This is a genomic window from Kitasatospora sp. NPDC001175 (assembly GCF_053598215.1).
Map to the genome: position 1 here is coordinate 56,813 of NZ_JBSFJU010000024.1, position 56,377 is coordinate 113,189.

A 56,377-nucleotide genomic window follows, 5' to 3' on the forward strand; every position below is an offset into this window, starting at 1 on the left:
TCAGGTCGTGCTCAAGGTCCATGGCCGGGTTCCTTGGTGTCGGTAGTCGGGGGAAGGTCGGGCACAGGGAGAGGCGGAGTCAGCCGCACAGGAACAGCTCGCGGTCGTTTCCGAGGATCTCCCGCAGCTTGGCGAGCGAACGGGTGTTGAGACTCTTCACCGCGCTGTTGGACATGCCGAGCATCTCCGCCACGGCCTCGATGCTGTGGTCCTCCAGGTAGCGCAGGACGACTACGGCCCGGTTGCGCGGGGGCAGCTGGGCGAGCGCGGCGGTCAGCGTGACCCGCAGGTCGCTGCCGCCGTCCTGGGCGGCCCAGGACTCCGGCAGCTCGGCGGTGACCACCTCGGTGGAGCGCCGCAGCCGCTGCTGGGAGAGGTAGGTGCGCAGCAGCACCTTCCGGGCGTAGGCGTCCAGTCCGGGCTCGTCCCGGCCGCGCCGGAGCCGGCCCCAGGCCGAGTACATCTTCGCCAGGGTGGTCTGCACCAGGTCCTGCGCCTGATGCCAGTCACCGCACATCAGGTACGCGACCTGAAAGAGTCGGCGAGTCCTGGTGCCCGCGAACTCCTCGAAGCCGAGCGCCTTGTCCATCCGGTCCGTCCCCCGCACATCCGGTGCCGTTGTCCTGCGCCCTTGCCGGCGCCATCGGTACTAGATGCGCCGACGCGGCGTTAGGTCTCACGCCGTCCGCCGGGGATATCGAACTGTTGCGCGCGTGCGCCTTGACGCACCGTTGACATGACCATAAGTTCGGCGCCACTGAAAGTTTCCTGCAAGTTTCAGAATGTTTGCAGCCACCACCCGGCCCACCCCGCCGGGCACCGCAGGTCCCCCACCCTGCCCCTTGGAGACAACGTGGTCACCACACCCCCCACCCGAGCGCGCGTCCGCGCGCTCGGCGCGATGGGCGCCGCCTGTGGGCTGGCGCTCTCGCTCTGCACCGCCTTCACTTCCGCCCCCACCGCCCAGGCGGCCCCGCCGAGCGGCAAGGACGTCACGGCCACCCTGTTCGAGTGGCGCTTCGACTCGGTCGCCAAGGCGTGCACGGACACCCTCGGCCCGAAGGGATACGGCTTCGTCGAGGTCTCCCCGCCGCAGGAGCACATTCAGGGTCCGCAGTGGTGGACCTCGTACCAGCCGGTCAGCTACCAGATCGCAGGGCGGCTCGGCGACCGCGCCTCGTTCCAGGCCATGGTGAACACCTGCCACGCGGCGGGCGTCAAGGTGATCGCCGACTCGGTGATCAACCACATGACGGCGGGCTCCGGCACCGGCACCGGCGGCACGGTGTACACCAAGTACAACTACCCCGGCTACTACCAGGACCAGGACTTCCACACCTGCCGGCAGCCGATCACCAACTACAACGACCGCTCCAACGTGCAGAACTGCGAGCTGGTCAACCTCGCCGACCTGGACACCGGCAGCGCCTACGTCCAGCAGACCATCGCCCGCTACCTGGACGATCTGGCCTCGCTCGGCGTGGACGGGTACCGGATCGACGCCGCCAAGCACATCGCCGCCACCGACCTCGCCGCCATCAAGGCCAAGATGGCCAACCCCAATGCCTACTGGGTGCAGGAGGTCATCTACGGTGCGGGCGAGCCGATCCAGCCCTCCGAGTACCTCGGCACCGGGGACGTGGACGAGTTCCGCTCCGGCACCTGGCTGAAGAGCGCCTTCGACGGCGGCCGGATAGCCGACCTGGCCAACTGGGGCTCCGGACTGCTGCCGAGTGGTCAGGCCCGCACCTTCGTCGACAACTGGGACACCGAGCGCAACGGCTCCACCCTCAACTACCGCTACGGCAACAGCTACACGCTGGCCAACGTCTTCATGCTGGCCTACCCCTACGGCTCGCCCAACGTCTACTCCGGCTACTCCTTCTCCGGCAACGACGACGGCCCGCCCAACGGCGGCACCGTCAACGCCTGCTACCAGGACGGCTGGAACTGCACCCACGCCTGGCCGCAGATCGCCAACATGGTCGGCTTCCGCAACGCCGTCTCCGGCACCGCGCTGACCGACTGGTGGTCCAACGGCAGCAACGCGATCGCCTTCGGCCGAGGCGACAAGGGCTATGTGGTGATCAACCACGAGAGCGGGCCGATCACCCAGACCTTCCACACCTCGTTGCCCGCCGGGACGTACTGCGACGTCGAGCACGGCGACCCGAGCGGCGGCTGCACCGGCCGGACGTACACGGTCGGCTCGGACGGGACCTTCTCGGCCACGGTCGGCGCGGGCGACTCGGTCGCGCTCCACGTCGGTGCCCCCGGCGCGCCCGCCCCGGCCGGCGGCGCCTCCTTCGCGGTGAACGCCACCACGGTGCCCGGCCAGAACATCTACGTGACCGGGGACGGCGCCGCCCTCGGCAGCTGGGACACCGACAAGGCCCTGCCGCTCTCCTCGGCGGGCTACCCGGTCTGGACGCTCGACGTCCCGATGGCCGCCGGTACCTCCTTCCAGTACAAGTACATCCGCAAGGACGGGAGCGGCACGGTCACCTGGGAGAGCGGAGCCAACCGCACCGCCGTGGTGCCGCCCACCGGCCGGACCACGCTGAACGACACCTGGCGCAACTGACCGCCCGGCCGCGGCGTGGCCACCGCCGGGGTGGTCACGGCCGTAGCGGCGAAACCGCTCGAAGGAGTGCTCCTCGCGCGTCGGAGCGCGGGGGTGGTGCGGGGGCGCTGGCAGCATCGGCCGGGTGACCACGACGCCCACCGTTCTCGAGCTCCAGCTGTACGGCGGCCGCTGGGACGGACACCGGAAGCGGGTCCGCTCGGCGGCGCCGCCGCCCTTGCTCCGGATGCTCCTGCGCGCCGAACTACCCGCCACCGAAGCCGGCGAGTACTGGCCCACCACCAGCGTCTACCGCCTGGAGGACAGCGCCGGCACCCGCTGCTACCGCCACTCGCACGACGAGTAGCCCGGGCGGCCGGTCCGGGCGCATGGCGTGGGGGGCGCCCCCGGAGACAAGGACTCAGCCCCGCCCGATGTACGGCATGGTGGTGGCCAGCACCGTGACGAACTGGACGTTGGCCTCCAGCGGGAGTTCGGCCATGTGGCGTACGGTGCGGGCGACGTCGGCCACGTCCATGGTCGGCTCGGGGGCGATCCGCCCGTCCGCCTGGCGCACCCCGGTACTCATCGCGGCGGTCATGTCGGTGGCCGCGTTCCCGATGTCGATCTGCCCGCAGGCGATCCGGTGCGGACGGCCGTCCAGGGAGAGCGACTTGGTGAGGCCGGTGACGGCGTGCTTGGTCGCGGTGTAGGCGATGCTCCGCGGCCGGGGGGCGTGCGCGGAGACCGAACCGTTGTTGATGATCCGTCCGCCCTGCGGAGTCTGCCGCTTCATCAGGCGGAACGCGGCCTGTGCACAGAGGAAGGCGCCGGTCAGGTTGAGGTCCACCACCGCCCGCCAGTCGGCGAGGGTGAGGTCCTCGAGCGGGACGGCGGCACCGAAGGCCCCGGCGTTGTTGAAGAGCAGGTCGACGCGGCCGAACCGCCGCTCGGCTGCGGCGAACAGCGCGTCCACGGCCTCGGCGTGGGTGACGTCGGTCGGTGCCACCAGGACCTGATCGGCGGGGAGCCCGGTCAGTTCGGCCGTCCCGCGCAGCGGCTCGGCCCGGCGCCCGGCGAGGACCAGCCGCCAGCCGCCCGCGGCGAGGTCGAGCGCCACGGCGCGGCCCACGCCGCTGCCCGCTCCGGTGATCACGGCGATCTGCTCGGACACTGCGCGACTCCTCGGGGGTGCGACGACCCCTCGATGATCGCTGATCGTCGCTGTGGAGTCACTGGTGCGAGCGTCCAAGTCCCGCGTCCGGAAGCGGGGCCCCGGTGGGACGACCGGGGCCAGCCGCCCGGACTCCGACACACCAGGTGCTGCGCCGTCCGGCTGGCCTTCGGCCACGGCCGCCGTCCCGTTCCCGCCCCGTACCGGTCGGCTGTGCCCGCGAGGTCCACCTCCGCCGCGTGATGGTGGTCACGGGGCGTCGGCCACCCGCCCGGCGGCGCCGCGACGACCACTTCCGCGTCCCGTAACGGTCGGTCGTAAGCAGCCGTTACAGCTGGTCGAACGGCCCGTCACGGCACGTTGAGGAGCCCCCGCCGAACGGCGGGGCCCATGCCCCGGCGAACGTCCGGTAAACGAATGGTATGGCCGGGCCAGGCAACCGCAGGCCGTCGTAGTCGCGTCATAGGATCACAGCACGGCGCGCCGCTCCACAGGGAGCAGGGGCGCCGTGCTGAGGTCGGGAGGAGTGTTTCCCGGCAGCACCAGTCTCTCCGGTGATGCCGGAACACCGCTCGCGACCTCCTCAGCGGCCCCACCCCGGGGCCACCCGCCCGGATCCGCCCGGCCGGGCGTCATATCGGTCGGAGAGTTTTCACCGTGCAGCCGCAGCAGCCGCAGTCGCACTCGCACTCGCAGCCCACCCGCACCCGTGCCGTCCTCGCCGGTGTCACCGTGCTCGCACTGTCCGCCGCCCTGGCGGCCTGTGGCAGTGACGGCAAGCCGGCTGCCGACACGAAGCCGGGCAACACCACGACCGCCAGTCCCGCCGCCGCGACCAGCGCGCCGCCGAAGGACGGCAAGGTCATCATGCCGACCGGCCCGGCCACCGACCTCAAGAAGTCCCGGGACACCAAGGCCGGCCCGATCTTCATGACCAAGCTGGCGGGCAAGAAGTCCGGGGTCACCGCGGAGGTCTGGGTCTGGCTGCCGCCGCAGTACAACGACCCGAAGTACGCCAAGTACGGCTTCCCGGTGCTCACCCTCTACGCGGGCGGCCAGAGCAACGGCTACAACACCTGGACGGACAACCAGCTGCCGATCCAGGAGATCGACGCCGACCTCGTCAAGCAGCAGAAGGCGCACCCGTTCATCATGATCATGCCGGTGCAGAACCTGACCGGTGACGAGAAGCGGGCCTTCGACTGCAGCGACATCCCGGGCCAGCCGAAGATGGGCACCTGGATGTCCGAGGACATCCCGGACTTCGTCCGCGCCAACTTCCGTACCCTGAAGGGCCGCGACAGCTGGGGCCTGATGGGCGCCTCCACCGGCGCGTTCTGCAGCGCCAAGCTGGCGATGCAGCACCCCGACATCTACAAGGCCGCCGTGCCGATCGACGGCTACTGGGACCCGGACTCGCTGCTCTGGAAGGGCCACGAGGCCGAGCGCCTCGCCAACAGCCCGGGCAAGCTGATCGCCACCAGCAAGGCCGACGTCCGAATGCTCGCCACCTCCGGCGGCGGCAGCGCCTACGAGGTCAACCTGGTCAAGTCCTGGGTCGCCAAGGCGGCCGCCCCGACCACCGTCGAGTACTACCAGCAGCCCAACGGCCAGCACCTCACCAAGGACTTCGCGAAGATGATCCCGATGACCCTGGAGTGGCTCACCAAGAACCTCGAAGGCCCCGCCACCGACGAGTGACAAACGGCCGGCACGGCCTCCCGGTGATTCCCGGGACGTCGGTGCTCGACTTCATCCGAGGGACCCGAACCGCGCGCCGGCCACTGTGCCGGCGCGCAGGCGTATCCGGCCTCTGACCTGCGCGTCAATCGGTCATTGATTCGACTCTGATGAGCTGTCACCACCCTGGAGAACCAAGGCCGGGGCGCAGCCGCCGAAGCAGCGCCACCGGACCGGCCCAGTCTCAGCGAGTCATGAAGAGAGCCCGATGCCCAGCCACCTGCTGCCCGTCGAGTACCCGACGATCCCTGCCCAGCCGGGCGGTGAGCACGACGTACAGCCCGCCCAGGCCGCCGTGGAGCTGATGCCCTTCGCCGGTCTGCGTCTGGTGCACGCCGCACTCCGCCGAGACCTGGCCCGGCTGCCCAACGCGCTGCGGCTGCTCCAGCCCGGCGACACCGCCGCCGCCGAGGCGCTGCAGCGGCACTGGGACTTCCTCACCGCCATGCTCACCTGCCACCACGAGCAGCAGGACAGCCGGCTCTGGCCGCTGCTGCGCCGCTTCGCACCCGAGCTGCGCCTGCTGCTCAACTGGCTGGAGTCCGACCACCACAACCTGGACCACTCCTTCACCCGGGTCACCACCCTGGTCCGGATCGCCACCCGCGACCCCGCCAGCAGCTGGCCCGTCGCCTACGCGGTGGAGGAGCTGGCCGCCAGGCTGGAGACCCACCTGCGGATCGAGGAGCGCCAGCTGCTGCCCCGGATGTCCGGCGTCTTCCCGAGCGGTTCGCGGATCGGCACCCTCCCCGAACTGCTCGACCTGCTGCGGCTCGCGGACGGTCCCGGCAGCGCCGACGCCCTGGTCTGGCTGCTGGAGGGAGTGGACCCCCGCCAGGTCGACCGCCTGCTCGCCGACTGCGACGACATGACGGCCCGCCAGTGGCCGCACTGGCGCGACACCTACGCCCGGGTCAGCAACCAGCTCTGGGGGCCCGTCGCCACTCCCTGAGGGACGGGAGCCCGGGGCGAGGAGAGCCGAGTGCGGCGGGCCGCTCCGCCGACCCCCGGGAACTGCCGCCCTGATGTGCTCCCTCCGCCGAGGAGCCCCCGGGGAGCGGACCGCCTTGGTACCGTCCCCGGATGTTCTCGCTCCTCGAGCCACCGCTCCTCGCCCGCCTCAAGACCGCCGAACGGATCCTGATCGCCGGAGCCGGCGGCGGTTTCGACGTGTACGCCGGCCTCCCGATCGCCCTCGCGCTGCGCGCTGCGGGCAAGGAGGTCCATCTCGCCAACCTCTCCTTCAGCCACCTCTACGGTCTGCCCGCCGACGTCTGGTTGGCCCCCGAGCTCGCCGAGATCCGCCCGGACACCGCCGCCGCCGAACCGTACTTCCCGGAGCGGACCCTGGCCCGCTGGCTCAGCCTGCACGGTATGCCCGACACCGTCTGGGCCTTCGGTTCGGTCGGCGTTCAGCCGCTGCGGGCCGCCTACCGAGCCCTGGCCGAGCACCTCGGCATCGATGCGATCCTGCTGGTGGACGGCGGCACCGACATCCTGATGCGCGGGGACGAGGCGGGGCTGGGGACGCCGGAGGAGGACATGGCCAGCCTGGCCGCGGTGGCCGGGATGTCCGGGATACCGCTGCGGATGGTCGCCTGCCTGGGGTTCGGCATCGACTCCTACCACGGCGTCAACCACTCGCTGGTGCTGGAGAACCTGGCGGCCCTGGACCGGGCCGGCGGCTACCTGGGCGCCTTCTCGATCCCGCGCGACTCCCGGGAGGGCGCGCTGTACTTGGACGCGGTGGCCCATGCCCAGGCGGCCTTCCCCGAGTACCCGAGCATCGTCCACGGTTCGGTGGCGGCCGCGTTGCGCGGACAGTTCGGCGACGTTCGCTTCACCGAGCGAACCCGGTACAGCTCACTGTTCATCAACCCGCTGATGACCCTCTACTTCGGGGCCACGGTCGAGGCGCTCGCCGCCAACCACCTCTACCTGGACCGGCTCGAACAGACGTATCTGATGCGCCAGATCTCCTCGGCCATCGAGGAGTTCCGGGACGAACTGCCCGGCCAGCGCCCGCCTCGGATGTTCCCGCACTGATCGGCGGTCGCGCCGTGGGGCGCGAACAGATGGCCAAGCGCCCCGAGCGTGCGCCTCGTGCGCCGGGCGTGAAGGCAAACGGATGCAACCACATCCCCTGTTCAGCAGGTGTGTGGGACAGGCGAGTTGGGCACGCTACGCGCCGATCATGACCGAGTACGACGAGAGGCAAGACGGCCGTGAGCCAACCCTTCGAACTGCCCGAGTTCTACCTGGCATATCCGGCGAGGCTGAACCCTCACCTGGAGGAGGCCAGGGCCCACACCAAGCAGTGGGCCCGCGGGATGGGAATGCTGGAGGGTTCGGGCGTCTGGGACGAGCACGACCTCGACTCCCATGACTACGCGCTGCTCTGCGCCTACACCCACCCGGACTGCGACGGGCCCGAACTCTCGCTGGTGACCGACTGGTACGTGTGGGTCTTCTTCTTCGACGACCACTTCCTGAAGCTCTTCAAGCTCAACCAGGACCGCCCCGGCGGCAAGGCGTACCTGGACCGGCTGCCGGCCTTCATGCCGATGGACCTCTCCGCCGGGACGCCCGAGCCGACCAACCCGGTCGAGGCGGGGCTCGCCGACCTGTGGGCCAGGACGGTCCCCTCGATGTCGATGGACTGGCGGCGCCGCTTCGCCCTGAGTACCGAGCACCTGCTCAACGAGTCGCTCTGGGAGCTCTCCAACATCAACATCAATCGGATCCCCAACCCGGTGGAGTACATCGAGATGCGCCGCAAGGTCGGCGGCGCCCCCTGGTCGGCCGGGCTGGTGGAGCACGCGGTGGGCGCCGAGATCCCGGCCTCGGTCGCCGGGGCCCGGCCGCTGCGGGTGCTCAGGGACGCCTTCTCGGACGGCGTCCACCTGCGCAACGACCTGTTCTCGTACGAGCGGGAGACCCAGGAGGAGGGTGAGCTGAGCAACGGCGTGCTCGTGCTGGAGACCTTCTTCGGCTGCTCCACCCAGCAGGCCGCCGACGCGGTCAACGACCTGCTGACCTCGCGGATCCACCAGTTCGAGAACACCGCCCTCACCGAACTCCCGCCGCTCTTCACCGAGAAGGGGCTCACTCCCGACGAGTGCGCGGCCGTCCTCGCGTACGTCAAGGGACTGCAGGACTGGCAGTCGGGCGGCCACGAGTGGCACATGCGCTCCAGCCGGTACATGAACGGTGCCGGCGCCGGCAGCGCGCCGAGTTCGTTCTCCTTCCGGCCGCAGGGCCTCGGCACCTCGGCGGTGGACCCCAGGGCGCTCGCCGGGCTGATCGGCACGGGCCGGACGCGCAGCTTCACCCATCTCCCGCACCAGCGGGTCGGGCCCTCGCGGATCCCCGAGTTCACCATGCCGTTCACCACCTCGCTCAGCCCGCACCTGGCGGGTGCCCGCCTGGAGAACCTCGAATGGGTGCGCCGGGTCCGCCTGCTGGACGCCGACCCGGGCATCCCCGGCTCGGACATCTGGGACGAGCAGCGGCTGACCGACATCGACCTGCCGCTCTGCGCGGCCGGCATCGACCCGGACGCCACACCGGAGGAACTCGCGCTCTCCTCGGCCTGGCTGACCTGGGGCACCTACGCGGACGACTACTACCCGGCGGTCTACGGACGCACCCGGAACCCCGCCGGTGCCAAGCTCGCCAACGAACGGTTCTCGCTCTTCATGCCGATCGACGGCGAGAGCGTGCCCGAGCCCGTCACCGGCCTGGAACGCGGCCTGGCCGACCTCTGGCAGCGCACCGCCGCGCCGCTGGACACCGAGGCGCGCCGCGACTTCCGGGCCGCCGTCGAGGCCATGACGGAGAGCTGGCTATGGGAACTCGCCAACCAGCTGCAGCACCGCATCCCCGACCCGGTCGACTACCTGGAGATGCGCCGGACCACCTTCGGCTCCGAACTCACCAGCCTGCTCAGCCGGATCTCGCACGGTCGCCGCATCCCGGCGGAGATCTACCGCAGCGGCCCGGTGCGGTCCCTGGAGAGCGCCGCCATGGACTACGCCGCGCTGATGAACGACGTCTTCTCGTACCAGAAGGAGATCGAGTTCGAGGGCGAGGTCCACAACGGAGTGCTGGTGGTGCAGAACTTCTTCGACTGCGACTACCCGACCGCGCTGCGCATCGTCAACGACCTGATGACCTCCCGGATCACCCAGTTCCAGCACGTGGCCGAACACGAACTGCCCGTCCTGTACGACGACTTCGACCTCGACCAGCAGACCCGCCGGGCCGTCGACGACTACGTGCAGGACTTCCGGTACTGGCTGGCCGGGATCAAGATTTGGCACGAGGACTGCATCCGCTACCGGGAGCAGGACATCCTGCGGCACAGCGCTCGGTCCGGCCGGCACCTCGCAGCGGCCCGGCGGTTCGCCGGACCGACCGGCCTCGGAACCTCGGCCGCGCGGGTGCCGGCGGCCGCCGCAGTGCGGGTGCCTGCGGCTACCGCCGCGCGGCGTTGAGGATCTTCACCACGGTGTGGAAGAACCGCGAAGTGCCGTGACCGCGGTACGACCCGGGGAGCGCGGCGGCCGGGTTCCCGCCCAGCCGCCCGTTCCGCAGGCGCACCACCGTGAAGGCGGCGCCCGGTACGGCCCCGATGATCTCCCAGTCGCCCCTGGGGCCGCGGATCGGGAAAACCGACTCCGTGGGCAGCGGCTCGGACAGGAACACGACGCACAGCCGCAGCTGAGGCGTCACCTCGATCCCGGCGAACGGGTCGGCGGCGACCAGCTCCGCGACCTCGTCCACCGTGCGCAGCATGACCGGCACCCGGTAGCCGAGCGCGGCCGCCAGGTGCTCCTCGATCCGGGCGGTCAGTGCGGCGCGGTCGGTCTCCTCGGCGGTGAAGAAGACGTTCCCGCTCTGGATGTAGGAGCGGACGTCACCGAGACCCAGTTCGGTGAAGTGCCCGCGCAGCCGCTCCATGGTGATCGTCCGACCGCCGACGTTGACCGCCCGGAGGAAGGCGATGTAGCTCCGTGTCATCCGGTCAGTCTGGCACCGGGCACCGACAGGTGCGGCGGGCCGTTGTCAGCGCCCGGTGCAAGACTGGGCGCCATGACCACCTGGCAGGATTTCGAACGAGAGGCACCCGATCTGGCCCCGGCCGTCCGGGCCCGATTCGAGGCGCACCGGCACCATGTGCTGGCCACCCTGCGCAAGGACGGCGCGCCCCGGGTGAGCGGTACGGAGGTCCAGTTCATCGGCGCCGACCTGACCATCGGCTCGATGCTGGGCGCGGTCAAGGCCCTGGACCTGCGGCGTGACGGCCGCTTCTCGCTGCACAGCCACCCCGGCGACGAGACCATGGCGGACGGCGACGCCAAGATCTCCGGCATCGCGGTGGAGATCCTCGACGAGATCGAGCTCTCCGCCTACGTCTCCGACCTTCCGGCGCCTGTGCCCGGCCCGTTCCACGCCTTCCGCCTGGAGCTCACCGAGGCCGTCCTGACCACGGTCGAGGACGACCACCTGGTGATCCGCTCCTGGCACCAGGGCGAGGGGGAGCGCACGATCGACCGCCGGCCCTGACCACGCCCCTGGGCGCGGGTGCACTCCGTCAGGGCCCGACGGCTCCGAGACGCGCCCGCTAGCCCGGGATGACCGACCGCAGCGCCTCCGGCGTCCGCGCCACCACCGCGTGCCCGTCGTCCGCCGTGATGATCGGCCGTTGGATCAGGATCGGGTTCGCGGCCAGCGCCTCGATCCACCGGGCCCGGTCGGCTTCCGTCCGGCCCCACTCCTTGAGCCCCAGCTCCTTGCCGACCGCCTCGTCCACCCGGGCGATGTCCCACGGCTCCAGCGCCAGCCGCTCCAGGACCCGCTCGATCTCGGCGGCGTCCGGCGGGTCCTCCAGGTAGCGGCGGACGGTGTACTCGGCCCCGGCGGCGTCCAGCTCGCTGATCGCCGTACGGCACTTCCCGCAGCGCGGGTTGATCCAGATTTCCACGCCGCAAGACTAGGCGATCGGCCCCCGTGCGGCTCGCCACCCGCCCGCGCCCGCCCCGAAAGGCCCACCACTCGGGAACTCATCACTCCCACCGTCCAGTTGACCCACCAGCAGCCCAGTCGAGAGGGACGTTTCATGGACGGCGCGGCGATCATGGAGCAGCTGATGTCACCGGCGGGCCGGGCCGACCCGTACCCGCTGTACGAGCTCGCCCGCGGGCTCGGGCCGGTCGTCCCCAGTGGCAGGGGACTGGCGATGGCCGTCGGGTACCGCGAGGTGCACCAGGCGCTCCGCAACCCGGACCTCGGGGTGGTGGACGCCGAACAGCGGGAGCGCTGGGAGGAGAGCTACGCCGAGCACCCGTCCCAGCTCCTGCTCAGCCGCTCGATCCTGGAGACCAACGCCCCGCACCACCACCGGATGCGCTCGCTGATCGCCTCGGTCTTCACGGCCCGCCGGACCGCCGCACTGGCGGAGCCCGTCACGACCGCAGTGCACCGACTGCTCGACGAGATGGCCGAGCAGGGCGCCGACGGCTCGCCGGTCGACTTCATGGACGCCTTCGCCTACCGGCTCCCGGTCGGCGTGATCTGCGAACTGCTCGGGGTGCCGGAGGCCGACCGAGCCCGGTTCCGCCCGCTCGCCGCCGACCTCGCGGCCGCGCTGGAACCGGTCGCCGACGAGTCGGAACTGGCCGCCGCCGACGAGGCGGCCGAGGAACTCACCCAGTACTTCGCCCGCCTCGCCGCCCGGCGCCGGGCCGACCCGCAGCAGGACCTGGTCAGCGCCCTGGTCGAGGTCGCCGCCGCGGACCCGTCCCGGCTCTGTGGCCACGAGCTGCTGGCCAACCTGGTCCTGCTGCTCGGCGCGGGCTTCGAGACCACCACCAACCTGCTCGGCAACGGTCTCGCCCGGCTCTTCGAGCACCCCGGGACCCTGGCCGCCGTCCGCGCGGGCACCGTCACACCGTCCGGACTCACCGACGAGGTGCTGCGCCACGACTCGCCCGTCCAGCTCACCGTCCGGGTCGCGACCACCGACGGCGTGCGGGTGGGCGACGAGGAGATCCCAAGGGACGGCGGCGTGTTCCTGCTGATCGGCGCCGCCAACCGCGACCCGCTCCGCTACCCGGACCCCGCCCGCTTCGACCCCACCCGCCGGGACAGCCAGCCGCTGAGCTTCGGCGGCGGCCCGCACTTCTGCCTCGGCGCCGGCCTGGCCCGGCTGGAGTCCGCCATCGCCCTCCCCGCCCTGCTCGACCGCTTCCCCGCACTCGCCCCGGCCCCCGGCGCCACCCGCCGCGACCGCCTCGTCCTGCGGGGCTTCCAGACCCTTCCGGTGACGCTCCGGTAGAAGAGCCGGTCGGCGCAGCCGAGTTCGCGCACCCCCGCTCCCTAGTGGCGGTCCGCCACCAAGCATCGACGGACGGTAGTACCGTGAGGTGGGCCGCTGAGAAGGCAGATGAGAACTCGGCGGACGAGCGAGTGGCGGCCCGCATGGGTCGGCAAGCCCGCTTCACGGCGGACGACGGGCCGCTCCTGTGGCCGGGGTGAAGGCCGGAGACTTCCCTGCCCGCTGATGACCTGCGGGCTCTTGCGGCCCAGGCCCGCGCCGTGCGTCAGGGCTGCCCCCGACTCCGGCCCTCGGGGCGACCTCACCGACCGCCCGTAGTCACGCGCGCCTGCTTGCTCATCCCGCGATCCTGCCCGCCCGCACCGCCCACGGCGAACGGGTTTTCCGCGAGACTGTGCCCATGTCCGATCCCGCCCTCATCCCGCCGATCCAGCCGCTTCTCCAGCGCACCGTGCGCTGCCGCCGCTGCAACCGCCCGCTCCACGACTCGGAGTCCCGGATGCTCCGCCTCGGCCGCGAGTGCCGCGGCCCGGAGGAGTCGGTCCAGGTCGTCCCCGGCGAGCAGGACCCGCTGCCCGGCCTGTGAACCCGCCGGCCGCTGCGCGCGGTTGGGGAACGGCGACCCAGGTCGGCGATCGACCCCAGTGCCCACGACCTATCCGGCGAACAGGAACCCCTCCCTGGTATGGAACCTCCCGCCCTCGCTAGCGCCCGAGGCCCATGCTCTCTCAGGTGATCCCCTGGACAGCAGAGGCCCAGGCACATCTCGCGTCCGCTTGACAGCGGTCCCGAGTCCGTTGCGGGATCAAGGTCCGTCAGCACCTACGACAGGGCGGGTTCGACCCGAGTAGGCCAGGGAGCCTGACCCGGAGGTCGTAGTACTGACCGGGCATGGCTCTGACCTGTGACGGAAGAGCCCCAGGGGAGGGCCGGTGCACGACTGGTGCACATTCCGGAGCCCTGTGATCGGGTCAGGTTCAGGTGTCGCCGATGCCGAACGCCGATCAGGCCCCGCTCGCCTCTTGGCTCAGCGGTAGCGCGGGAGATCGCCGGTGGCGAGGAGCCAGCGGCCGACTGAGACGGGCTGGCCGTAGTCGTAGGTGCGGGTCTTGCCGTAGCCCGTGCCGTCCGGCTCGGACATCACCTGTGCCGTGCCGCGGCCGGGATCAACGATGAGGTAGAGCGGGATGCCCATCGCCGAGTAGTCCGCGATCTTGTCGCGGTAGTCGTTCTCCGGATTGGACCTGGAGACGACCTCGACGACCAGCTCGACATCGCGGGGGTTGACGGCGTCTTGAGGTTGAGAGTCGATCAAGTCCATGGGAAGGACCATGAGGTCGGGCACTCGCATCCGGCCCAGTTCGGCGTCCTGCATGTCGGTGTCCGTGAACACGAGCGCGTCCGGGGCCTGTTGCTCCAGCTGTCGGCGCAGGTAGATGGCCGTCAGGCCATGCGGAGTAGTCGGCGACACCATCATGACCAAGCCCTGCGGGCCGATCTCCACTCGGGGCTTCATGGGCAGCTGGGACAGCTCGTCCGCGATCTCGCGCAGGCGGGCGAAGGTGGCGGCATCGATGCTCATGGTCCCAAGCTACGCCACTGCGTGGCTCCGCCAGAGCTGCGCGCACTCACCGAACAGCCAGCTCGGGCGGCCCCGGCGTGTGGCGGGTCGTGTGCTTGCGGCTTCCGTGATCCCGGCCTGCGATCAGCGGGCACCACCAGGCCCATTCTCAGGGGAACGGTCAGCCTTGAAACGAATCCGCGGCTTCGTCACCCGCCATAGGGCCCGCTGTGCCAGTGCGGACATCGCACGGGGTTAGGGCGCCAAGCTGAGGGGGCGAGTCCGCCCCGAGCTGCTGCTCACCGGCTCCGGCAAGCTCGACCGTCGGGCCGTCCACGCCACCGCCACGCTGCGCCCGGCAGTGGCCCGCGGGGCCGACCGGACCTGATCCGCGCTCAGATGCAGACCGTGACTTGGACCGCAGTGACGGGGGTGCCGCCGTCGGAGTGACCCCGGGCCAGGTGCTCGTTGCCGTGACCGGGCGGGCGAGCACCTGGTCCAGGACGTCGGCGAGGAGCCGCGCCGGATCCGGGACCGGCGCCGTGACCCGCATCGCGACGATCGCGTCCGGTCGCACGAGCAGGGCTCCGTCGTCGGACAGCCACGGTGCACAGACCCGGTGTGCCGGTAGGCCGACGTGCGCCGCGGCAGCGTGCCACGGGTCGCCCGCGGCGCCCACCAGCAGGGTCCACCGGGATGCGACCAGGTCGAGCGTGGAGACCCCGTCGACCCACGCGTGGGGCACCCGTGAACCCGGCGACCCGTCCAGCGCCACCGCCAGGTCGACCGTGGACAGGAGTTCCGGCTGTGGGTCGACGACGGCGGCCGAGTCGTACCGCTGGCCGAGGTGCACGACCGGCGCCGCCCACACCCCCGCCGCAGCCCTGGCGGCGTCGGCCTCGGGTCCACGCCCCCAGTGCAGCGCCGGGTCGGCGAGTCTGCGCATCGCCTGGTCCAGCGTCGCCGCGGCGACCGGCTCGCGCTCCTGCGCGTAGGTGTCGAGCATTCCGGCGCCCGCCTCGCCGTGGTGGACGGCGGCCAGTTTCCACGCGAGGTTGTGGGCGTCGGCGACGCCGGTGTTGAGGCCGAACGCACCCAGGGGTGCCACGGTGTGGGCGGCGTCGCCGACCAGGAACACGCGGCCGACGGCGAAGCGGTCGGCCAGGGCGCTCCGGGGCCGCCACGGCAGCACGCTGCGCACCTCGACGTCGAGGTCGGGATCGCCGACCGCCGCGCGGACGACCGCGACGCAGCGTTCGTCCGTGAAGTCCTCGGGGTGCTCGCCCCCGTCCACGTCGCAGGTGACGTGGAAGACCCAGGTGGTCGCTCCGTCCACGGTCACCAGCAGGCCGGGTGCCTCCGGCGCGGTGATCGTGCAGGTGCCGAAGGACATCCCCCGCAGGTGGGGTCGGAGGTCGGCGCGGAACAGGATGTTGATCTTCGACTTGCCCAGGTCGCCCGCCCCGGAGGTGCCCACGCCGAGCGCGGTCCGCACGGGGCTGTGCGTGCCGTCCGCGGCCACCACGCGCGCGGAGCGCAGCGAGTAGCGACCATCGGGCCCCTCCAGTTCGACGTCGACCCCGTCGGCGTCCTGCGCGATGCCGATCAGGCGGGTCGACCAGCGCACATCCGCTCCGCGGCGCGCCAGGTCGGCCGCCACCACGGCGTCAAGGCGGTCCTGTGCGCAGACGCCACGCAGCCTGAACGGCGTCGTGTCCAGCTCGGTGGCGGACGGGATCGGCATGGGCACGGTCACGACGTCGCCCGCGCCCATCTCGACGACGGTCCGCGCCACCGCCTTGGCCGTGGCACCCCGTAGGTCGACAGCGACAGCGTCGACGGCGGTGTCCAGCCCGAGTTCACGCAGGATCTCGACCGTCCGGGGCCCGATGCCGGTGGCGCGCGGGTGGACGGACGGCCCCGAGCGGCGTTCGACGAGCACCGCGGGGACGCCGTGGTGGGCGAGCAACGCCGCAGTGAGCAGCCCGACGCTGCCGCCCCCGACCACGAGGACCGGTACTTCCAGATACGCCGTTTCCGTCATGGCTACACCGTAGCCAGAAGCTAGAATGCCGGTCAACGAGGAAGGGAAGCACCCGATGACCGAACCCGCTCCCTGGTCGGTGTGGACCAGGCCTCGCCCCGAACCGGCCCGACGCGCCCCGGGAGTGGACCAGTACGTGGCCGCCGCGCTGGCCGTTGCCGACGCGGAGGGCCTGGCCGCGGTCTCGATGCGCCGGGTCGCGAGCGACCTCGGCTCCGGGACGGCCACCCTCTACCGCTACATCACCAACCGCGACGAGTTGGTGGACCTGATGGTCGACGCGGCCCAGGGCGAGGACCCGCTCCCCGAGCCCACCCCGGACTGGCGCACCGACCTGGCCGCGGTCGCGCACACCCAGCGCGCGACCCTGCTGCGCCACCCGTGGCTGGCGGCCGAACTGGCGGGCAGGCCCTCGCTCGGCCCCAACACGTTGCGGCGGGCCGAATCCGCCCTGCGCGCCGCCGTCGCGCTCACGCCCGACATCACGCTGGCGTCGCAGGCGCTCAGCGCCGTGCACGCGTACGTGCTGGGCTCGGTGGCCACCCAGCAGGCCGCTCGGCGCGCCGAGCAACGCACCGGCCTGAGTGAGGAGCAGTGGCAGCGCAGCCTCGGGCCCTACATCAGCGCCGTCCTCGCGGCGGGCGAGCACCCGATGCTCGCCCGCCGCGTCCACGAGGCCGAAGAACCCGACCCCGACGCGGAGTTCGCGTTCGGCCTGGAGTGCGTACTCGACGGCCTCGCGGCCCGAGTGGGCCGCTGACCAGTTTCGAGAGCACCCGGACCCGATTATGGGGATCTGAGGCGATCCGAACGTGTCTGGGCTCCTGGTTCTTCCCACGGCTCGACGGCGCCCCCAGAAATCGAAGGCCGCTACCCCAGGGGGGATGGCGGCCTTCGATTTCGACGCATTTTGCCAAATCAACGCGTTGCTGTCGGGAATCTGCCTTCGGCGAGGCCAATGCGCGCCAGCATGACTACCCAGTGTGACCGATGGCTGGTGCGCGCCGCAGGGGGGCGGCCCGCCGGGAAGCGGGGTGCGGCAGACCGGCCGCGAGTTCGATCCGCGTGCACACCCGGTGCACATCGCGGCGGCGTCGCGAGTCTGACGCGTGCAACCCGAATCCGTTTTCGCAGGTCAGCGACTTGCTGACCTGCGAAAACGCGGAGGTGTTGATTTGCGTTTCCGCAGGTCAGAGTCCGCTTTACAGGTCGTAGTACAGCTCGAACTCGTGCGGGTGCGGACGCAGCGCGATCGGGGCGATCTCGTTGGTGCGCTTGAAGTCGATCCAGGTCTCGATCAGGTCGGGGGTGAAGACGTTGCCCGCGAGCAGGTACTCGTGGTCGTTCTCCAGGGCTTCGAGGACGGCGGCGAGCGAGGCGGGGACCTGGGGGACCGAGGCGTGCTCCTCGGGGGCGAGCTCGTAGAGGTCCTTGTCGACCGGCTCCAGCGGCTCGATCTTGTTCTTGATGCCGTCCAGGCCGGCCATCAGCATGGCGGAGAAGGCGAGGTAGGGGTTGGAGGAGGGGTCGGGAGCGCGGAACTCGATGCGCTTGGCCTTGGCGTTGGAGCCGGTGATCGGGATGCGGATCGCGGCCGAGCGGTTGCGCTGCGAGTACACCAGGTTGACCGGTGCCTCGAAGCCGGGCACCAGGCGGTGGTAGGAGTTCACCGTGGGGTTGGTGAAGGCCAGCAGCGAGGGCGCGTGCTTCAGTAGACCGCCGATGTAGTAGCGGGCGGTGTCGGAGAGGCCGGCGTAGCCCTGCTCGTCGTAGAAGAGCGGGGAGTTGTCCAGCCAGAGCGATTGGTGGACGTGCATGCCGGAGCCGTTGTCCCCGAAGATCGGCTTGGGCATGAAGGTGGCGGTCTTGCCGTTCCGCCACGCGACGTTCTTGACGATGTACTTGAACAGCATCAGGTCGTCGGCGGCGTGCAGCAGGGTGTTGAACTTGTAGTTGATCTCGGCTTGGCCGGCGGTGCCCACCTCGTGGTGCTGGCGCTCCACCTGGATACCGGACGCGGCCAGCTCCAGCGAGATCTCCGCGCGCAGGTCGGCGAAGTGGTCGACCGGCGGGATGGGGAAGTAACCGCCCTTGTAGCGGACCTTGTAACCGCGGACGTCGCCCTCGACCGAGCCGGTGTTCCAGGCGCCCGCCTCGGAGTCGATGTGGTAGAACGACTCGTTCGCGCTGGTCTCGAACCGCACCGAGTCGAAGACGTAGAACTCCGCCTCCGGCCCGAAGAAGGCGGTGTCCGCGATGCCGGAGGAGGCGAGGTACGCCTCTGCCTTCTTGGCGACGTTGCGCGGGTCGCGGCTGTAGGCCTCACCCGTGATCGGGTCCTGGATGAAGAAGTTGATGTTGAGGTGCTTGTCGGTGCGGAACGGGTCCAGACGGGCCGTGCTGAGGTCCGGCGCCAGCGCCATGTCCGACTCGTGGATGGCCTGGAAGCCGCGGATCGACGAGCCGTCGAACATCAGCGTCTCGTCCGGGTCGAAGGTGGAGGCGGGGACCGAGAAGTGCTGCATGACACCCGGCAGGTCGCAGAACCGGACGTCGATGAACTTGATGTCGTTGTCCGTGATGTACTGCTTCACTTCGGCGGCGTTGTTGAACATCCATCCTCCTCAGCGTGCGATTTGGTGGCTCACCATAGGGAGGGGTCGTTTCCGACTGGTGACCCCACCGTTTCCTGAATGTTAACCACCCGCGCGTCGCGGGCGGCAAAGTCGTACGGTTCCGGGCAAAACGCTTCTCCGCTCCAGGCCGTGTGCGGCGAGTGGTCTGGACCACTCAGTCGGATCGGCGGTATGCGATTCACCCACACGGGTTGCCAGCGGGGGAGGGGGCCGAAGATCGGCCGTACTGCCCGGATAGTGTGGATTCGTGGACACCAGAGAAGCGTTGGGATCGTGGATCGACGGCCCGAAGGCCGCCGCTGAGAAGATGGGCGCCGACTTCGGGTACCGCGGTGAGCGGCTCGGCCGGCCCAAGGAGGGCCCCGGATCGATCGCGGGCCCGGGCCGCCGGATCGGCGCGCTGTTCGTCGACGGCTGGCTCTGCAGCCTGGTCGCCTACGGGCTGATCGCCCGCGGTGACCAGACGGTCGCCAATCTGTGGACCACCCCGCTGTTCTACCTCGTCAGCGTGCTGCTGCTGGCCACCGCGGGGACGACGGTCGGCAAGCGGCTGTTCGGCCTGCGGGTTGTCCGGCTCGACGGCAGCCGCGCGACCGTCCCCCAGGTCCTGCTGCGCACCCTGCTGCTCTGCCTGGTGGTGCCGGCGGTGGTCTGGGACCGCGACACCCGGGGACTGCACGACAAGGCGGTCGGCACGGTCGAGGTCCGGATCTGACCTTCCGGGGACGCCGTCTTTCGAGGCCGCCCCTCGAGGAGGCCGCCCTTCGGCGAAACCCCCTCGGGAAGTCGAACGGCCCCGCCGCGAGGAGTTCGCGGCGGGGCCGTGGTGTGTCCGGGGGAGCGGTGGTCAGCGGACCTGGCCGCCCTTGGGCATCCGGGCGCCCTTCGGCATCGGGCCCTTGGGGATCGGCGCCTTGGAGAGCAGGTCGCCCAGCGCGCGCAGGCGGTCGTTGGTCTCGGTGACCTGCGCCGGGGTGATCGCGTTCGGCATCCGCATCAGGTGGATCTGCAGCTTCTTGAGCGGGATCTCGCCGTCGCCGTCGCCGACCATGATGTCGTGCACCGGGATGTCGCCGACGACCTTGGCCATCTTCCGCTTCTCGGCGGCCAGCAGCGGGCGGACCCGGTTCGGGTTGCCCTCACCGATCAGCGCGATACCGGGCCGGCCCACCGCGCGGTAGACCGCGTCCTGGTTGCGGGTGACGGCGACCGGGGTCGGGTTGGTGCTCCAGCCCCGCCGGATGTTGTTCAGCACGGCCGCCACCGCGCCCGGCTGGCCCTCCATCTGCCCGAACGCCGCCCGCTCGGCGCGCCGACCGAAGACGATCGCCATCGCCAGGAAGGCCACGATGAAGCCGAGGATGCCCAGGTAGATGGGGTGGTCGATCGCAAAGCCGATGGCGAGGAACACGCCGAAGGTGATCAGGCCGACGCCTGCGATGATCAGGCCGATCTTGGTGTCGACCTTCTTGGTCATTTGGTACGCCAGGCGGATCTGCTTGAGTCGCCCAGGGTTCCCGGATGTTTCCGTCGCCATAACGCTCATGGTACGTGGCGGGGCCCGGGGATATCCAAGGGGCGCCCCCCACCCGCATCAGCGCATTCCGGCACGACCCGGGTATTCCGCAGCGCATGCGGGCATTCGGCGGCACACGACGGCATCCGCAGGCATTCAGCGGCGTCCGGGCCGACCGGCCCCACCCGCTCAGGCCCCTCGGCGGCGCTCCTCGGTGGAGTCGCTCAGCAGCGCCGCACCGCTCTCCCGGTCCGCCGCGTTCCGGCGGTTCTCACAGACGGCCGTCCAGGCGTTCAACCGGGCCTGCTGCCGTCCGCCCGCGAGCAGCACGCTCTCGGCGAGGCGCAGCGCGCCGCCGACCGAACGGACCTCGCGGACCCGGGCGAGCTTTCCGATGCGTACCTGCATGCCGAGCACTTCCCTCGTCGAGATACGGATTGGGCGGTACGGAGCTGGGCGGTCCCATCCTGACCCGCCGGTGTTACCGTCCGGTGAGCTGACTGTCACTGTCAGATGAAAGCAGAGTGCGGCCGCGGTGGCGTCGCGGACGCCGCGGCGGGGTGAGCGTGTCGCCCACCCCGCCGCAGTGTCCGGCGTGATCGGCGCGGGTCAGACGGCCGCCTGCTCGCGGCGCTCCAGCGCCTGGCGGTACAGCCGGCCGGCCCGGTACGAGGAGCGCACCAGCGGGCCCGACATGACACCGGCGAAGCCGAGCTCCTCGGCCTCCTCCTGCAGCTCCACGAACTCCTGCGGCTTCACCCAGCGCTCCACGGGGTGGTGGCGCAGCGACGGGCGCAGGTACTGGGTGATGGTGATCAGCTCGCAGCCGGCGTTCACCAGGTCCTCCAGCGCCTGGCTGACCTCCTCGCGGGTCTCGCCCATGCCCAGGATCAGGTTGGACTTGGTCACCAGACCGGCCGCACGGGCCTGGGTGATGACGTCCAGCGAGCGCTCGTAGCGGAAGGCGGGGCGGATCCGCTTGAAGATCCGCGGCACCGTCTCGACGTTGTGCGCCAGCACCTCGGGACGGGACGAGAAGACCTCGGCCAGCTGCTCGGGCACCGCGTTGAAGTCCGGGACCAGCAGCTCGACGCCGGTCCGGCCGCCCGCTCGGTCGGCCGTCATCGCGTGCACCTGGCGCACCGTCTCGGCGTACAGCCAGGCGCCGCCGTCCTCCAGGTCGTCACGGGCGACGCCGGTGATGGTGGCGTAGTTGAGGTCCATGGTCAGGATGGACTCGGCTACCCGGCGCGGTTCGTCCCGGTCGAACTCGGCGGGCTTGCCGGTGTCGATCTGGCAGAAGTCGCAGCGGCGGGTGCACTGGTCACCGCCGATGAGGAAGGTGGCCTCGCGGTCCTCCCAGCACTCGAAGATGTTCGGGCAGCCGGCCTCCTGGCAGACCGTGTGCAGACCCTCCTTCTTCACCAGCGAATGGAGGGCGTTGTACTCCGGGCCCATCTTCGCCCGGGTCTTGATCCACTCAGGCTTCCGCTCGATCGGGGTCTCGCTGTTGCGGACCTCCAGGCGAAGGAGCTTCCTGCCGTCGGGTGCGACAGCGGACACGTGCGACTCCTAGAACTAGACGGGGTACCACCAGGGTACGCCTGTGCTTGTGGGGCTTGTGTCGGGCCGGTGCCCCGCATTCGCAGGGCAACAGCACACGGGCCTGGCCCATTCCCAGTGTGGAGGCCGGGAACGGGCCAGGAGGAACGGCGGGGAAGGGCCGGAATCAGCGGACGAGCGCGGGCTCCGGCAGTTCCGCGAAGACCGCCCGCAGATGCTCCTCGACCACCGGCAGCGCGTCGCCGACCCCGAAGTCCCGACCCAGCTCCGAGGCGATCGAGGCCACTCCGGCGTCCCGGATCCCGCACGGCACGATCCGGTCGAACCAGGTCATGTCAGGGTTGCAGTTGAGCGCGAAGCCGTGCATCGTCACACCGCGCGCGACCCGCACCCCGATCGCCGCCAGCTTGCGGTCGTCGCCGCGCTGACCGGCGTTGGAGGGCGCGTACTCGGGCCCGGCCAGCCGGGGGTCGATACCCAGCGGCAGACCCATCCGCAGCGTCAGCTTGCCGATCTCCACCACCTTCGCGGGGTCCACCACCGCGTCCGCGATCGCCTCGCCCAGCACCCACACCCCGCTGCGGCCCTCGACCCGGGTGCTCTCGACACCGAAGTCGGCGCACGAGCGGATCAGCGCCTCCTCCAGCCGGCGCACGTACGCGACCACGTCGATCGGATCCGGCAGCTTGACGATGGGGTAGCCGATCAGCTGGCCCGGACCGTGCCAGGTGATCTCGCCCCCGCGGTTGACCTCGACCACCGGGGTACCGTCCAGCGGGCGGTCCGCCGGGTCGGTGCGCTTGCCTGCGGTGTACACCGGTTGATGCTCGAGCAGCAGCACGGTGTCCGGGATCTCGTCCGCCACCCGCAGCGCATGCAGGCGCTGCTGCTCGGCCCACGCTTCCTCGTACGGCACCAAGCCCTCGCCGGTGCCCATCCGCACGAACCGCACGTTCTCGCTCACCGCTGCTCCTTGCCAGGCGTTCGAGACCAACTCGGCAAGCGTACGCCTGACCGGGTGAAGCCCGGCTGCTCGGGGCGGACGGACCACTCTCCAGGGGCGGCGGGCCTTTGCTCAGCTCTCCGCGAGGAGCCGCAGGCGCAGTGCGAGCTGGAGCTCCAGCGCGCGTTCGGGCTGGTCCCAGTCGCGCCCGAGCAGCGCCCCGATCCGGTCCAGCCGCTGCACCACGGTGTTCACATGGACGTGCAGGTCGTCCTTGGCCCTGGTCAGGCTGCCGCCGCAGGCGAAGTAGGCGCGCAGGGTGCGGACCAGCTCGGTGCCGCGCCGGGCGTCGTACTCCAGCAGCGGCCCGAGCGTGCTCGCCACGAAACCCTCCACCCGGTGGCCGTCACCGAGCAGGACTCCGAGGAACCCCAGTTCGGCGGCGGCGGCGCCGTGGCCGGCCCGTCCGAGCACCCGCAGCGCGCGTACGCACCGCACCCCTTCCGAGTAGGAGGCGGCCAGCGCGACTGGACCGGTCGCGACCCGTCCGGCGCCGACCGTGACCGGGGAGCCCAGCAGCCCGGCCAGCCGTTCGGCGGCCTGGGCCGCCCGCTGCCCGGGAGAGTGCGATCCGTCGTCGGGGAGCAGCAGGGCCACCGCCTCGCCGTGCTCGGCGCTGATGCCCCTGGTCCCGAACAGGTGGCGGACGGCGGCCCGGGCCAGCCGGCTCCGGTCCTCGGGTGCGGCTTCGGCGACCAGTACCAGGTGCGGCCGGCCGAGGTCGACGCCAAGACGGCGGCCGCGAGCGGTGAGCCGGGCGGGGTCGCGGTCCGGAGCGGTGAGCAGATCGGTGAGGAGTTCGCCGCGGACCCGGTTCTCGGTCTCGGCGACCGAGCGGCGCAGCAGCAGGAGCAGCGCGGTGACCACGGCGGCGCGCTCGAACAGGCGGCGGTCCGCGTGGTCCAGGTCCGGCCGGCCCTGCAGCAGCAGGCTGCCGAGCGGCTCCTGTCCGGCCAGCACCGCGCAGACCCAGCTCTCCCCGTGCCGGACGGCGCGCCCGTCGGTGCGGGAGGCGGCGAGCGCCCGGGCCAGTCCCCTGCCGTCCCGGCCGCGGCCGGCCAGCCGGCCGCCCTCGGCGTCCCGTACGGTGACCTCGCCGCCGAGCAGGGCGGCGACCTCGGCGGCCACGTCGGGTACCTCGGCGCCGCGCAGCACCAGGTCGGTGAGCCGGTCGTGGGCCTGTTCGGCGCGCTGGACGGCGGCGGAGTGCGCCCGGATGACGGCGTTGGCGGCGTTCAGCTCGGCCAGCGCGGCCCGGGTGTCGGACAGCGACTTCGCGCTGTCCAGGGCGATGGCGGCGTGCGCGGCGAGCGAGCACAGCAGTGCGACCTCGTCGGGGGAGAAGGAGCGCGGGGTGCGGTCGGCGGCGAACAGCACCCCGATCACCCGGCCGCCGAGCAGCAGCGGCACCCCGATGATCGCCACCAGTCCCTCGTCAAGGACCCCGGCGTCGATCCGGTCGGTGTGGCGGAAGCGCTCGTCGGTGCGGTAGTCGTCGGTCGCGTAGGGGCGGGCGGTCTGCGCGACCAGTCCGCCCAGACCGTCCCCGAGGCTCAGACGCAGGGTCTGGAAGAGCTCCGAGACCGAACCGTCCGTGACCCGCATGTACGTGTCCCCGGCCACGGGGTCGGGGAGGGTGAGGTACGCGGTGTCGGTGCCGAGCAGCATCCTGGCCCGGCGGACGATCGCCTGCAGGACGGTGTCCAGGTCCCGCGAGGCGGAGAGGTCGCCGGCGGTGTCGAAGAGCGCGGTCAGCTCCGCCTCCCGGCGCCGGTGCTGACGAAGGGTCCGGTGCACGCTCACGGCCTGCCAGGCGGCCTCGTCGATCTCGGCCAGCACGGCGGCTGCGGCGCCCTGCCGCCGGGCCTCGGCCGGGACCTCGGCGAGCTCCTCCGCGGCGGCGCCGGACGCGAGCAGGGCGAGCAGCCTGCGCAGCGCCGGGGCGGAACTGGTGTGAGGGTCGTCCATGGTGCGCGCCATCGTGCCAGGTCCGGCCCGGACGGGGAACGCCCAGGGCTTTCCCGGCCTCGTGCCGGGGAGCACGAGAGCGCGCCCGGCCGACCGCGCGCCGCCGTCCGGCCGTTCGGGGCCCGCCCGGGCCGCTCTGCCAGGCCGGTCCGAATCGGCCTGCTGCCGGCCGAATCGGCGCGTGGCCGGTTCGCTTGTCGGCGTGCGGTCATCGGTGCGCAGTCGTCAGTGAGCGGTCCAGCCGCCGTCCACGGGCAGGCTCGCGCCGGTGATGTACGCGCTGTCGGGGGAGCACAGCCACAGGGCGATCCGGGCCACCTCCGCCGGCTCGATCAGGCGCTTGACGGCGGTGCGGGCGAGCATGATCCGCTCCACCACCTCCTCCTCCCGGATGCCGTGCACCCGGGCCTGGTCGGCGATCTGCCGCTGCACCAGGGGAGTTCGCACGTACGCGGGACTGATGCAGTTGCTGGTCACGCCGTACGGAGCTCCCTCCAGGGCGACCGTCTTGCTCAGCCCCTCCAGGCCGTGCTTGGCGGTCACGTACGCGGACTTGAAGGCGCTGGCCCGCAGACCGTGCACGGAGGAGATGTTGACGACCCGGCCCCACCCGCGCGCGTACATCCGCGGCAGGGTGCGGCGCAGGATCCGGAACGGTGCCTCCACCATGATCCGCTGGATCAGGGCGAACCGCTCCGGTGGGAACTCGTGTACGGGCGCGACGTGCTGCAGGCCGGCGTTGTTGACCACGATGTCCGCGTCGTCCGGCAGCGCGTCCACGGCCGAGGGGTCGGCGAGGTCGGTGACGAAGGCCGATCCGCCCGTCCGGTAGGCGAGTTCCTGGGCCGCGGCGGCCGCCACGTCGACGACGTAGACCCGGGCGCCGGCTGCGGCGAAGGCCTCCGCGCAGGCCCGGCCGATGCCCGAGGCGGCGCCGGTGACCAGTGCCGTACGGCCGTCGAGCGGGCGGGGGGAAGTGGTGTCCATGGCCGAGAACGGTAGGAACGCACGGCCGCCCACTCCTATGTGACGGACCCCCACAACACTCCGCATACGAGTGGTGCCGACCGCTATGGAACGGAAACGGGCAGAGTCACACATGCACCCAAACACGTTCAGCCCCACCTTCCTCACAATGGGCGCCACTGAGTCACCCGTTCGGAGGATTGGCCGCCCAGATCCGCCCATAGCGGCAAAATGCCCGCTACATTCACGCCGACTCCCGACAGGGGGCGCCGCCCCGGGTACCGGGGTACTGGTGCGGCGCTAGAGAGGTGTTGAGACCGACATGCCCCAAACGCCCGCAACCGACCGCCCGACGAACACGTACGGACAGCTCGACCCGCACCACGCGCCGGCCGGGACACCCCCGCACGCCGACGACCACGGTCAGACCGATGCCCTGCGGTCCGCCGGGGCCGCCCAGGCGGCGGACCCGCAGCCGACGGACACCCAGGCCGTACACGTCCAGCCCGTGCACGGCGCCGCCCACGGTGCCGACCGGACCCAGAACCCGCGGCTCGCCGCCCTGATCGAGGAGGCCGGGTTCTCGCACGCCGGTCTCGCCCGCCGGGTCGACCAGCTGGGCCTGGAGCACGGCCTGGACCTGCGCTACGACAAGACCTCCGTGACCCGCTGGCTGCGCGGCCAGCAGCCCCGCGGCGCCACCCCCGCGCTGATCGCCGAGGTCTTCACCCGGCGTCTCGGCCGCCGCTTCTCCGCCCAGGACATCGGCCTGGACGCCTGCGCCCCCGTCTACGCCGGACTCGAGTTCGCCGAGACCCCGCAGGAGGCCGTGGACATCGTCGCCAGCATGTGGCGCAAGGACAACGGCCCGCAGTCCGAGCTGCGCCGGATCGCCTTCACTCCGGCCGGCCTGGTCGTCCCCAGCCGGGACTGGCTGATCGGCCGCACCGACGAGCGGGTCGCCCGCGACGGCTCCGCACCAGGCACGGACAACCGCCCGGCGGTCCCCGGCGCCCGGCCCGGCACCCCGGCCGCCCCGGCCCAGGCGGCCATCCCGGCCCAGCTGCTGGTCCAGGCGCCGATGGTCCGGGTGCCGTCCCAGAGCCGCGGCCCCGGCGGTCCGGCCCGGGCCGCCGGCACCGAGCCGGGCGAGCCCGCCGTACGCGAGCAGCGCCCGCCGCTGCGGGTCGGCCGGGGCGACATCGCTGCCATCCGCGCCGTCGGCGACCTCTTCCGCGCCCTGGACCAGGCGTACGGCGGCGGTCACGCCCGGCAGGCGCTGGTCCGGTACCTGGAGAGCGAGGCCGAACCGATGCTGCGCGGCCGGTACGGCGAGCAGATCGGTCGGGCCCTGTTCGGCGCGGTCGCCGACCTCACCAGACTGGCCGGCTGGACGTCCTTCGACATCGCCGCGCACGGCCTCGCCCAGCGGTACTTCGTCCAGGCGCTGCGCCTATCCCAGGCGGCGGGGGACCGGTCGCTCGGCGGCCACGTCCTCACCACCATGAGCCAGCAGGCCGTCCACCTGGGCCACGGCCGGGAGGCCATCCAGCTCGCCAGAGTGGCCCAGCAGGGCGCCGGCAGCGCCGCACCGCCGACCGTGCAGGCCCTGATGCACGCCGCCGAGGCGCGCGGCCACGCCCTGGTCGGCGACGTACGCTCGTGCACCACCGCCATGGTCCGCTGCGAACGGGCCCTGGGCACCGCCCGGACCGGCGACGACCTGCCCACCTGGGCCCGCCACTTCGACGAGGCCCAGCTGGCCGACGAGTTCGCCCACTGCTACCGGGACCTCCAGCAGTGGCGCCCGGCCGCCCAGCACGCCGAGAAGTCCCTGCGGCTGCGGGCCCCCGCCTTCGCCCGCAGCCGGATCTTCTGCCGGATGGTGCTCGCCACCGCCCGCCTCGGCATGGGCGACGTGGACGATGCCTGCGGCATCGCCGCCGACTCCCTGCGCGCGGCGGGGGAGATGCGCTCGGCCCGCACCGTCGAGTACCTCCGCGACTTCCACCGCCGCCTGGCCCCCTACCGGGGCAGTCAGGCCGCCCGCTCCTTCGAGGAGGCCGCCCGCCAGACCGGGGTCATCTGAGCGCGGGCCCCGGTGTCGGGCCAGATCGGCGCGGGACCCGCGGTGGGCATGGCAGGCCGGTGCCGCGGCTGGTCCCGCGACGCCGGCCTGCCGTGCCCGGGCCGCCCGGAGCGAGCCGGCTACGCCGCCTCCGCCGCCCGCGCGGTCACCGGTACCCGGAGATCACGCAGCACGGCCTGCGCCGCCCGCCGTCCGGAGACCAGCGCGCCCTGCACGGTGCTGGTGTCCCGGTGGTCGCCGCAGGCGTACAGCCCGGCCAGCAGGCGCACCGGGCGCCGGAAGTTGTGCGGCGGCGGCATCGCCGGCACGGCGTCCGGGATGTGGCGCACGCTCAGGAACTCCCAGCCCGAGGTGGACGTGCCGTACAGCTCGGCCAGCCGGCGCCGGACCAGCGGCTCGTACCCGGCGGGACCGCCCGGCTCGAAGCTGCGGCGTCCGAGCACGGTGGTGGCGATCAGCGCCTGTCCGGGCGGTGCGTACGAGGGGTCCACCTCGCTCAGCACCAGCGAGTGGGAGAGCACGGCCTGGCCGCCGGGCCGGTCGGCGTCGAGGAGCAGGACGGCCTCGCCCAGCGGTGAGCGGTCCGCGGCGTGGTAGTAGGTGGTCACCGGGTGGTGGTCCGGCACCCGCAGGCCGGGGAGCAGCGTGGCCGCCGACTGGGCGTCGGTGGCCAGCAGCACCGCGCGGGCGGCGATACGTCCGTGCCCGGCGGTGTCGACGCCGTCGGCGGCGATCGCGGTGACCCGGACGCCGAGCCGGATCGTCCCGGCGGGAAGTCGTTCGGCCAGCTGTGCCGGGACCGCGCCGATGCCGGCGGCGGGCAGGCAGAGCCGTCCGCGCGCGTAGGAGCGCAGCACCACGTCGGCGACCCGGCTGCTGGTGCCGAGCGTGGGGTCGCTGAGCAGGGCGCCGAGCAGCGGGCGCAGGAAGCCGTCCACGGTGCGGGGGGCCAGGCCCCGCTCGGCCAGCGCACGGGCGATGGTGGTCTCCGGCCGGGTCAGCAGCCGCTGGACGGGGGTGGCGGCGAGCCGGGTGAGGGAGGCGCCGAGCCTGGCCTTGTCCAGCGGGCTGCCCAGTGGGCCGCGGGTGGCGGCCTGCCGGGCGGCGGTCTGCTGCGGATCACCCACGCGGTAGCGGCGGATCCCGCTGTGCACCAGGACACCGGGGGCGAGCGGACGCAGCTCCAGCCGGTCCAGGTCGAGCCTGCGGCGTGGCTCGGGGAAGTCGGTGTTCAGCAGGTGACCGCCGTTGTCCAAGCGGAAGCCGTCGAGTTCGCGGCCGGCCGTCCGGCCGCCGATCCGCTCGGTCGCCTCCAGTACCTGGACGGTCACGCCTCGGCTGGTGAGCGCCTGAGCGGCGGCCAGGCCCGCGAGCCCGGCGCCCACCACAACGACGTCCGGGTCGGACTGCCGGCGGGTGCGGCGGGTGAAGTCATGTGCGGGCACGAGTGTGCTCCTCCCTGATCCCTGGGGAACCGGCCGACGCGGACAACAGGCTGCCGGGGCACGGTCCGACGATGTGATGCCCCGTCAGTGCGGCGATCAGGCAGAGAAGTTCGTTCGAATCGGGGGCCTCCGCGGGCATCGGCGGCATGGTGCGGGGTGCGGTCACGGACTGTGCGCCGGAACGGCGCATTCCCCGGCTCGGCGGGCGCGTACGGTCACCAGGGGCGTACGGCGCGCCGCCCGGATGCCACCGTGCGCCCCCTCCATCCGCCCCACCCGCCCTGGTCCGTACGCACCCTGGACGTTCCCCGGACATCCCGGTGCGGTACGGCCGGTGTGCGGCACCCCAGGCACCCTGGGGTGCCGCACGTCAGGTCCGCCGCACCGTTGGCACCCGCCTACGGCAAGGTGCAATACCGGGGCGCGAGGAGTCTTGCGCGCAATGGTGCACCGCCGTTGCGGGCTGGTCGCGCCGGTCCCCGTGCCCCCGGGAGACATTGGGCGGATCAGGTGCCTGGAAGGCCCTCCCGCCCAGTGGGTCGCCCGTGCCGGTCCCGCTGCTCCCGCCGCGACGGTGCCGGTCCCGCGGCCCGAGGGACCTGCCCGGCCGGGGATCAGGCGCCCGGCTGCCGCTCCAGCGCCGCCCGTACCGCCGAATCCGCGTCCGGGTGCCGGAACCGGAACCCGGCGTCCAGGAGCCGCCTGGGCAGGACCCGGTGGCTTCCGCAGACCTCCACCGCCATCTCGCCGAGCGCCAGTCGCAGCACCGGCTCCGGCACCGGGAACGGCGTCGGCCGCCGGAGCACGCGACCCATCGCCTCGGTCAGCTCCCGGTTGGTGACCGGCTCGGGGCCGGTGAGGTTGAACGGCCCGCTCAGCTCCGGCCGGTCGATCAGGAACCGCAGTGCCGCGACCTCGTCCGCCAGCGAGATCACCGCCCAGTACTGCTCGCCCGAGCCCAGCCGCCCGCCCAGTCCCAGCCGGAACAGCGGGAACAGCCGTCCGCCCGCGCCGCCCTTCGCCGAGAGCACCAGTCCGGTGCGGGCGTACGCGACCCGGATCCCGGCGTCCTCGGCGGGCCGGGCGGCGGCCTCCCACTCGACGCAGACCCGCGCCAGGAAGTCGTCCCCGGCGGGCGCGTCCTCGTCGATGATCCGGTCGCCGGTCTGGCCGTAGTAGCCGACGGCGGAGGCGTTCACCAGGACCCGGGGCGGCTCCTTGGCCTCGGCGATGGCGGCGGCGATGGTCTCGGTGCCGAGCACCCGGCTGTCCCGGACCTCCTGCCGGTAGGAGTCCGTCCACCGGTGGTCGCCGACCCCGGCGCCGGCCAGGTTCACCACGGCCTCGACCCCGTCGAGGCCGGCCCGGTCGATCTGCATCCGATGCGGGTTCCAGCCGACCCCGACCGTGCCGTCCGGCTGCCTGCCGGCCCTCGTCCGGTGGCGGACCAGCCGCACCACCTCGTGGCCGTCCGCCAGCAGAGAGCGGACGAGCGCCGAACCGATCAGACCCGTTGACCCTGTCACCGCGATACGCATGGGGCCATCGTGCCAGGTCGTAAAACCGTGGTCGGGGAGCCGCCCGCTGAATAGCATGTCGGCCATGCGATCTGACGGTGTGACCATACGAGGAGCACTGACCGAGGACGGCCCGCAGCTCGCCGTGATCGACCACGAGGCCTGGTCCCGGACGAGCGACGTCCTGCCGCAACCCGCCAGGGACGTCGAGTACTTCAACGAGCGGCGCGCACCCGAGCAGTTCCTGGTCGCCGAGTCGCAGGGTCTGGTGGTCGGCTACGTCCGGCAGGTGCCGGTGACGCCGCTGGAGAGCAACCGGCACATCCGCCAGATCCAGGGCTTCGCGGTACTTCCCGAGGCTCGGGGCCGGGGCATCGGCGCCCTGCTGCTCGACGCCGCGATCGAGGCCGCCCGCGCCGACCGGATCCGCCGCCTCACCCTGCGGGTGCTCGGCTGGAACGTGAACGCCCGACGGCTCTACGAGCGGGCCGGGTTCACGGTGGACGGAATCCTGCCGGGGGAGTTCCACCTCGACGGCCACTACGTGGACGACGTGCTGATGGGACTCGACCTGGTGGACCGCACCTGAACCCGGCACGCGCCGGCCGGTCCGCTTCCTGATCCCCGTTGTAGATCCTCTGCGGTCCAGGCGACGTGACGAAAGGTCGGGCGAGGAGTCATAAGCCGTCTGTCGGGGCCGGATGGCGACCGGTACGGTACCGCACGTGAGCGATTCGACTCCTGCGGGCCGGAACCGAGAGCCGGACCCCGGGGCGTTCGGCGGCGCACCGGAAGGCCGGTGGGACGGCGGCGACCGGGCCGAACCGGCTCCGTCGTCCGCGCGGAAGTCGCCGAGGTCCCTCGGCGGGCTGATCGTCAGCCTGGTGGTCGCCGTCTTCGCGACGGCGGCCCTCACCGGACTGGTCTGGATCGTCGCCGATTCGGACGGTCCGGACGACGTTGCCGCGCTGCCCTTCCTCGGCGCCGCCAAGGGCGGCCCGGGCCGGCCGGCCCGGGACGCTCCGCCCACCATCATGGCGCCGGACGGCCCCGCAAGTGACCCGGTGCACGGCTGGACCCTCCCGCTGCCCGCCGGTTGGACCCCGGGCCGGCGCGGCCGTGACGCCGCCGTCCAGCTCTTCACCGCCCCGTACTCCTGCGCCGCCCCGGCGGGCTGCGTGCGCGGCAGCTTCGCCATCGGCACGGCGCCGGTGACCGGCCCTGACGCGGTCGCGGTCGCCCGCTCGGCGATGGCGGACACCGCACCGGTGCTCTTCGGTGAACTCGCCTCGCACCGGCAACTGCCCTCCGGGCCGGTCGCGGTGGCGGGCAGGCGGGGCTTCGCCGAGCGCTGGCACGTGGTGCCGAAGGACGGCGTCCAGGGGTACGTCCTGGTGGTGGCCGTCCCGGCGCACGGCGGCGGCTTCACCGTGCTGACCGGATCGGTGGACGACGACCCCCTGGCGCCGGACCCGGCGGTGCTCGACCGGATCGTCCAGGGCATCAGGACGAGCTCGGGCGGCGTGGGCGCCTGAGGTTCGCCGTCACCCTCAACTTCCGTACTGTTCCCACAGCTTGGGGAACCGCTTCGCCATCAGCGCGGCGTCCTCGAAGTCGAACGGCGTACCCTCGGGCCGGCTCGGCTGCTCGATCCCGAGATCGGGCAGCGGCAGCCCGGTGAGCTGCTCGTGCGCCTCGTCGGCGGCATAGCCGAGGTCCTCGGCCTCGCCGTCCTCCTCCTCGTCGAAGTCCGGTACCAGCTCGGCCAGATCGTCCGGCTGGTGCAGTGCCCCTTCGAAGACCTCCCGGCCCTGGCCGATCAGCCAGCAGCGGAAGTAGTCGAAGGCCTCCTCCGAAGCGCCGCCGAGCAGCAGGTGCGCGGCCGCCCAGAGATCGATCCGGTAGGCGCGCTGGAACCGGGCCTCGAAGAGCCGCGCGAAGTCGAGCACATCGTCCGGCGTCAGCTGCGCGAGCCGCTCGACCAGCACGTCGGCCTGGTCGTCGGGGTCGCCGCCGGCCGCGTCCCGGGTCTCGTCGATGAGCTGCCAGAAGTCCGTCTCGTACATCACCGCTCCAGCATCGCCGCTCGTCAGGGCGAATGCATGCGTTGACGCCCGTGCGGAGTGGCGTGCCTTCGCGGAGGGCACGGGGACCCGGCCCGGAAGGGCTCAGGACCCCGGTGCAGTCGATGGCCGCCCCGGCGGACTCCCCGCCCCAGGGTCACTCGTCACTTCACCAGCAGCAGCGCGGTGATTGCCTCCGTGCGCCCGCTGTCCTTCGGCCCGGTACGCGCCGGGCGCAAGGCGCTGGACCACCGTCCGGTAGCCGGGTAGCAGCTCGTGCAGCGAGGGCAGGCTGCGGGCGAAGGCGGTGAGGTCGACGGCCAGCCGGCCCCGGCCCCGGTGCACACCGTTGACCAGGTGGAGCAGGGCGTCCGGTGAACCCCGGTGCGGAGTGCCGAGGGTGATCAGCCGACGGGCGATCCCATGGCCGCCGCGGCACTCGACGTAGTACCGGGCGACCAGACCGCCCATCGAGTGGAAGGTGAAGACGACCCGGGCCTCCCGCCGGCTGGCGGCCGAGGCCCGCCAACGGTCGAGCGCCCGCTCGACGGCGGCGCCGGGCCGGGCCGAGTTGCGGCGGCAGGAGAGCCGCCAGTCGTACCCGAACGCGAGCAGGTTGGCCGGGGACGCGTCGGACGGGTGACGATCGAGGGTGAACTGGTACGCCAGTCAGTCCAGCAGGCGTGAGTGGCCGTCGACGGCGAGCCCGGTGCCGGGCAGGTCGTGCAGGTCGCGCATCAGGCCGACGGCCCGTACACCGTCGTCGAAGTCGGGATCGGCCGACTACGGCGAGCCTGGGGGCGGTGCCCGCGAAGGCCCGGATGCCGCGCAGCAGGGCGCCGCCGGAGAGGTCCCAGATCGGTCGGCCGTCCGCGTCGACGAGCCGACTGCCCATGATCCCGGGCACACCACGACCAGGTCCTCGACCCGCTCCCGCACCACGCCTCACCCCTGAAGCTCCAGACCGGCCCATGCTGCCGGAGTCGCGCCCACCGCGGGCAACTCCCGTACGCGCAAAGGGCGGTGCCCCGTCCCGTACGCGACGAACGCGACGGGACGGGGCACCGCCCTTGCGGCTACCGGCCGATCAGAGCCTGATCAGAGGCCGAGCTCGACCTCGAACTCGCCGGCCTCGAGGATCTCCTTGACGGCGACCAGGTAGCGGGCGGCGTCGGCGCCGTCCACCAGACGGTGGTCGTAGGAGAGCGACAGGTAGGTCATGTCGCGGATGCCGATGGCGGTGCCGCCCTCGGCCTCGATGACGACCGGGCGCTTGACGGTGGCGCCGATGCCCAGGATGGCGACCTGGTTCGGCGGAACGATGACGGTGTCGAACAGCGCACCGCGCGAGCCGGTGTTGCTGATGGTGAAGGTGGCGCCGGACAGCTCGTCCGGGGTGATCTTGCTGTCGCGCACCTTGCTGGCCAGCTCGGCGGTCTTCTTGGAGATGCCGGCGATGTTGAGGTCGCCCGCACCCTTGATGACCGGGGTCATCAGACCCTTCTCCGAGTCCACAGCGATACCGATGTTCTCGGTGTCGAAGTAGGTGATGGTGCCCTCGGCCTCGTTGATCCGGGCGTTGATCACCGGGTGGCTCTTCAGCGCCTGGGCGGCGGCCTTGACGAAGAACGGCATCGGGGACAGCTTCACGCCCTCGCGGGCGAGGAAGGAGTCCTTGGCCTTGCCGCGCAGCGTCATGATCTTGGTGATGTCCACCTCGACCACGCTGGTCAGCTGGGCCTGCTCGTGCAGGGCCTTCATCATGTTGTCGCCGATGACCTTGCGCATGCGGGTCATCTTCACGGTCTGACCGCGCAGGGGGGACGGCGCGGCGGCAGCGGCCTTCGGCGCGGCGGCGGCCGGAGCCGGAGCGGCGGCGGCCTTGGCGGCCTCGGCGGCGGCCAGGACGTCCTGCTTGCGGATGCGGCCGCCGACACCGGTCCCGGTGACGGCGGAGAGGGCCACACCGTGCTCGGCCGCGAGCTTGCGGACCAGCGGGGTGACGTAGGCGTCGCCGGCTTCGGCGGCAGGTGCCGGGGCGGGAGCGGCCGGGGCGGCAACCGGGGCCGGGGCAGCGACGGGGGCCGGGGCGGCAACCGGGGCCGGGGCCGGAGCAGCCGGAGCAGCCGGAGCAGCAGCCGGAGCGGCAACCGGGGCCGGGGCCGGGGCAGCGACGGGGGCCGGGGCCGGGGCGGCAACCGGGGCCGGGGCGGCAACCGGAGCCGGGGCCGGAGCAGCCGGAGCGGCACCCGCGGCACCGATCAGCGCGAGCTGGGCGCCGACCTCGGCGGTCTCGTCCTCGCCGACCAGGATCTTCACCAGGACACCGGCGACCGGCGACGGGATCTCGGTGTCGACCTTGTCGGTCGAGACCTCCAGCAGCGGCTCGTCCACCTCGACGGTGTCACCCTCGGCCTTCAGCCAGCGGGTGATGGTGCCCTCGGTGACCGACTCGCCCAGGGCGGGGAGCACTACCGGGGTGCCCGCAGCGGCGGCCGGGGCGGCAGCCGGGGCCTCGGCGACCGGGGCCGGAGCAGCGGCGGGAGCCTCGGCGGCCGGGGCCGGAGCAGCCGGAGCAGCCTCCGCGGCCGGGGCGGCAGCGGCGGCCGGGGCGCCGGTGCCGTCGTCGATGACGGCCAGCTCGGCGCCGACCTCGACCGTCTCGTCCTCGGCGACCTTGATCGAGGTCAGGATGCCGGAGGCCGGAGCGGGGATCTCGGTGTCGACCTTGTCGGTCGACACCTCCAGCAGCGGCTCGTCGGCCTCCACGCGCTCACCCTCGGCCTTCAGCCAGCGGGTGACAGTACCCTCGGAAACGCTCTCGCCCAGCGCGGGCAGTGTTACTGAGACCGCCATGGTTTCAGCGACTCCTATCAAGTCTTGCGTACGGGAAATGGGGAAGTAAGAGCCGCGATCAGTCGTGCGCGTGCAGCGGCTTGCCGGCCAGCGCCAGGTGCGCCTCGCCGAGGGCCTCGGACTGGGTCGGGTGGGCGTGGATGAGCTGCGCGACCTCGGCCGGCAGGGCCTCCCAGTTGTAGATCAGCTGGGCCTCGCCGACCTGCTCGCCCATACGAGCGCCGACCATGTGGACGCCGACCACGGCGCCGTCCTTGACCTGGACCAGCTTGATCTCACCGGCGGTCTTCAGGATCTTGCTCTTGCCGTTGCCGGCCAGGTTGTACTTGAGGGTGACGACCTTGTCCTTGCCGTACAGCTCGACGGCCTTCGACTCGGAGATGCCGACCGAGGCGACCTCGGGGTTGGAGTAGGTCACGCGCGGCACGCCGTCGTAGTCCAGCGGGACCGGCTTGAGGCCGGCCAGGCGCTCGGCGACCAGGATGCCCTCGGCGAAGCCGACGTGGGCCAGCTGCAGGGTCGGGACGAGGTCACCGACGGCAGAGATGGTCGGGACGTTGGTGCGCATGTACTCGTCGACCAGGACGTAGCCGCGGTCCATCGCGACGCCGTTCTCCTCGTAGCCGAGGCCGGCCGAGACCGGGCCGCGGCCGATGGCGACGAGCAGCAGGTCGGCGTCGATCTGCTTGCCGTTCTCGGTGGAGACGCGCACACCGGTCTCGGTGTACTCGACGCCGGAGAAGCGGGCCTTCAGCTCGAACTTGATGCCGCGCTTGCGGAAGGCGCGCTCCAGCAGCTTGGAGGAGTTCTCGTCCTCCAGCGGGACCAGGTGCGGCAGCGCCTCGACGATGGTGACGTCGACGCCGAAGGACTTCCAGACCGAGGCGAACTCGACGCCGATCACGCCACCGCCGAGGATGACGGCCGACTTCGGGATGCGGTCCAGCTTGAGGGCGTGGTCCGAGGAGATGATCCGGTTGCCGTCGATCTCCAGGCCCGGGATCGAGCGCGGCACGGAGCCGGTGGCGAGGATGATGTGGCGGCCCTCGATGCGCTGGCCGTTGACGTCCACCGAGGTCTGCGAGGAGAGCTTGCCCGCGCCCTGGATGAAGTGGACCTTGCGGGAGGCCACCAGGCCCTGCAGGCCCTTGTACAGGCCGGCGATGACGTCGTCCTTGTACTTGTGGACACCGTTGATGTCGATGCCCTGGAAGGTGGCCAGGACGCCGAACTCGGCGGCTTCCTTGGTCTCGTCGGCGATCTCTGCGGCGTGCAGCAGAGCCTTGGTGGGGATGCAGCCGCGGTGCAGGCAGGTGCCGCCCAGCTCACCCTTCTCGATCAGCGCAACGCTCAGCCCGAGCTGAGCGGCGCGGAGCGCCGCGGCGTAACCGCCGCTTCCGCCTCCGAGAATGACTACGTCGAAAACGGTGCTGGCGTCGTTCGCCACGTCACGTCCTCCATGCAAAGGGGTGCGGTTCGCCGGGCCGGTCACGGTCCGGTGGGGAAGCCCTCGTAAGGCGCCCAGTCGTGCCGGAAATACATCTTCGCACTTGTTGGCGGCGACTGATGTCCGGGGCCGCCTCGGCCAAGTCCGGCGATCTCGAACAGATTGGTGAAATGTACCGATCTCGTGGGTATTGTCGCAGCTCGCGACGGTGCTTCCGGCTACGTGAGGCTGGATCCAGCCGATCGTGGACCAGGGCGGTTCCGCTCTGCGGAAGAAAGTTTCGCCCCCAGCGAACACGGTTTCGCGGTGGGACGATCTGTATTACCGGCAGGTAACCCGGAATGCGTCGAGGGCCCGACACCGGACGGTGTCGGGCCCTCGGTCGGACCGCCGGTGCCGGGCACCGGCGGGCGGGTCAGGCGTTCGCGGTCTCCTCCGCGAAGCGGACCAGGGTGCGCACCGCGCTGCCGGTGCCGCCCTTCGGGGTGTAGCCGTACGGGGCACCCTCGTGGAACGCCGGACCGGCGATGTCCAGGTGCGCCCAGTCGGTGCCCTCGGCGACGAACTCCTTCAGGAACAGGCCGGCCACCAGGCCGCCGCCCATCCGCTCACCCATGTTGGCGAGGTCGGCGATGGTGGACTCGACCATGCCCTTGCGCATGTCGGCCGGGAGCGGCATCGGCCAGGACTGCTCGCCGACCGCCTCGGCGGCGGCGTGCAGCCGGCCGCGCAGCTCGTCCCGGTTCGCCATCACACCGAAGGTGCGGTTGCCCAGGGCCAGCACCATGGCGCCGGTCAGGGTGGCCACGTCCACGATCACGTCCGGGTTCTCCTCGCCGGCCCGGACGATCGCGTCGGCGAGCACCAGGCGGCCCTCGGCGTCGGTGTTGAGCACCTCGACGGTCTTGCCGCCGTACATCTTCAGCACGTCACCCGGGCGGGTGGCCGAGCCGGACGGCATGTTCTCCGCCAGGGCGAGCCAGCCGGTGACGTTGACGGCCAGGCCCAGGCGCTTGGCAGCGACCACCGAGGCGAACACGGCGGCGGCGCCGGCCATGTCGCACTTCATGGTCTCGTTGTGGCCGGCCGGCTTCAGCGAGATGCCGCCCGAGTCGTAGGTGATGCCCTTGCCGACGAACGCCAGGGTGGCCTTGGCCTTCGGGTGGGTGTAGGCGACCTTCACCAGGCGGGGCGGGTTGGCCGAGCCGGTGCCGACGCCCAGGATGCCGCCGAAGCCGCCCTTGGCCAGCGCCTTCTCGTCCAGCACCTCGACCTTCAGGCCGTGCTCCTTGCCGGCCGCCTGGGCGATCGCGGCGAAGGACTTCGGGTTGAGCTCGTTCGGCGCGGTGTTGACCAGGTCGCGGGCGCGGTTGATCTCCTCGCCGATCGCCGTGGCGCGCTCGGCGGCGGCCTTGGCGTCCTTGCTGCCCTTGCGGTCGGTCAGCAGCACCAGCTCGCCGACCGGAGCCTTGCCGTTCTCGCCGCCCTTGTAGGCGGTGAAGCTGTACGAGCCGAGCAGGCCGCCGAGCGCGACGGCCTCGAACTCCTCGGTCGAGGCGGCCGGGAGGGCCAGCGCGGCCTTCTTGACGCCCGCCAGCGCACGGGCGGCGACACCGCCCGCACGGCGCAGCGCCTCCGCGCTGTAGCCCTCGTCGGAGACCTCCCCGAGGCCGACGGCCATCACCAGGGCGGCCTTCACGCCGACGGGGGAGGGGAGCTTGACCGACTCACCCTCGGCACCGGTCGCGCCCAGGGTGCTGAGGACCTCGGCCAGCTTGCCCTCGAACGCCTCGGCCACGACCTCGGCGCCATCGGCCACCACGAGGCCCTTGGGGCCCTTGCCGACACCGATCACCAGGGCGTCCGCGCGCAGCGTGGCGGCGGAGGAGGTGCTCACAGACAATGCAGTCACGTAGATGAGTCCTGTTCTTTCACGGTCCACAGCCGGGTGCGGCGCCGGTGCCGCACCGGCATCACCCCGGCGTGCTCCGCTGGAACAGGGCGCAGGGTAACGGTGCTCCCCGCATGTTAGTCCGCATGATGGGATCACGCCGCCCTCGGGATGGGCCCGGTTTCCAGGCGAACGGGTGCCTCGGATCTCACAATTGGTCACAATTCACCCAACACCGGTCCAGGTCGGCCGTCATGACGCAGCGTCACCAACCGATCAGTGCCAGGGTGAGCAGCGCGGCGGTGGCGGCGGTCTCCGCCAGCGCACCGAGCACGTCCCCGGTGATGCCGCCGAACCGCCGCACGCAGCGCCGCAGCAGCAGGCCCGCCGCACCCAGGCCGGCCAGCAGCGCGCCAGGGTAGCGCAGCGCCGCCCAGCCGTCCGCCCACCCCGCCGCGGCGAGGCCGAGCCCCGCGAGCGCGGAGACGGCGAGTGCACCGGCGGGCGGCACCGTGGCGGCCACCATCGCACCCAGCCCGCCCGGTCGCGCGGCGGGCACCGACCGCAGGCAGCCCAAGGACAGCGCGCAGCGCGCGGCCACTGCGGCGGTCAGTACGGCCAGCGCGCCGTGCCGGGCGGAGTCGGCGAACTGCCCGGTCAGGGCGGCGATCTGGGCCAGCAGCGCGAGGACGAGGGTGAGTACGCCGAACGGCCCGATGTCCGACTGCTTCATGATCCGCAGAGCGTCCTCGGCCGGCTTCCCGCTGCCCAGGCCGTCCGCCACGTCGGCCAGTCCGTCCAGGTGCAGCCCGCGGGTAAGCCAGGCCGGTACGGCCACCGCGGCCACCGCCGCGAGCAGCCCGCCCGCGCGCCAGTCGACCAGCGCGCCGGCGCCCGCCGCGAGCGCCCCGAGCACGACCCCGACCAGCGGGGCGCAGACCATCGCCCGTCCCCCGGCCGCCCGGTCCCACCGCTCGACCCGTACCCGCAGCACGGACAGCGTCCCGAACGCGAACCGCACCCCCTCCCCCCACGAGGGCGCCTCACCGGCACTCCGGGTCAATGCTCCAGATCCTCACTCGCTCGAACCGGCGGCGAACCGCATGATCGGCCGCGCACCTCCCGAGGGCGCCGTGCGGGGCCGCCCGGTACCGCCGACCGCGTCGGCAGGAGCCATTGCGGACGGGGTGCGCCGTGCCAGGCGCCCGGGCGGCGCTCAGCCGCGTCCCAGCAACTCCGCCGCCGTGGGCAGGCGCGGCGGCTCCTTGGGCCCGGCCGTCACCCGCTGGATCCGCAGCACCTCGGCCGGATCCGCGAGCGTGTCGGTGGCGGCCTGGAGCAGTGGCAGCGCCAGCAGCGCACCGACCCCTTCGCCCATCGAAACGCCAAGATCCTGGAGCGGGGTCAGGGTCAGCCGGTCGAAGGCCTTGGCCTGCGCGGGTTCGCCGCTCGCCTGTCCGGCCCGCCACCACTCGGGCGCCCGGAACGCGATCCGCTGCGCGACCAGCGCACAGGCGGCCGAGACCACCCCGTCCAGCACCACCGGCAGTTTGCGCACCGCGGACTGCAGGAGGAACCCGGTGATGGCCGCGAAGTCCGCTCCGCCGACCGCCGCGAGCAGCGCCAGCTGGTCGCCCAGCACCGGGCGGGCCCGCCGCAGCGCATCGCGCACGGTCGCGCACTTGACCATCCACACCCGGTCGTCGATGCCCGAGCCGCGCCCGGTGACCGCGGCCGCGTCGGTGCCGCAGAGCGCGCCGATCAGGACCGCGGCGACAGTGGTCGAGCCGGCGCCGAGGTCGCCGAGCAGCACCAGGTCGGTTCCGGAGTCGGCCTCCTCGTCGGCGATGGCCGTACCGATCCGGAAGGCCTGCGCGGCCTCGTCGAGGCTGATCGCGTTCTCCACGTCGATCCGCCCGGAGCCGCGCCGCACCCGCTGGTGCTCCACCTCGGCGGGGAAGGTCCCGGGGATGGCGTCGACGGCCAGGTCCACCACCCGCACCTCAGCGCCGTAGCGGTGCGCCAGGACTGCGACGGGGGCGGTGCCGTCCAGCACCGCCTGCACCCGCTGCGCGGTGCCGGGCGCGCCGGGGCGGGAGACGCCGAGACCGGCCACGCCGTGGTCGCCGGCGAAGACCAGCACCTTGGCGGCGGTCAGCGGCCGCACCGGTGAGTCGCCCTGCACGGAGGCCAGCCAGCTGCCGAGTTCCTCCAGTTGCCCGAGGCCGCCGCGCGGCTTGTCGAGCTGCTGCCAGCGCTCCTCGGCGGCGTGGCGGGCGCTGTCGTCGGGGCGCTCGACGAGCGAGGAGAACGTATCGAGATCCACGGTGGTGTCCATCGAGCGGAAATCTACACGGCAGAGGCGGACTTGCGGTGGTGGCCCTCGAAGCCGCCCACCCGCCCGCTACCCGGCGGAGGGCTTGACCGTGAGCACCTGCCCGGCCACCACCAGCAGCACTCGCTCCGAGGCGTCCGCCACCGCCATGTTCAGCCGGCCGAGAGTGTCCCGGAACCGCCGGCCGGCGGCGGTGGCCGGGACCACCCCCATGCCGACCTCGTTGCTCACCGCGACCACCTGGCGCTCCGTCAGCCGCCAGGCCTCGGCCAGTTCGTCGCAGCGCCGCTGCACCGCGCGCTCCGCACCGCCGGTCCACGCCGCGTCGTCCCAGGCGCCGCACTCGTCCATCACGGCGGTCAGCCAGAGCGCCAGGCAGTCGATCAGCACCGGCGCGCGGTCGGCCCGGTCGGCGAGTACGGGCACCAGGTCGCAGGTCTCGGCGGTACGCCAGGAGCCCGGCCGCCGCTCCCGGTGCAGGGCGACCCGCTGGGCCCACTCCCGGTCGCCGTCACGGGTGCCGCCGGTGGCCACGTAGAGCGCGTCCCGGTACGGGGCGAGCAGCTGCTCGGCCCGGGTGGACTTGCCGGAGCGGGCGCCGCCGAGGATCAGGGTGCGGGGGAGTGCCATGTCCCACATCCTGCCTGACGAGGTATGAGGGCGGTTCGTCCGGGCACGCTAGTGTGCGCAACTGCAGCGCACGACGAGGACGAAGCGGTCCCGAGGCGGGAGGAGCCCGGCATGGTGTTCACGTGGCGGTACGAGAAGGCGGACGGCACCCTCACCGAGCCGCCCGGCGGTCAGGAGGAGTTCGCCAGTCAGGGGGACGCGGAGTCCTGGATCGGCGAGAGCTGGAAGCAGCTGCTGGAGGACGGTGCCGACCGGGCCGCGCTCCTGGACGACGGCCGCGAGATCTACACCATGAGCCTGCACGCCGAGTGACCCTCCGTCCCGGCCGGTGGCCGGGACGTCCTGGGGCGCGAGGCGCTGTGCGACGGCCCTCGTTGAACTGCGGAGCGCTCCCCGCACGGTTCCCGCGCCCCTGAGGAGCCCCTCTGAAGAGCGCCCCGTTACGACTGCCCGGCCCTGACCCCGTCGGTGGCTACTTGGCGCCGATCACGTGCAGCAGGGCCGCCACCCGCCGATACGGTTCCTCGCGCCCGGCCCGTTCCTCGGCGTCCAGCAGCTGCGCCAGCTGCCGCCCGTCCACCGGCGCGGCGTCCTCGGGTGTGGTGTCGGTGAACACCCGGACGCCGTACCAGGCCCGCAGCGGGACCGACAGCCCGGCCAGCGTGGTGGTCAGGTCCGCGAGACGGTCGGCACGGGCGGGCAGGCCGAGGTGGTTGGTGTAGCGGGCGCTGTCGAAGGCGTGCAGCGCGGCCCGCCAGTCACCGGTCAGCCCGGGCCGCATGGCCAGCGCGTCCGCGTTGCGCACCAGCAGTGAGAGCACGCCGCCGGGGGCGAGGATCCGGGCCAGCGAGGCGAGCATCGGGTCCGGGTCGGGCAGGTACATCAGGACACCGTGGCAGAGCACCACATCGAAGCTGCGCGGGCCGAACCAGCGTCCGCACTGGTGGCCGTCCCCGCCCAGCAGTTGGACCCGGTCGCGCACCTCGGGCGGCTCGGCCGCGAGTGCGGCCCGGGCGGCACCGAGGGTGACCGGGTCCGGGTCGAGCCCGGTGACCAGGTGGCCGGCCCTGGCGAGCCGCAGTGCCTGGGTGCCCTGGCCGCAGCCGACGTCCAGCACCCGCAGGCCGGTCCGCCCGGTCAGCTGCTCGGCGAGCTGCCGGGCCACCAGCTCCTGCCGGACCAGGTTGCGCAGCCCGCCCTGCCGCTCCAGCCACGACATCCCGGGCTGTCCGAAGGGCCGGGCCGCCGGCAGCCGGTCGTGCGCCCCGGCACCCTGGCCGGGCAGCGCACCGGCCGCAGTAGACGGCACCGCGGCGGGAACGACCGCACCAGGTACCGGAGAGAGCCCGGGTCCCTCCGGCCAGGCGGGAGAGACCCAGTACGACTGCGGCGGAACCGGCTCGGCGGTCAGGGCCGCTCGCCCCGCTTGACCTGCGGCTTCGGCAGTCGCAGCCGCCGCATCTGCAGGGTGCGCATCAGGCCGTACGCGACCGCGCCACGGGTGTTGTCGTTCGGGAAGCGCTCGGCCAGCGTCTTGCGCAGACCCAGGCCCAGCCGGACCGAGTCGAGGATGACCAGCACGAAGAACAGCAGGAACAGCAACTGGGCGACCAGCTGGAGCATCGGGTTGCGCACGATGCTGAGGACCAGCACCACCACCGCGTAGGGCAGGAAGAACTCGGCCATCGTCCAGCGCGAGTCCATGTAGTCGCGGGTGAAGCGGCGCACCGGGCCCTTGTCGCGGAGCGGCAGGCGGCGTTCGTCGCCGTTCAGCAGCGCCTGGCGCTGCTGCTCCCGCTCGACGCGCAGCCGCTCGCGGGACTGGCGGGCGGCCTCCTTGCGGTCCTTGGGAACGGTCACCCGGTTGCGGCGGTTGGCCTCGGCCTCGCTGCGCTTGGGGGTGGGGCGGCCCTTCTTCGCCTGGGGGTGGCGGGGGGTCGTCTCGTCCTGCTCGGCCACCACGGTGGCGGAGGAGGAGGCATCATCTGAGCGGCGTCGGAACACACCACCAGCGTACGTGCTGGCCGCGGGCTTCTTGCCGCCCCTTCGGACCCAAACCGGTATCGATCCGGCACGCCCCGCTCCCGGGCAGCGCTTCCCGGCCCTCTTCCCCTACGGGACCCCCTGCCCGTGATGGATCATGGACCGGGGTCGGATCCACCCTCGGGATGAGGTTCGAGCGGTTGCGCCTGTAGCAGTCTTGTAGCAGGCAGGTGCACTGCGGGCAGTTGCCCGCTGCACCTACACTCAAGGTTGTCAGCAACGAGACGGAACCGCAGGCCCGAGAAGGGGGCACCCGAGGCCCATGAGCGACGGAATCATGAAGCGTATGGGGCTGATTTTCCGCTCCAAGGCGAACAAGGCCCTGGACCGGGCAGAGGACCCGCGCGAGACGCTCGACTACTCCTACCAGAAGCAGCTCGAACTGCTGCAGAAGGTCCGCCGGGGTGTCGCCGACGTGGCCACCTCCCGCAAGCGCCTGGAGCTCCAGCTGACGCAGCTGCAGCAGCAGTCGGCGAAGTACGAGGACCAGGGCCGCAAGGCGCTCTCGCTGGGCCGCGAGGACCTCGCCCGCGAGGCCCTGAGCCGCAAGGCCAACCTCCAGTCGCAGATCACCGACCTGGAGACCCAGTACCAGCAGCTCCAGGCCGAGGAGGAGAAGCTCACGCTCGCCTCCCAGCGCCTGCAGGCCAAGGTGGACGCCTTCCGCACCAAGAAGGAGACCATCAAGGCCACCTACACCGCCGCCCAGGCGCAGACCCGGATCGCGGAGTCCTTCTCCGGGATCTCGGAGGAGATGGGCGATGTGGGCCTCGCCATCCAGCGTGCCGAGGACAAGACCGCGCAGATGCAGGCGCGGGCCGGTGCGATCGACGAGCTGCTCGCCTCGGGCGCGCTGGACGACGCCAGCGGTCTGGGCCGCAAGGACGACATCGAGGCCGAGCTGGAGCGGGTGGCCGGCGGCAACGACGTCGAGTTGGAGCTGGCCCGGATGAAGGCCGAGCTCACCGGTGGCCCGGCCGCCGCCCCGCAGGCGATCGAGCAGGGCAAGCCCGCCGCCACGCCGCAGGACGCGCCGCCCACCATCAACTACAAGAAGTGACCTGAGCCGCACCGCACAGAGCTGCAACGAACAGGGAGACGCACCGGCATGATCATGAGGGTCATGGGTGAGGGTCAGTACGAGGTGGGCGAGGACCACCTCAACCGGCTGAACCAGCTCGACGACGAGCTGCTCACGGCGCTCGACTCGGGTGACGAGACGAGGTTCCGGGAGGCATACGGCAAGCTGCTGGACGCGGTCAGGCAGCTCGGCACGCGGGTGCCGGACGACTCGCTGGAGCCGTCGGACCTGATCCTCCCCGACGCGGAGGCGAGCCTCGACGAGGTCAGGCGGCTGCTGCTGAGCGAGGGCGAGGGGATAATCCCCGGCTTCGCGGAGTAGGTTCCGTGGCGAGAACAGAAGGGCGGGCCCCCGAGGGGGCCCGCCCTTCTGCCGTGCTGAGGGCTACGGCAGGGCCAGCATCCGGTCCAGCGCGGCCTTGGCGTACTTCTCCGTCTCCGGGTCGACGGTGATCACGTTCGGCACCCGGCCGTCGACCAGCGACTCCAGCGCCCAGACCAGGTGCGGCAGGTCGATCCGGTTCATGGTCGAGCAGAAGCAGACCGTGCGGTCGAGGAAGACGATCTCCTTGTCGGGGTGCGCCTTGGCCAGCCGGCGGACCAGGTTCAGCTCGGTGCCGATGGCCCACTTGGAGCCGGGCTCGGCGGCGTCCAGCGCCTTGATGATGTACTCGGTCGAGCCCACCATGTCGGCGGCGGTGACCACCTCGTGCTTGCACTCCGGGTGCACCAGGACCGTCACGCCGGGGATCCGCGCGCGGACCTCGTTCACCGAGTCCAGGCTGAAGCGGCCGTGCACCGAGCAGTGCCCGCGCCAGAGGATCATCCTGGCGTTCCGCAGCTGCTCGGCGGTCAGCCCGCCGTTCGGCTTGTGCGGGTTGTAGAGGACGCAGTCGTCCAGCGAGAAGCCCATCTCCAGCACCGCGGTGTTGCGGCCCAGGTGCTGGTCGGGCAGGAAGAGCACCTTCTGTCCCTGCTCGAACGCCCACTCCAGCGCCCGCTTGGCGTTGGAGGAGGTGCAGATGGTGCCGCCGTGCTTACCGGTGAACGCCTTGATGTCGGCCGAGGAGTTCATGTACGAGACCGGGACGGTGACGTCGGCTATACCGGCCTCCGTCAGCACGTCCCAGCACTCGGCGACCTGCTCGGCGGTGGCCATGTCGGCCATCGAGCAGCCGGCCGCCAGGTCGGGGAGGACGACCTGCTGGGCGTCGGAGGTCAGGATGTCCGCGGACTCGGCCATGAAGTGCACGCCGCAGAAGACGATGTACTCGGCCTCGGGGCGGGCGGCGGCGTCGCGGGCCAGCTTGAAGGAGTCGCCGGTGACGTCGGCGAACTCGATCACCTCGTCGCGCTGGTAGTGGTGGCCCAGGATGAAGACGCGGTCGCCCAGCGCCGCCTTGGCCGCGCGGGCGCGCTCGACCAGGTCGGGGTCGGAGGCGGGGGGCAGGTCCCCGGGGCACTCGACGCCGCGCTCGCTGTTCGGGTCGGCCTGGCGGCCGAGCAGCAGCAGAGCTAGGGGCGTCGGAGCGGGGTCGACGCCGTGGGTCTCGGTGGTGGTGGTCACGGGCGGATGCCCTCCTGTGCGGCCGGTCGGGTTCGGCCCCTGCCGACTTGCGGCTTCGCCGCGGGGGCCTTCTCGTCTATGTGACGCTATCGATGATAACCGGTTAGCGTCACTCTGACGATGGCCATCGTGTCGATGTGATGAGAACCGCTCGCCGTTATGGCGGCTTCCCGGCAGCTTCCGGCGTGGCCCGACCGATACCCGGGCCCGGATCGCGTTGGCTGGTGCCATGAAGGCAATCGCGATCAGGCGGTACGGCGGCCCCGAGGTCGTCGAGTACACCGAACTCCCCGACCCCAAGGTGGCGCCGGACTCGGTACTGGTGCGGGTGAAGGCGGCCGGGGTCAACCCCGTGGACTGGAAGATCCGCGAGGGGTACCTGGACGGGATGCTGGACGTCCACTTCCCGCTGATCATGGGCTGGGACCTGGCCGGGGTGGTCCAGGCGGTGGGCGGCGCGGTCACCGAGTTCAAACCCGGCGACGAGGTGATCGGCTACGTCCGCAAGGACTGGGTCGAGTACGGCACCTACGCCGAGCTGGTCTCCGCACCGGTCCGTACGCTGGCACGCAAGCCCGCCGCCCTCGACTGGGCCCAGGCGGGCGGCCTCCCGCTGGCCGGGCTCACCGCCTACCAGTGCCTGGTCAAGGCGGTGCGGGTGCGCCCGGGCGAGACGGTGCTGATCCACGCGGCGGCGGGCGGGGTCGGCAGCCTCGCGGTCCAGATCGCCAAGGCGCTCGGTGCTCGGGTGATCGGCACATCGAGCGAGCGCAACCACGCCTACCTGCGGAGCCTGGGTGTCGAACCGGTGGTGTACGGGGAGGGGCTGGCCGACCGGGTGCGGGCGCTCGCGCCGGACGGGGTGGATGCGGCGATCGACCTGGTCGGCGGGGCGGCGGTGGCGGTCTCGCTGGAACTGGTCGCCGACCCGGGCCGGATCGCCTCGATCGCCGACTACGGCGTGGTCGCCCACGGCGGCCGCTACGTCTTCGTCCGCCCGGATGCCGCCGACCTCACCGAACTCGCCGCCCTCGCCGACGAGGGAAAGCTGACCGTGCCGGTGGCCTCGACCTTTCCGCTCGCCCAGGCGGCCAGCGCCCAGGCCCTCAACGCGGAGGGCCGGACCAGGGGCAAGATCGTCCTCTTGGTGGACTGATCAAGACTTTTCGTCAGAATAGGGCGGTGTGACGTTTCTGCGGACACCACCGCGGAGCCGTCCCGCCGTCCTCCGCCGCCCCTCCGGGAACCCTGTCGGCGGCGTATCCTCGCCCACCGGCGACGCCAGACCCGCACGACACCCGTGGAGCCAGCACCGATGAGCACGCACCGACCGTCAGACCTCGGCGGGGCGTCACTGCTGGACGAGACCGACCGGCTGCTCCTGGAGCACCTCAGCAGGGACGGCCGCGCCTCCTACGCCGAGATCGGGCTGCTCGCCAACCTCTCCGCCACCGCCGTCCGCCGCCGGATCGACCGGCTGCGGGCCCGCGGCGTGGTACGCGGCTTCACCGTGGTGCTCGACCCCGCCCTGCTCGGCTGGCGCACCGAAGCCTTCGTCGAGGTCTACTGCCGCGCCCGCACCTCGCCCGAGGAACTGCTCGCCAGCCTGCGCCAGTTCCCGGAGGTGGTCGCCGCCTGGACGGTCACCGGCGATCCGGACGCCCTGGTGCACCTGAGAGCCGCCGACACCCGCCACCTGGAAGCCGTCATCGAACGCATCCGCAGGGAACCCGGTGTCCAGCGCAGCCGTAGCTCCGTGGTGCTCTCCCAGCTCATCGGCTGACCGCCCGGATCACCCGTACGCAGGAATCCTGCGTAGCGCGTTCTCAACACGCCCGAATCCTGCCCGAGCAGCCCCTTTCCGACGCGCGCGGCAACCGGGCCGCTGCCTACGCTGATCGTGTCCGGGCGGCCCCACGCGCCCCGGCTCTCCCTGCTACCCCACAGCGAAGGGGACCCTCGTGTCCGCAGCCCCGAACCGCATGCACCGGCCCGACGCAGAGCTGGTCGACCTGGTATTCGACTACATGCGCGAGCGGCTGCAGTACGACCCCGTACCGCTGGACCACCCTGGCGACGGCGAGCACCTGCGGGCCCACCTGGCCGGCCTGCTGAACGAGCACGGCAACAACCCCGCCGACGTGCTCAAGCTCTACGACCACGAGCTCTCCCGGGCCGTCATCTCTGCCGACAGCCCGCGCTACCTCTCCTTCATACCGTGCGCCCCGACCAAGGCCGCGCTGCTTTTCGACATGGTGGTCTCCTGCGCCTCCCTGCAGGGCATCTCCTGGCTGGAGGCGGCCGGCGCCATCGCCGCCGAGAACCAGGTGCTGCGCCTGATCGCCGACCGGGCCGGCCTGCCCGAGACGGCCGGCGGCACCTTCGTCTCCGGCGGGTCGGCGGGCAACCTCTCCGCCCTGGTGGTCGCCCGTGACACCGCGCGCCGCAAGCTCGGCGTCGGCCCGGAGGCCCGGCTGCGGATCGCCATCGCCGACCAGGTGCACTCCTCGGTCAAGAACACCTTCAACATCATCGGCGTGGAGGCGTTCAAGGTCCCGACCGTGGACCGCCGCTTCACCGGCGAGGCACTGCGGGCCGCGCTGGCCGCCGACCCCCACCCCGAGACCGTGATCGCCGTGGTCGGCACCGCCGGCACCACCAACGAGGGCATCGTCGACGACCTCCAGGGCCTGTCCGAGGTCGCCCGCGAGCGCGGCATGTGGTTCCACGTGGACGGCGCGTACGGCGGCGCCGGTCTGTTCGCCCCCTCGGTCCGCGAGCGCTACAACGGCATCGAGCACGCCGACTCCTTCGTGGTCGACCCGCACAAGTGGCTGTTCGCACCGTTCGACTGCGCCGCCCTGATCTACCGCAACCCGCAGCTGGCCCGCGCCGTGCACACCCAGGACGCCTCCTACCTCGACGTCCTGCACACCGAGGGCGACGAGTGGAACCCCACCGACTACGCCTACCACCTGACCCGGCGCGCCCGCGGCCTCCCGCTGTGGTTCTCCCTCGCGGTGCACGGCACCCAGGCGTACACCGACGCGATCGAGGAGGGCCTGAAGCTGGCCCGGGAGACCGCCCAGTTGATCCGCGGGACGGAGCACCTGGAACTGCTGCACGACCCGCAGCTGTCCGCCGTCTGCTTCCGCCGCAAGGGCTGGACCAACGAGGACTACTACCGCTGGTCCCAGCAACTGCTGGCCGACCAGATCGGCTTCGTCACCCCGACCGGCTGGGACGGTGAGACCGTCGCCCGCTTCGCCTTCCTCCACCCGGGCACCACCATGGACATGGTCCGGGAGATCCTCGACACCATGGCGTGACCGGAGGTCCCTTCGGGCAGGACCCCCTGCCCGAAGGGACGCGGCCCGTGCGCCTGCCCTGCGCCTAGAGGAGCGCCCCGCTCGGGATGTACGGCGCGGGCGGCCGCATCCCGCGCAGCGCCAGGTAGCCCCGGTTGGACAGGGTGAGCCCCAGCTCCAGCCCGACGTCCACGGCCCACTCCTGCTCGGTGGTGAGGAACTCCACCCGGGCCTCGGCTCCGTCGGGCACCCGGGCCAGGGCCTCCAGCAGCAGCCGGACCGCGATCCGCTTGGAGGTCGCCGCGAGCAGCTTGACCGCGCCGCCGTCCCGGTAGCAGTAGCCGCTCCCGGCCAGGCTGTCCGCGATCAGCAGTTCGTCGAAGTGGGCCAGCATGTACTCGTGGTCGACCCCGTGGGCGGCCCCGCGCAGCCGCCGGTCGACCGAGTCCAGCAGGTGGAAGTGGGTCGCGTTGCCCGGGTGCACCGGGATGTCCCCGCGGTCGAGCAGTCCGGAGCGGTCCACCCGCCCCTTCAGCTCCATCGTGGGATGCAGTGTGAGCCCGGCGCGCCGGTAGCGCCGCGCCGCCGCCGGGGACGGCGAGGCGCACACCATCCCGCGCAGGCACCCCCGACCGTACTCACCGGCCCGGTCCAGCAGCAGCCGGCCGACCCCCTTGCCCTGGGCGCTCGGCAGTACGGCGTACAGCGCGAGCAGCCACACGCCCTCCCGCCGCATCGCCTGCGCCACGCCGACCGCCTCGCCGTCCTGCTCGGCGACCCAGCAGCCCGCCGGATCGGACCGCACCAGATGCCGGGTGCGCGCCAGCCGTTGCACGGTCCGGCGCTCGTCGTCCGGCTCGGCGGCCGGAACGTCGAAGAGGTCGCGGAAAGCGGCACGGGCGACGCGCTGCACCGCCAGCGCGTCGGCCGGGGTGTCCTGGAGCCGACGAACGATCACACCGCCATCCTGCCGCCGAGCCGCCCCCGGCGTGCCGTTTCGCCGGGATCGGACGCTCGGGAAGCACGCGCGGTGTGCGAGCATGGGTGCGTAGGGGAACGGGTTCCGCGAACCACCCCTCGGGAAAGAACCACCGACCGGAAATGAATCCGGGAGGCCGCTGGTTGGCACTGGCGGCACATTGTCGTCAAGACCGGGAGTAAGTATGACCGTCCAGGACGAGACCACTGTCGAGAGTGGCATCATCCTCACCGATGCCGCCGCGGCCAAGGTCAAGGGCCTGCTTGAGCAGGAAGGCCGCGACGACCTGGCGCTGCGCGTCGCCGTTCAGCCGGGCGGCTGCTCCGGCCTGCGCTACCAGCTGTTCTTCGACGAGCGCTCGCTCGACGGTGACGTCGTCAAGGACTTCAACGGTGTCAAGGTCGTCACCGACCGGATGAGCGCCCCGTACCTGGGCGGTGCGACCGTCGACTTCGTCGACACCATCGAGAAGCAGGGCTTCACCATCGACAACCCGAACGCCACCGGCTCCTGCGCCTGCGGCGACTCCTTCAGCTAAGCCTCACGGCTCCTGCTAGGCCCTTCGGTATGAACGACGGCGGCCCCCGGGTGATCCCGGGGGCCGCCGCCCGTTTCCGCCGTCCCTAGGCCCTACTGCGGACCGCCGATCGGCGGCGGGTCCATCGACAGCGTCTGACCGGTGCCCAGGTCCACCACCGATCGGCCGGCCAGCGGGCGGCTCAGCTTCGCCGTCACCGAGTTCCGCTTGGCGAGGGCCGGGCAGGCCTGGCCGCGGGGCGCGGTCTGGGTGACCACCACCCGGACGTCCACCTCACCCTGCTTGGACTCGTCGGTCTTCAGCCCGTACTTGTCGCAGACCCCGCCGTAGAACCAGACCGTCAGCTGGTCGTCCTGCACCTGGTAGGCCAGCGCGGGCAGCTTGACGGGTGCCGGCTCGCCGGGCGCTATACCGGGGTTGCCCGGCGATCCGCCGGGGGCCGGGGTGCTTGGATCCGCGGTCGCGGACGTCGTCGGGCCGGTGCTCGGGGTGGACGTCGTGCCGGAGGGCGAGGGTGCCGCCGAGGAGACCGTGGGGCTAGCCGACGATCCGGTGGCCGCGTCCGAACCCCCGCCGGACCCGGAGGGCCCGCAGGCGGCGACCGTACCGACGGCGAGCACCAGTCCGGCCAGGGCCGTCGCCCGGCGCCGAACCCGCCCGCGCACGGACCGGACCGCTGCGGCTGAGGTGTTCTCGTCCATGCTGTGACTTCCTCCCGAGGGCTCGCGCTCCGCCACCTCGGCGGCGCTGCGCGGATCTGACGTGCCCCGGGTGAATCCGGTTCCCTCGTTCGGAAGCCGGCGGGTCAGCTCCCGTACTCGGGCATGTCGGCGACCAGCCGCCGGGCCCGGGACGGTACCGACACCCCCGCAGGCCGCAGCGCGACAGCGGCCTGCGGAGCACTGCCCGCCGGGGGCCAGAACCGGCCGAGCCGGCGGGAGGAACTGACCAGGGAAGCGAGCGAGTCGGCCTCGATCTCGCCCGGCCAGGAACGGGCGGACGACCGGACAGGAGGGCTGGGCCGCAGCGCGGACGGGTTGGGCTTCATCGGTGTCACCGCTCCGATCACCGAGCCGTGGCGGCACCGCCACGGACCTGGGGCCGATGGGCCTTCTGAGTGCGACCCTAGGCCGCGGCCGGGCCGTGGACCAGGGGTACCGGCGGGTAGTGCCCGTTCGAGTGGCTGAATAGCAGGTACAGGTACGCGGCCCGGGGCGGGTACCGTTGGAGGGTTCTTTCAACTGTTTTCCCGGCCCAGAGCCACCAGAGGAGACCTTCGTGCGCATCGCCGTCGCCGGCTCGATCGCCACCGACCATCTGACGACCTTCCCCGGCCGCTTCGCCGACCAGCTGGTCGCCGAGCAGCTGCACACGGTCTCGCTGTCGTTCCTGGTGGACACCCTCGACATCCGCCGTGGCGGGGTGGCCCCGAACATCTCCTTCGGCATGGGCGTGCTCGGCCTGCGCCCGATCCTGGTCGGCGCCGCCGGCGCGGACTTCCATGAGTACCGCAGCTGGCTGGAGCGCAACAACGTCGACACCGACTCGGTGCACATCTCCGAGACCCGGCACACCGCCCGCTTCATGTGCACGACCGACCAGGACCACAACCAGATCGCCTCCTTCTACACCGGCGCGATGGCCGAGGCCCGCAACATCGAGCTGAAGCCGATCGCCGACCGCGTGGGCGGCCTCGACCTGGTCCTGATCGGCGCCGACGACCCGGCCGCGATGGTCCGCCACACCCAGGAGTGCCGCACCCGCGGCTACGCCTTCGCCGCCGACCCCTCGCAGCAGCTGGCCCGCCTGGAGGGCGACGACATCCGGCTGATCGTGGACGGCGCCGCGTACCTGTTCACCAACGAGTACGAGGCCGCGCTGATCGAGTCCAAGACCGGCTGGGACGCGGACGAGATCCTCCGCCGGGTCGGCACCCGGATCACCACCCTCGGCGCCAAGGGCGTCCGGATCCAGCGCCAGGGCGAGCCGGACGTCTCCGTCGCCTGCCCGGCCGAGGAGCGCAAGGCCGACCCCACCGGCGTCGGCGACGGCTTCCGCGCCGGCTTCCTGGCCGGTCTCTCCTGGAACCTCGGCCTGGAGCGCTCCGCCCAGCTCGGCTGCATGCTCGCCACCCTGGTGATCGAGACCGTCGGCACCCAGGAGTACGAGCTGCGCCACAACCACTTCCTGGACCGCTTCGCCGCGACCTACGGCGAGGAGGCCGCCGCCGAGGTCCGCGCCCGCCTGGTCAACTAGTCCCCACCGGTCCCGACAGGACGAACGGCCCGGGGCGCGGGAAGCCGCAGAGCGGCATCCCGCGCCCCGGGCGCGCTCTCAGCCCACCCTGCGGACCAGGTACGCCGAGCCCCGGTCCCGCCCGTACTCGGCAGCCGCCCGCTCGCCCAGGTACTCCTGCCCGCGCATCTCGCACCAGGCCGGGACGTCCAGCCGGGCCGCCTCGTCGTCGGACAGCACCGCGACCGTCCCGCCCGGCTCGACCTCCCCGATCCGCTTGGCCAGTTCGATCACCGGCAGCGGACAGCGCTTCCCCAGCGCGTCGATCACCAGGGTCTCCCGGGCGGCCGCCGTGGCCGCCAGGTCGAGCCCCAGCGGAGCCCGTACACCCGCCACCACCTCGGGCAGCACGGCAAGGAAGCGGTCGACATCCGACTCGGCCACCCCGTAGGGGAGCGAGACGCGGACGTTGCCCTCGGTCAGCACGCCCATCGCCGCCAGCACATGGCTCGGCGTCAGCGTGCTCGAGGTGCAGGAGGAGCCGGAGGAGACCGCGAACCCGGCCTTGTCCAGCTCGCCCAGCAGCACCTCGCCGTCCACGTACAGGCAGGAGAAGGTGACCAGGTGCGGCAGCCGCCGGACCGGGTCGCCGACCACCTCGACCTCCGGCACCAGCCGGGGCACCTGCGTCCGGATCCGCTCCACCAGCGCGTGCAGCCGGGAGTTCTCCCGTTCGGCCTCGGCCCGGACCGCCCGCAGCGAGGCGGCCGCGGCTACGATCGCGGGCACGTTGACGTATCCGGGTGCCCGGCCGCTCTCGCGCTCGTCGGCGGGCAGCGGCGAGACGTACCTGACACCCTTGCGGACGGCGAGCACCCCGACCCCGGCCGGGCCGCCCCACTTGTGCGCACTGGCCGTCAGCAGCGACCACCCGGACGGCACCGGCAGCCGCCCCACGCTCTGCGCGGCGTCCACCAGCAACGGCACCCCGCCGATCGCGGCGGCGACCTCGGTGACCGGCTGCACCGTTCCCACCTCGTGGTTGGCGGACTGCAGCACCGCCAGGGCGGTGTCCGGACGGACGGCGGCGGCGAACTCCTCGGCGGCCACCAGCCCGTGCCGGTCGACCGCGACCGCACTCACCTCTCCGCCCTCGGCGGCGTACCGCTCGGCCGTGTGCAGCACGCTGGAGTGCTCCACGGCGGAGTGCACCAGATGACGGCCCGTCCGGCGGCGTCCGGCCACGGCGCCGAGCATGCCCAGCTGGACGGCCTGGGTGCCGCTCGCGGTGAACGAGATCTCGTCCGGCCTGGCGCCCAGCACCTCGGCGACCGTCTCCCGGGCCGCGTCCAGCAGCATCCGGGCCTGCCGTCCGGAGCGGTAAAGCCGGGCCGGGTCCGCCCACCCCTCGTCCAGCGCGGCGTTCAACGCCTGCCTGGCGACGGGATGCAGCGGAGCGGTCGAGGCCACGTCGAAGTAGGACACAGACGACAGTATCCCGCGCTCATCCCCCGTCAGCCGTCCGGACCGTACCGCCCCCGGCCCCGCTCACCACCGCCGCGGTCCGCCGCGCACGACCACCCTGCAAGGCCGCCTCCGGTGGGGGAGCCCGCCGGCCAGGGACCGGGTGCGCCCGCTTGCCCGGCCGTGGTGCCGGGCACGTCCGGCTGGACGGCCTGGGGCTCGCGGTGACCTCGTTTGTCCGATTCGCACTGACCCGACGGTCTGTCACCCGGGTGTCGCAGTGCCATCCCACGATTGGGTGTGCGAGGCTCGAAGGACCGCGATGACCTGGGATTCCGTGCATGCCGGGGCTGATCGGGTAGGCGGGCGGCGCGTTAGCGGGACCTGCCCGTCAGGAGCACATAAGCCTGGAGTAGGGTTTGGCCCGCATAAGCATTCAAACCGTGCCCGTGGCCGGGTCGCAGGGGAGGCGCACAGCATCCCGGGGGCGACGCGATCGCGGGCGAGACTTCGGGAAGGCGCTACGTGAGTCCCAACGGCTCCGACCGCTCGCCGCGGCGCACGATGCGGCGGAAGCTGCCTCAGGCGCTGGCACTGGGCCTCGTCATCGCGACCGCTACCGGCTGCTCGGCCAATGACCTGCCCAGGCTTGGCCTCCCGTCGCCCGTCACCAAGGAAGGCCCGCTGGTCCTCCACATGTGGCAGGGCTCGTGGATCGCGGCGCTGGTAGTCGGCGTACTGATGTGGGGTCTGATCATCTGGAGCGTGATCTTCCACCGGCGCAGCCGCACCAAGGTGGAGATCCCGGCTCAGACCC

53 protein-coding genes and 1 pseudogene (2 of these 54 cut by a window edge) are annotated in these 56,377 nt (G+C 72.1%); 23 read left to right on the plus strand and 31 right to left on the minus strand.

The window, feature by feature from the left end; all coding sequences use genetic code 11:
• A protein-coding gene (locus ACWDAK_RS19175) for a hypothetical protein (RefSeq protein ID WP_344634185.1) crosses the window boundary here: on the minus strand, positions 1-22 show its 5' portion. The gene continues 809 nt to the left of window position 1, outside the view; the window shows 22 of its 831 coding nt (coding positions 1-22); its start codon is at positions 20-22; the stop codon falls past the left edge of the window.
• A gap of 57 nt (positions 23-79) precedes the next feature.
• Positions 80-589 carry a SigE family RNA polymerase sigma factor gene (locus tag ACWDAK_RS19180; RefSeq protein WP_344634184.1) on the minus strand — a complete coding sequence of 170 codons (510 nt, stop codon included), beginning with the start codon at positions 587-589 and terminating at the stop codon, positions 80-82.
• A 312-nt stretch (positions 590-901) separates the two neighbouring features.
• On the opposite strand from ACWDAK_RS19180, the gene ACWDAK_RS19185 reads away from it, so the two are divergent.
• Positions 902-2,584: a carbohydrate-binding module family 20 domain-containing protein gene (locus tag ACWDAK_RS19185; protein WP_427393691.1), complete on the plus strand. Its 1,683-nt coding sequence runs from the start codon at positions 902-904 to the stop codon at positions 2,582-2,584.
• Between the two features lie 124 nt (positions 2,585-2,708).
• Entirely contained in the window at positions 2,709-2,930 is a 222-nt protein-coding gene (locus ACWDAK_RS19190) for a hypothetical protein (protein WP_344634183.1), read from the plus strand.
• 54 nt (positions 2,931-2,984) lie between these two features.
• Here the strand turns inward: ACWDAK_RS19190 and ACWDAK_RS19195 are convergent, their stop codons facing one another.
• Positions 2,985-3,737: an SDR family oxidoreductase gene (locus ACWDAK_RS19195; protein WP_344634182.1), complete on the minus strand. Its 753-nt coding sequence runs from the start codon at positions 3,735-3,737 to the stop codon at positions 2,985-2,987.
• 657 nt (positions 3,738-4,394) lie between these two features.
• Here ACWDAK_RS19195 and ACWDAK_RS19200 point away from each other — a divergent pair.
• The 4 genes from ACWDAK_RS19200 to ACWDAK_RS19215 all read left to right on the plus strand — a co-directional run bounded on the left by ACWDAK_RS19200 (position 4,395) and on the right by ACWDAK_RS19215 (position 9,973).
• Positions 4,395-5,438, plus strand: a complete 1,044-nt coding sequence (locus tag ACWDAK_RS19200; RefSeq protein WP_427393671.1) for an alpha/beta hydrolase — start codon at positions 4,395-4,397, stop codon at positions 5,436-5,438.
• A 247-nt stretch (positions 5,439-5,685) separates the two neighbouring features.
• The gene (locus ACWDAK_RS19205; protein ID WP_344634180.1) at positions 5,686-6,429 is read left to right on the plus strand and encodes a hemerythrin domain-containing protein; all 744 of its coding nucleotides are present in this window, start codon (positions 5,686-5,688) and stop codon (positions 6,427-6,429) included.
• Positions 6,430-6,560: 131 nt separating this feature from the next.
• On the plus strand, positions 6,561-7,523 hold the full coding sequence (locus ACWDAK_RS19210) for a DUF1152 domain-containing protein (protein ID WP_427393672.1): 963 nt from the start codon (positions 6,561-6,563) through the stop codon (positions 7,521-7,523).
• A gap of 179 nt (positions 7,524-7,702) precedes the next feature.
• Entirely contained in the window at positions 7,703-9,973 is a 2,271-nt protein-coding gene (locus ACWDAK_RS19215; RefSeq protein ID WP_427393673.1) for a terpene synthase family protein, read from the plus strand.
• Here ACWDAK_RS19215 and ACWDAK_RS19220 read toward each other — a convergent pair.
• Complete coding sequence (locus ACWDAK_RS19220) at positions 9,954-10,499, minus strand: DUF1697 domain-containing protein (protein WP_344634177.1); 546 nt, start codon at positions 10,497-10,499, stop codon at positions 9,954-9,956. The genes ACWDAK_RS19215 and ACWDAK_RS19220 overlap by 20 nt on opposite strands.
• A gap of 72 nt (positions 10,500-10,571) precedes the next feature.
• Here ACWDAK_RS19220 and ACWDAK_RS19225 point away from each other — a divergent pair, with 72 nt between their 5' ends.
• On the plus strand, positions 10,572-11,045 hold the full coding sequence (locus ACWDAK_RS19225; RefSeq protein ID WP_344634176.1) for a pyridoxamine 5'-phosphate oxidase family protein: 474 nt from the start codon (positions 10,572-10,574) through the stop codon (positions 11,043-11,045).
• 58 nt (positions 11,046-11,103) lie between these two features.
• Here the strand turns inward: ACWDAK_RS19225 and ACWDAK_RS19230 are convergent, their stop codons facing one another.
• The gene (locus ACWDAK_RS19230) at positions 11,104-11,463 is read right to left on the minus strand and encodes an ArsC/Spx/MgsR family protein (RefSeq protein WP_344634175.1); all 360 of its coding nucleotides are present in this window, start codon (positions 11,461-11,463) and stop codon (positions 11,104-11,106) included.
• Positions 11,464-11,598: 135 nt separating this feature from the next.
• Here ACWDAK_RS19230 and ACWDAK_RS19235 point away from each other — a divergent pair, with 135 nt between their 5' ends.
• A complete protein-coding gene (locus ACWDAK_RS19235; RefSeq protein WP_427393674.1) occupies positions 11,599-12,816 on the plus strand; it encodes a cytochrome P450 in 1,218 nt (405 codons plus the stop codon).
• 400 nt (positions 12,817-13,216) lie between these two features.
• Entirely contained in the window at positions 13,217-13,402 is a 186-nt protein-coding gene (locus ACWDAK_RS19240) for a DUF6011 domain-containing protein (protein ID WP_344634173.1), read from the plus strand.
• 441 nt (positions 13,403-13,843) lie between these two features.
• Here the strand turns inward: ACWDAK_RS19240 and ACWDAK_RS19245 are convergent, their stop codons facing one another.
• Both ACWDAK_RS19245 and ACWDAK_RS19250 read right to left on the minus strand, forming a co-directional pair.
• Positions 13,844-14,398, minus strand: a complete 555-nt coding sequence (locus ACWDAK_RS19245) for a Uma2 family endonuclease (RefSeq protein ID WP_427393675.1) — start codon at positions 14,396-14,398, stop codon at positions 13,844-13,846.
• A gap of 160 nt (positions 14,399-14,558) precedes the next feature.
• Entirely contained in the window at positions 14,559-16,421 is a 1,863-nt protein-coding gene (locus tag ACWDAK_RS19250; RefSeq protein WP_427393676.1) for an FAD-dependent monooxygenase, read from the minus strand.
• 55 nt (positions 16,422-16,476) lie between these two features.
• Between ACWDAK_RS19250 and ACWDAK_RS19255 the strand changes: the two genes are divergently transcribed.
• Positions 16,477-17,181: a TetR/AcrR family transcriptional regulator C-terminal domain-containing protein gene (locus ACWDAK_RS19255; RefSeq protein WP_344634170.1), complete on the plus strand. Its 705-nt coding sequence runs from the start codon at positions 16,477-16,479 to the stop codon at positions 17,179-17,181.
• Positions 17,182-17,623: 442 nt separating this feature from the next.
• Here the strand turns inward: ACWDAK_RS19255 and glnA are convergent, their stop codons facing one another.
• Positions 17,624-19,036: a type I glutamate--ammonia ligase gene (glnA, locus tag ACWDAK_RS19260; RefSeq protein ID WP_344634169.1), complete on the minus strand. Its 1,413-nt coding sequence runs from the start codon at positions 19,034-19,036 to the stop codon at positions 17,624-17,626.
• A 268-nt stretch (positions 19,037-19,304) separates the two neighbouring features.
• Here glnA and ACWDAK_RS19265 point away from each other — a divergent pair, with 268 nt between their 5' ends.
• A complete protein-coding gene (locus tag ACWDAK_RS19265) occupies positions 19,305-19,772 on the plus strand; it encodes an RDD family protein (RefSeq protein ID WP_344634168.1) in 468 nt (155 codons plus the stop codon).
• A gap of 132 nt (positions 19,773-19,904) precedes the next feature.
• Here the strand turns inward: ACWDAK_RS19265 and ACWDAK_RS19270 are convergent, their stop codons facing one another.
• From ACWDAK_RS19270 to ACWDAK_RS19295, 6 genes are all read right to left on the minus strand, one after another.
• A complete protein-coding gene (locus tag ACWDAK_RS19270; RefSeq protein ID WP_344634167.1) occupies positions 19,905-20,603 on the minus strand; it encodes a DUF4191 domain-containing protein in 699 nt (232 codons plus the stop codon).
• Positions 20,604-20,762: 159 nt separating this feature from the next.
• Positions 20,763-20,981 (minus strand): hypothetical protein, encoded by a 219-nt coding sequence (locus tag ACWDAK_RS19275; protein WP_344634166.1) that lies wholly within the window; start codon positions 20,979-20,981, stop codon positions 20,763-20,765.
• 201 nt (positions 20,982-21,182) lie between these two features.
• Positions 21,183-22,136 carry a lipoyl synthase gene (gene lipA, locus ACWDAK_RS19280; protein ID WP_344634165.1) on the minus strand — a complete coding sequence of 318 codons (954 nt, stop codon included), beginning with the start codon at positions 22,134-22,136 and terminating at the stop codon, positions 21,183-21,185.
• Positions 22,137-22,302: 166 nt separating this feature from the next.
• Positions 22,303-23,073, minus strand: coding sequence for a lipoyl(octanoyl) transferase LipB (lipB, locus tag ACWDAK_RS19285; protein WP_425557510.1), 771 nt, complete (start codon positions 23,071-23,073; stop codon positions 22,303-22,305).
• A gap of 138 nt (positions 23,074-23,211) precedes the next feature.
• The gene (locus tag ACWDAK_RS19290) at positions 23,212-25,107 is read right to left on the minus strand and encodes a helix-turn-helix domain-containing protein (protein ID WP_427393677.1); all 1,896 of its coding nucleotides are present in this window, start codon (positions 25,105-25,107) and stop codon (positions 23,212-23,214) included.
• 225 nt (positions 25,108-25,332) lie between these two features.
• On the minus strand, positions 25,333-26,094 hold the full coding sequence (locus ACWDAK_RS19295; protein WP_427393678.1) for a 3-hydroxybutyrate dehydrogenase: 762 nt from the start codon (positions 26,092-26,094) through the stop codon (positions 25,333-25,335).
• Between the two features lie 301 nt (positions 26,095-26,395).
• Between ACWDAK_RS19295 and ACWDAK_RS19300 the strand changes: the two genes are divergently transcribed.
• Positions 26,396-28,162, plus strand: coding sequence for a regulator (locus tag ACWDAK_RS19300; protein ID WP_427393679.1), 1,767 nt, complete (start codon positions 26,396-26,398; stop codon positions 28,160-28,162).
• A 119-nt stretch (positions 28,163-28,281) separates the two neighbouring features.
• Here ACWDAK_RS19300 and ACWDAK_RS19305 read toward each other — a convergent pair whose 3' ends face one another.
• Positions 28,282-29,607: an NAD(P)/FAD-dependent oxidoreductase gene (locus ACWDAK_RS19305; RefSeq protein ID WP_427393680.1), complete on the minus strand. Its 1,326-nt coding sequence runs from the start codon at positions 29,605-29,607 to the stop codon at positions 28,282-28,284.
• A 614-nt stretch (positions 29,608-30,221) separates the two neighbouring features.
• Complete coding sequence (locus ACWDAK_RS19310; RefSeq protein WP_344634159.1) at positions 30,222-31,145, minus strand: TIGR01777 family oxidoreductase; 924 nt, start codon at positions 31,143-31,145, stop codon at positions 30,222-30,224.
• A gap of 64 nt (positions 31,146-31,209) precedes the next feature.
• On the opposite strand from ACWDAK_RS19310, the gene ACWDAK_RS19315 reads away from it, so the two are divergent.
• Positions 31,210-31,713, plus strand: coding sequence for a GNAT family N-acetyltransferase (locus tag ACWDAK_RS19315; RefSeq protein ID WP_344634158.1), 504 nt, complete (start codon positions 31,210-31,212; stop codon positions 31,711-31,713).
• A gap of 136 nt (positions 31,714-31,849) precedes the next feature.
• Positions 31,850-32,659, plus strand: a complete 810-nt coding sequence (locus ACWDAK_RS19320) for a hypothetical protein (protein ID WP_427393681.1) — start codon at positions 31,850-31,852, stop codon at positions 32,657-32,659.
• Between the two features lie 15 nt (positions 32,660-32,674).
• Here ACWDAK_RS19320 and ACWDAK_RS19325 read toward each other — a convergent pair whose 3' ends face one another.
• From ACWDAK_RS19325 to cobU, 8 genes and pseudogenes are all read right to left on the minus strand, one after another.
• Entirely contained in the window at positions 32,675-33,190 is a 516-nt protein-coding gene (locus ACWDAK_RS19325) for a DUF4240 domain-containing protein (protein ID WP_427393682.1), read from the minus strand.
• A 102-nt stretch (positions 33,191-33,292) separates the two neighbouring features.
• On the minus strand, positions 33,293-33,856 hold the full coding sequence (locus ACWDAK_RS19330; RefSeq protein ID WP_427393692.1) for an esterase/lipase family protein: 564 nt from the start codon (positions 33,854-33,856) through the stop codon (positions 33,293-33,295).
• 429 nt (positions 33,857-34,285) lie between these two features.
• Positions 34,286-36,043: a 2-oxoglutarate dehydrogenase, E2 component, dihydrolipoamide succinyltransferase gene (gene sucB, locus ACWDAK_RS19335; protein WP_427393683.1), complete on the minus strand. Its 1,758-nt coding sequence runs from the start codon at positions 36,041-36,043 to the stop codon at positions 34,286-34,288.
• A gap of 58 nt (positions 36,044-36,101) precedes the next feature.
• The gene (gene lpdA, locus ACWDAK_RS19340) at positions 36,102-37,490 is read right to left on the minus strand and encodes a dihydrolipoyl dehydrogenase (RefSeq protein WP_344634153.1); all 1,389 of its coding nucleotides are present in this window, start codon (positions 37,488-37,490) and stop codon (positions 36,102-36,104) included.
• 415 nt (positions 37,491-37,905) lie between these two features.
• Positions 37,906-39,402, minus strand: a complete 1,497-nt coding sequence (locus ACWDAK_RS19345) for a leucyl aminopeptidase (RefSeq protein ID WP_344634152.1) — start codon at positions 39,400-39,402, stop codon at positions 37,906-37,908.
• A gap of 244 nt (positions 39,403-39,646) precedes the next feature.
• Entirely contained in the window at positions 39,647-40,444 is a 798-nt protein-coding gene (locus tag ACWDAK_RS19350; protein ID WP_344634151.1) for an adenosylcobinamide-GDP ribazoletransferase, read from the minus strand.
• Positions 40,445-40,597: 153 nt separating this feature from the next.
• Positions 40,598-41,719: a nicotinate-nucleotide--dimethylbenzimidazole phosphoribosyltransferase gene (locus ACWDAK_RS19355; protein WP_427393684.1), complete on the minus strand. Its 1,122-nt coding sequence runs from the start codon at positions 41,717-41,719 to the stop codon at positions 40,598-40,600.
• Positions 41,720-41,785: 66 nt separating this feature from the next.
• Positions 41,786-42,334, minus strand: a pseudogene (gene cobU, locus ACWDAK_RS19360) (bifunctional adenosylcobinamide kinase/adenosylcobinamide-phosphate guanylyltransferase); the annotation flags it as partial.
• 123 nt (positions 42,335-42,457) lie between these two features.
• Here cobU and ACWDAK_RS19365 point away from each other — a divergent pair.
• A complete protein-coding gene (locus ACWDAK_RS19365) occupies positions 42,458-42,658 on the plus strand; it encodes a hypothetical protein (protein ID WP_344634149.1) in 201 nt (66 codons plus the stop codon).
• Positions 42,659-42,818: 160 nt separating this feature from the next.
• Here the strand turns inward: ACWDAK_RS19365 and ACWDAK_RS19370 are convergent, their stop codons facing one another.
• Both ACWDAK_RS19370 and ACWDAK_RS19375 read right to left on the minus strand, forming a co-directional pair.
• The gene (locus ACWDAK_RS19370; RefSeq protein ID WP_344634405.1) at positions 42,819-43,565 is read right to left on the minus strand and encodes a methyltransferase domain-containing protein; all 747 of its coding nucleotides are present in this window, start codon (positions 43,563-43,565) and stop codon (positions 42,819-42,821) included.
• A gap of 188 nt (positions 43,566-43,753) precedes the next feature.
• Complete coding sequence (locus ACWDAK_RS19375; protein ID WP_425557500.1) at positions 43,754-44,350, minus strand: DUF3043 domain-containing protein; 597 nt, start codon at positions 44,348-44,350, stop codon at positions 43,754-43,756.
• A gap of 325 nt (positions 44,351-44,675) precedes the next feature.
• On the opposite strand from ACWDAK_RS19375, the gene ACWDAK_RS19380 reads away from it, so the two are divergent.
• Together ACWDAK_RS19380 and pspAA are read left to right on the plus strand one after the other, a co-directional pair.
• A complete protein-coding gene (locus tag ACWDAK_RS19380; RefSeq protein WP_344634148.1) occupies positions 44,676-45,449 on the plus strand; it encodes a PspA/IM30 family protein in 774 nt (257 codons plus the stop codon).
• A 48-nt stretch (positions 45,450-45,497) separates the two neighbouring features.
• Positions 45,498-45,791, plus strand: a complete 294-nt coding sequence (gene pspAA / locus ACWDAK_RS19385; protein ID WP_344634147.1) for a PspA-associated protein PspAA — start codon at positions 45,498-45,500, stop codon at positions 45,789-45,791.
• A gap of 63 nt (positions 45,792-45,854) precedes the next feature.
• On the opposite strand, the gene nadA is transcribed toward pspAA, so the two are convergent.
• On the minus strand, positions 45,855-47,036 hold the full coding sequence (nadA, locus tag ACWDAK_RS19390; protein WP_344634146.1) for a quinolinate synthase NadA: 1,182 nt from the start codon (positions 47,034-47,036) through the stop codon (positions 45,855-45,857).
• Between the two features lie 229 nt (positions 47,037-47,265).
• Between nadA and ACWDAK_RS19395 the strand changes: the two genes are divergently transcribed.
• The 3 genes from ACWDAK_RS19395 to ACWDAK_RS19405 all read left to right on the plus strand — a co-directional run bounded on the left by ACWDAK_RS19395 (position 47,266) and on the right by ACWDAK_RS19405 (position 50,365).
• On the plus strand, positions 47,266-48,192 hold the full coding sequence (locus ACWDAK_RS19395) for an NADP-dependent oxidoreductase (RefSeq protein ID WP_344634145.1): 927 nt from the start codon (positions 47,266-47,268) through the stop codon (positions 48,190-48,192).
• Positions 48,193-48,351: 159 nt separating this feature from the next.
• Positions 48,352-48,819: an Lrp/AsnC family transcriptional regulator gene (locus ACWDAK_RS19400; protein ID WP_425557499.1), complete on the plus strand. Its 468-nt coding sequence runs from the start codon at positions 48,352-48,354 to the stop codon at positions 48,817-48,819.
• 178 nt (positions 48,820-48,997) lie between these two features.
• Positions 48,998-50,365, plus strand: coding sequence for a pyridoxal phosphate-dependent decarboxylase family protein (locus ACWDAK_RS19405; protein WP_344634144.1), 1,368 nt, complete (start codon positions 48,998-49,000; stop codon positions 50,363-50,365).
• A 64-nt stretch (positions 50,366-50,429) separates the two neighbouring features.
• Here ACWDAK_RS19405 and ACWDAK_RS19410 read toward each other — a convergent pair whose 3' ends face one another.
• Entirely contained in the window at positions 50,430-51,302 is an 873-nt protein-coding gene (locus ACWDAK_RS19410) for a GNAT family N-acetyltransferase (protein WP_427393685.1), read from the minus strand.
• A gap of 205 nt (positions 51,303-51,507) precedes the next feature.
• On the opposite strand from ACWDAK_RS19410, the gene erpA reads away from it, so the two are divergent.
• The gene (gene erpA / locus ACWDAK_RS19415) at positions 51,508-51,861 is read left to right on the plus strand and encodes an iron-sulfur cluster insertion protein ErpA (protein ID WP_344634142.1); all 354 of its coding nucleotides are present in this window, start codon (positions 51,508-51,510) and stop codon (positions 51,859-51,861) included.
• Positions 51,862-51,953: 92 nt separating this feature from the next.
• Here the strand turns inward: erpA and ACWDAK_RS19420 are convergent, their stop codons facing one another.
• Together ACWDAK_RS19420 and ACWDAK_RS19425 are read right to left on the minus strand one after the other, a co-directional pair.
• Positions 51,954-52,562 (minus strand): hypothetical protein, encoded by a 609-nt coding sequence (locus ACWDAK_RS19420; protein ID WP_344634141.1) that lies wholly within the window; start codon positions 52,560-52,562, stop codon positions 51,954-51,956.
• A 104-nt stretch (positions 52,563-52,666) separates the two neighbouring features.
• A complete protein-coding gene (locus ACWDAK_RS19425; protein WP_344634140.1) occupies positions 52,667-52,909 on the minus strand; it encodes a hypothetical protein in 243 nt (80 codons plus the stop codon).
• A gap of 230 nt (positions 52,910-53,139) precedes the next feature.
• Between ACWDAK_RS19425 and ACWDAK_RS19430 the strand changes: the two genes are divergently transcribed.
• A complete protein-coding gene (locus ACWDAK_RS19430; protein WP_344634139.1) occupies positions 53,140-54,117 on the plus strand; it encodes a carbohydrate kinase family protein in 978 nt (325 codons plus the stop codon).
• A 78-nt stretch (positions 54,118-54,195) separates the two neighbouring features.
• On the opposite strand, the gene ACWDAK_RS19435 is transcribed toward ACWDAK_RS19430, so the two are convergent.
• Positions 54,196-55,581: a cysteine desulfurase/sulfurtransferase TusA family protein gene (locus tag ACWDAK_RS19435; RefSeq protein ID WP_427393686.1), complete on the minus strand. Its 1,386-nt coding sequence runs from the start codon at positions 55,579-55,581 to the stop codon at positions 54,196-54,198.
• Positions 55,582-56,085: 504 nt separating this feature from the next.
• On the opposite strand from ACWDAK_RS19435, the gene ctaC reads away from it, so the two are divergent.
• A protein-coding gene (gene ctaC / locus ACWDAK_RS19440; protein ID WP_344634137.1) for an aa3-type cytochrome oxidase subunit II crosses the window boundary here: on the plus strand, positions 56,086-56,377 show its 5' end (the start). It continues 560 nt past the right edge of the window; the window shows 292 of its 852 coding nt (coding positions 1-292); the start codon lies at positions 56,086-56,088; the stop codon falls past the right edge of the window.

Coding starts and splice junctions, on each gene's coding strand:
- ACWDAK_RS19245 (WP_427393675.1), bottom strand. CDS start 14,398: ATGAGCATCGATGCCGCCACCTTCGCCCGCCTGCGCGAGATCGCGGAC.
- ACWDAK_RS19310 (WP_344634159.1), bottom strand. CDS start 31,145: ATGCGTATCGCGGTGACAGGGTCAACGGGTCTGATCGGTTCGGCGCTC.
- pspAA (WP_344634147.1), top strand. CDS start 45,498: ATGATCATGAGGGTCATGGGTGAGGGTCAGTACGAGGTGGGCGAGGAC.
- ACWDAK_RS19275 (WP_344634166.1), bottom strand. CDS start 20,981: ATGCAGGTACGCATCGGAAAGCTCGCCCGGGTCCGCGAGGTCCGTTCG.
- ACWDAK_RS19240 (WP_344634173.1), top strand. CDS start 13,217: ATGTCCGATCCCGCCCTCATCCCGCCGATCCAGCCGCTTCTCCAGCGC.
- ACWDAK_RS19300 (WP_427393679.1), top strand. CDS start 26,396: ATGCCCCAAACGCCCGCAACCGACCGCCCGACGAACACGTACGGACAG.
- lipB (WP_425557510.1), bottom strand. CDS start 23,073: ATGGGCACCGGCGAGGGCTTGGTGCCGTACGAGGAAGCGTGGGCCGAG.
- ACWDAK_RS19355 (WP_427393684.1), bottom strand. CDS start 41,719: ATGGACACCACCGTGGATCTCGATACGTTCTCCTCGCTCGTCGAGCGC.
- ACWDAK_RS19225 (WP_344634176.1), top strand. CDS start 10,572: ATGACCACCTGGCAGGATTTCGAACGAGAGGCACCCGATCTGGCCCCG.
- ACWDAK_RS19365 (WP_344634149.1), top strand. CDS start 42,458: ATGGTGTTCACGTGGCGGTACGAGAAGGCGGACGGCACCCTCACCGAG.
- ACWDAK_RS19395 (WP_344634145.1), top strand. CDS start 47,266: ATGAAGGCAATCGCGATCAGGCGGTACGGCGGCCCCGAGGTCGTCGAG.
- ACWDAK_RS19220 (WP_344634177.1), bottom strand. CDS start 10,499: ATGACACGGAGCTACATCGCCTTCCTCCGGGCGGTCAACGTCGGCGGT.
- ACWDAK_RS19325 (WP_427393682.1), bottom strand. CDS start 33,190: ATGTACGAGACGGACTTCTGGCAGCTCATCGACGAGACCCGGGACGCG.
- ACWDAK_RS19380 (WP_344634148.1), top strand. CDS start 44,676: ATGGGGCTGATTTTCCGCTCCAAGGCGAACAAGGCCCTGGACCGGGCA.
- ACWDAK_RS19205 (WP_344634180.1), top strand. CDS start 5,686: ATGCCCAGCCACCTGCTGCCCGTCGAGTACCCGACGATCCCTGCCCAG.
- ACWDAK_RS19400 (WP_425557499.1), top strand. CDS start 48,352: ATGAGCACGCACCGACCGTCAGACCTCGGCGGGGCGTCACTGCTGGAC.
- ACWDAK_RS19315 (WP_344634158.1), top strand. CDS start 31,210: ATGCGATCTGACGGTGTGACCATACGAGGAGCACTGACCGAGGACGGC.
- ACWDAK_RS19235 (WP_427393674.1), top strand. CDS start 11,599: ATGGACGGCGCGGCGATCATGGAGCAGCTGATGTCACCGGCGGGCCGG.
- erpA (WP_344634142.1), top strand. CDS start 51,508: ATGACCGTCCAGGACGAGACCACTGTCGAGAGTGGCATCATCCTCACC.
- ACWDAK_RS19185 (WP_427393691.1), top strand. CDS start 902: ATGGGCGCCGCCTGTGGGCTGGCGCTCTCGCTCTGCACCGCCTTCACT.
- ACWDAK_RS19295 (WP_427393678.1), bottom strand. CDS start 26,094: ATGGACACCACTTCCCCCCGCCCGCTCGACGGCCGTACGGCACTGGTC.
- ACWDAK_RS19290 (WP_427393677.1), bottom strand. CDS start 25,107: ATGGACGACCCTCACACCAGTTCCGCCCCGGCGCTGCGCAGGCTGCTC.
- glnA (WP_344634169.1), bottom strand. CDS start 19,036: ATGTTCAACAACGCCGCCGAAGTGAAGCAGTACATCACGGACAACGAC.
- ACWDAK_RS19270 (WP_344634167.1), bottom strand. CDS start 20,603: ATGAGCGTTATGGCGACGGAAACATCCGGGAACCCTGGGCGACTCAAG.
- ACWDAK_RS19210 (WP_427393672.1), top strand. CDS start 6,561: ATGTTCTCGCTCCTCGAGCCACCGCTCCTCGCCCGCCTCAAGACCGCC.
- ACWDAK_RS19370 (WP_344634405.1), bottom strand. CDS start 43,565: ATGTCGTGGCTGGAGCGGCAGGGCGGGCTGCGCAACCTGGTCCGGCAG.
- ACWDAK_RS19180 (WP_344634184.1), bottom strand. CDS start 589: ATGGACAAGGCGCTCGGCTTCGAGGAGTTCGCGGGCACCAGGACTCGC.
- sucB (WP_427393683.1), bottom strand. CDS start 36,043: ATGGCGGTCTCAGTAACACTGCCCGCGCTGGGCGAGAGCGTTTCCGAG.
- ACWDAK_RS19255 (WP_344634170.1), top strand. CDS start 16,477: ATGACCGAACCCGCTCCCTGGTCGGTGTGGACCAGGCCTCGCCCCGAA.
- ACWDAK_RS19425 (WP_344634140.1), bottom strand. CDS start 52,909: ATGAAGCCCAACCCGTCCGCGCTGCGGCCCAGCCCTCCTGTCCGGTCG.
- ACWDAK_RS19250 (WP_427393676.1), bottom strand. CDS start 16,421: ATGACGGAAACGGCGTATCTGGAAGTACCGGTCCTCGTGGTCGGGGGC.
- ACWDAK_RS19420 (WP_344634141.1), bottom strand. CDS start 52,562: ATGGACGAGAACACCTCAGCCGCAGCGGTCCGGTCCGTGCGCGGGCGG.